Genomic DNA, 41,587 nt, shown 5'->3' with positions numbered 1-41,587 from the left:
TAAACGGCCATACGTTTACTGGTGCAGCATATAGATTTAAATCAGTAGCGCACCAGATAAGCTCTTGCCAGAGAATGATAATTCGAGGCTTAGAGCGCCGCCTGAGGATAGAACGGACGGGGCAACGTCCTTCTCAAGATAGGTGCGGGGAGGGAAAAATCTTCGATTTTGTACTACACGCACACATCTTGCGGTCATCGTAAAGCCGCGCCAATAGCGGAACTATGCAGCATTGCAGCAATTTATTCCTAGTCACTCTTGTCTCATCTTCACGATGACGGCGGTGCTGAGGCCTGCCCCAAGGGCAGAAGTTTACTCTTTAATGCTCCGCACCCACTGCCTGTTTACCGACTGCCGATATTGATTACAAGCGCGTTGTTGAATCATCATATTGGCAGTCGGATGATCGATGGCATTGCCATCAGGTCATATAGGGTGGGCTTGGCGGCCAGTCAGTTTTCCCTTCACTATTAAGAGCAAGGCCTTGCGCTACTTGCTATGCAAATTGGGAGAACTGGCTGGGGGCTTTTAAGGCTTTGAGATATGGCTCGCTGCATCAAAATAAGCACAATAAGCGAATTTTGGCACAACACAATAAGCGAACAACAGCACGTAGAAGCATCTCAAAAAAGCAACATATATGCTTCTTTTTACTGTTGAAAGACTTCAACTCTACAAAAGCAACTTATATGTTGCCAAAACCGCAAAAAGAAACTAATATGTTTCTTAATGGTAAATAGCAACATATAAGTTTCATTATGAATTCACTACTCGAACAGATCAAAAAACGCCGTATCGCATTGAAGCTTAAGCAGCACGATATGATGCTGCGCGTTGGTATATCGCGCCAGCAATATCAGCGTTTGGAATCCAAGGGCAACCCACGGCTTGATACTCTTGAACTTGTTGCCAAGGGGCTTAAAAGTGAATTGCTGCTAATACCACAAGAAAAATTGAATGCTGTGCTGGCGGTACTGGCCGACGATACTCTTTTACAGTCTGGGTCATCAACTGGGACACAAACCAAGCCAAGCAAGACGGGAAGAGAACAAAGTGACCCACTGGCCGATGATCCATGGCAGGGTTTGCTGGGAGAGAATGAATGAGCACAGATAGCAATGATGAAGTAAATGTTCTACAGCTCTCAATTCATGGCGTGCTGATCGGCTATCTCGCAGGGTTTAATAATGGCCGCAATGTCTTGAGCATTGCAGACTCATTTAAAAACGATCCTGATCGTCCGACATTCAGCCTGATTACTCATCCCGCGTTTCCGAATGTGGCTAAGCTCATGGCTGCGCCATGGGCACGAAATCAACGGCTGCATCCAGTACTTTCAAACTTGTTACCAGAGGGGTCATTACGTGAGCTGATCGCACAAGGCCTGAAAGTGCATGTAGATAATGAATTTCACATTTTCTCGTATCTTGGCGAAGATTTGCCGGGGGCAATCGAAGCCATGCCAATGGAGCCTGAAGATGTTCCCGTCCTTTTATTAGAGAGTGTCCTGAGTACGCACGGAAAGGCTAAGGCGGTTAAGTTCGATAAAGTCACCCAAGAAAACAAGTTTTCATTGGCTGGCGTACAAATGAAGTTTTCCATGAAGGAGAAGGATGGGCGCTATAACTTATCCAAAGGTGACGTGCTGGGCGACTGGATCGTCAAAACACCATCAACCAAGCATAAGTTCGTACCACTGAACGAATATACGGCCATGTCGCTGGCGGGGCTCGTTGGCGTTGATATCCCTGAGATCAAACTTGTTGAGCTGGATAAGCTCGATAACCTGCCACAAATTAACTTGCCCGATGAAAAGAAAGCCTTTGCCATCAAGCGATTTGATCGTGATGACGACTTGCGTATTCACATGGAAGATTTCGCGCAAATTCTGGTGAAGTACCCACACGAAAAATACACATCAGCTAATTATGAGAATATCGGTAAAGTCATTTATGACTTTTCTGGCGACGGCCTTGCCGACGCTCAACAGTTCGCAAGGCGATTACTGGTGAATATTCTCTTGGCGAATGGGGATGCCCACCTCAAGAACTGGAGCTTTCTATATCCCGATAAGGTTACGCCACGGCTGTCTCCTGCCTACGACATCGTTACAACCAATGTATATATCGAAAACGAAACCCAATATGCGCTCAATCTCGGTAAAACCAAAGAATGGTATACCGTCACCGTGGCGCATTTTCAGTCGTGGGCAGATAAGTCGGGTATTCCGTGGCGAGCGATCAAACCTCATTTAGATGACACAATGACAAAAGCGAGAGAGTTATGGCCTGAGGCTCTGAAAGCGTTACCGATGGACGAAGCGCACAAAGATACGCTCAGAGAACATTGGGTAAAACTTCATGATGAATTCAAAATTAATGCCATAAAGTAAGCCTGTTTTAAGAGTAAGCAGTGTATCAAACGCCGGAAAATTCAGAAGGAACAAAATCTTGTGTTTCTTCGGAGAAGAATTTTTTGAACTAACAAAACCATTAAAAAGGACCGAACAATGAATATGAATCAGGTGATGCTACCCGTTTCAAACATGGATGAAGCAACAGATTTTTATAGGCGAATGGGGTTCCTACAAATAGTAGATACTCCTCATTATGCTAGATTCGAATGCCCTGAAGGGCAGTCAACATTTTCTCTTTTTCTTGAAAAGAAGAAATGTCTAAATGGTAGTGTCATATACTTTGAGAATCACGAAATAGATAAATTGGTATCTGATCTCAAAGAACAAGGGTTCAAATTTGATCAAGAGCCGATGGATATGGAATATCTATGGAGAGAAGCAATATTACATGACCCATCAGGTAATAAGATAAAACTATATTGGGCTGGTGCCAATCGTCTAAATCCACCCTGGAGGGTAGAGCGAGGCGAATAAACGTGCAACCACTTACATCGCCTCACCTTAGTTTTTACACATGTATAGCTGATAGTCGAAATCGAACAAATTGCTGGCCACCGATTAAATAGTTTCCATCTTCGACAAAACCAAATCGAGTGATGGCTTTCGAGTTTGGCCTATCAATCGGTAAGAGCGCTGTTATTGACTCCAGCTTCCAATCAACAAACGCAATATTTTTGATCTTATCAAATACCTTTCTTCCATAGCCCCAAAAGTCAGGGTGGAGCACTAAGGCAAAATCTATCTCTCCGTTTTCGGGCTGCAACCCTCCCCATCCAGCAAAATTGTTATTAACTAATACAATCCAAGGGCCAATCCCATATTCTTCCCAGAGTTGCTTTTTCGACCTTAAAAATTCTCGGCAATTCTCCTCCGAAAAAGCGCCCTCCAGTAATGGCAGGTGCTTGCCTACTAAAGGGTTATTCATTAAATCAATGAGCTGTTTTTCGTACATTTCACTGAGATGAACAAATGTAATTTCTCCCACAAATTAGCTCCTTTCGTAACTTCTTCTCTCACTCATTTTTACATTTCGAAAGACTGCTGACAGGAGGTGACAGCAGTGCTCTGTTAATCTTTCGGCGCGTTTATTTATCATCCAAACCCTAACTTAAGGATATCTTTATGTATACACTTTATGGCTTTCCATTCTCACAGCACAGTCGACGTGTGGTTTCTCTATTAGAAGAGACTGGCTTAGAATACGAATTTAAAAACGTCGACATGATGAATGGTGAGCATATGTCACCAACATATTTGGAGATCAATCCAAATCATCAGGTTCCCACGTTAATTGCCGATAATGTTAAGATTCACGAGTCAAATGCGATATTACGCTATCTTTGTAGCAAGCATGACTTGGAGGCTTGGTACCCTCAGGATGCAGATCAGCGAGCGGCTGTAGATCAGTGGCTGGACTGGATTCAATGCCGTTTATCTCCCGCTGTTCTCGGTATTGTGCTTAACAAAGTATTTATGGGAGAGGACGCTGATCAAGATGCTATCAAGCAAGGGCAAGAAAAAATGGTAGAGTTGTCGCCTCTGCTAGAGAAAACCTTTGCTGATTCGCAGTTTCTTTGCGGCGCAAGGCCGACCATCGCCGATCTTGCGCTTGTCTCTAATATATTTCATCTGGGTTTAGCAGACGAACTTCCCACAGGGGAAAGCACTGGAAGGTGGTACAAGGCCATGCTAGAAATGGATGGCGTTAAAAAGTCATTACCAGAAATGTGAAAAGAGCCTTATGTCAGCGACAAGACGACTTTTTAGTATTATTCAGACCTTGCGATCGGCCAGGCGGCCGATCACTGCGCAACAATTATGTGAGCAGCTGGAGGTCTCGTTACGCACTATCTATCGAGATATTGCAGAGCTTCAGGCTCAGAACATCCCAATAGAGGGGGAGGCAGGCATTGGTTACATTTTGAGAGATGGCTACGACATGCCTCCTTTGATGCTTACGTTAGATGAGCTGGAGGCTGCGCTTTTAGGGGCTCAATGGGTTGCCGAGCGTGGTGATGAGAAACTCTCGATCGGCGCGAGAAGCTTGGTTGAAAAGCTAAACGATGTCGTACCTCAGCACCTAAAAAAAGTCGCTGATTCTTTGGTTGTTGTAGCCCCCTGCCTTACGCCTATCATCTCCGATACGATAGACTCCGAGGTTTTGCGTGAAGCAATGCGCTCGCGAAAGAAAGTCAAAATAGAATATACAGATGGAGCTGGCAAGGTTAGCCAGCGAACTATTTGGCCTTTTATGCTTGCCTATTTCGAAACGGTTAAACTCGCTGTCGCATGGTGCGAAAAACGAGAAGGATTCAGGCACTTTCGCACGGACAGAATAGTGGATATGGAGGTTTTAGAGGAACAGTTTCCTGCTACAACCCAACAGCTTAAGCAGGAGTGGTGGGAACAGGAAAAAGAAAAAGAAAAGCCACGGTTTCATGCAGAAGGCAGTCTCTACACATAATCCAAAGGCACCGAGTCGTTATCTCGAATCAATTCAAACATATTATCTTCTATCCAGCGATCCAAGGTGCAGATTTTCATCCTGAGATCCTGTCCGAGCGGAGTGAGCTCGTATTCGACGTGGGGTGGAACGGTGCCCATGTCTATGCGAAGCACCAGGTTCATGTTCTCGAGTTCGCGCAGGGTTTGAGTTAGCATTTTTTGAGAAATGCCTTCGATTTTCCGCATCAGCTCTCCATTTCGCCAGCGTTCTTTAGCTAGCGCATCAATCACCAGTAAGTGCCATTTTCCGGCTAGAAAGGTCAATAGACAACGTGCTGGACATTTCGCGTTGAAAACATTTGGCTGTGCTTTCGTACGATCTTTAGGTAGTTCATACATGACGAAACCCTGAATTCTACATTTATTTGACAAAAATTATGGTTACCAAAAGGTGCGTACTATATTTTTAGTTATTTTAAAAATAATATCAATACCTCAAGTTGTTTTTATCAAATATCAAGGAGTCTATATGTTTAATGCTATTCAACCGGAAACCGCTTCCAGCGAAGCCCTCGCAGCACTTAACGAAGCTAAGTCTCAATTCGGAGCGGTAATTAATCTTTTTAAAGTAACTGCGAATGGGCCGAACGTACTAAAAGGCATCGCAGCCTTCAATAGAGAGCTGTCTGAATCCATTGAGTTAACACCTGCTGAAACCGAGCTTGTTGCAATGCTAACCTCGGCGCTGAACCATTGCGATTATTGCGTTAACGTCCACATGCAGATTGGAAAAATGCATAAACTGAGCGAAGAAGATTTAGTCGAAGCCCTGTCCGCACGCGCACAGAGCCCTCGCAATCAGGCGCTACTTGATTACACCAATGAACTAGTTCGTAATAGAGGTCGCGTTTCTAAACACGCGATAGACAACGCTATAGCGGAAGGTTTCAGCCAAAAAGCTTTGCTGGAAGTGATTGGTGTCGTAGGTGTTTATACCAGTCTTCAATATATCCGACATGTCGCTGACCCAGAGCACGATTTTCCGCGAGTAAAGCAGTTTAATGCGTGCGAGCACGGCGCTTAATAAAGATAAGCGTTGAGCTTTTCGCTTGAAAGTATCGAGTGATTTAACTGGTTTGCTATCAAAGGGGGCGAGATCTGGTTGCTTATCTTCAAATCTAATCGTGCAGAATTTCTTGCTATCAAAAGATGCTTTCTTAAAGCAAATTAGATCAAGTAATTCTTGAGATGGCTCCCTTTTGTTAGGTGATATTCAGTAATGTTTGTTCCGAAAACTGTAACGGTTTCAATCTATGTCATTGGTTAGCGCTTCATAAGCGCTAACTTTCTTGCTAGGACTCATTTATACCCATTGACCTGTCTACTGCTTTACAGTTTAAGATCAATCACAGTCAATTCTAAGAAGGTTTAACGCTCTGTACAAAATATCAGAACTTGCAAGCAAAGTTGGATTATCAAGAACCACTCTTCTTTACTATGAAAAGATTAGATTGATCTCTGGCGACAGACAGCCGAATGGTTATCGAGTATATACAGAGAAAGATTTACAGCGAATCTTGTTGATCCAAAAATTGCAATCTGGTGGTTTGACACTGAAGGAATGTAAAGCATGCCTTGAGGAAAAAATTAATAAAGCGCTATTGCTGGAGCGTTTAACAGCACTTGATAAAGAGATTGAGCAAAAACAACAGTCTAAAAAGTTGCTTGTGGCCTTAATCGGTGAAGGTGACACCAAAGCGTGGCACGAAGACTTAAATAAGCGGGCACCCTATGCTCATTTAGAATGGTTATTAACTCAGGGTTTTAGCGATAAAGAAGCTCTACAACTGAAGTGGTTATCAAAGAATATGAACGAACACGACTTATATATGAATGATTTCATGAAGATTTTTGAAACACTAGAGCGATGGGGGCCAGGTAGTGAGGAAGATACCAAAAAAGCATTGCTCGCTGTACCAAAATTGCCAGAATCCATTCTGGAGATCGGTTGCGGTAAAGGGCTTTCTACTGAAGTATTGGCAAAATGTAGTAACGCAGAGATTACAGCCTTGGACAATGAGCAATCAGCTCTTGATAGGCTGGAGCAGCGCTTTGCGCAACAATGTCTGGTTGACCAACTCAGCACGGTTTGTGCAGGCATGACGGAGCTACCTTTTCCAAAAAACAGTTTTGACCTTCTATGGGCGGAAGGAAGTGCCTATATAATTGGAGTAGAAAATGCATTGGCGCAATGGCGTTCTGTACTTAAAAAGCACGGGTATTTAATGCTCAGCGATATGGTCTGGCGAACATCGACTCCGAGCTGTGAGTCAATTGAGTTTTGGGAACAAGAATATCCGGATATTCAACTGGTTCAGAGCAGAATTAATCAAATGAAAAAAGCCGGTTATCAGGTCATTGATCACTTCCCACAAAGCGAAAGCGCATGGTTAAACTACTATACGCCTTTGGGGAAGCGACTAAGCGAGCTAGAAAGGGATTTGGCAGATAGCTCCGCATTTAAAGATGTACAGAATGAGGTGAATATTTGCACTCAATTTGGTCATGAGTTTGGCTATCACATGTTCATTCTAGAAAAACTCAATTCTTAATCCCGTCTTTGTGTTTTCGACGCTTAGACATATAAGCGTCGTAGTGCCTCAAAACCCTACCTATTGACGGAGTAAGCTAGAGTAGCGTTGCATTCAAAGGCACATTGCCTTGACATTAATAGTAGATCGGTCTAATAATAAATAACAAAAGTCGAACTACTCACCTGTCTTATCGACTCTTTCGACTACAACGTAATGACCGTGAGGCTAAGGAAATGAAAAAATTAGAGGGCAAGGTAGCCGTAGTAACAGGCGGGAATAGCGGTATTGGTTTTTCGGTAGCAAAGATGTTTTCTGATCATGGCGCTAAGGTCGTTATCTTTGGTCGCGATGCAGAGTCCCTGAAGGATGCAGACATAGCTCTTGCTGGGGAAAGCATGTTTATAAAAGGCGATGTCTGTTCTCAGGAAGACCTAGAGACATTGTTTCAGAAAACACGGAACCACTTCGGCACCATCGACATTGTTGTCGCTAACGCGGGAGGAGCCATAATGCAGCCATTTCTGGAGGTTACAGAAGAAGATTTTAATTATCAGAGTGATGTTAATTTCAAAGGAGTATTTTTTACGCTTCAAAAGGCGGTTCCATGTATGAACGATAGTGGAGCGGCCATTATCGTATCATCAAGTGCTAACTGCCGAGCTGTACCGGGCATGAGTGTCTACGGCTCAGCCAAAGCTGCTGTAAGAGCGCTTGCCCGAACTTTAACCCAGGAGCTCGCACCTCGAAAAATACGTGTAAATGTTCTTACTCCTGGCCCAGTCATGACAGCGGCGTACAGCCGAACGGGTCTGTCAGAGGAAGAGATTGGCGATTTTCAGGCACTGCAAGCATCCCAGATCCCGCTTAAGCGAATTGGACAGCCAGACGAAATAGCAGCAGCTGCACTATTTCTCGCTTCATCGGACTCTTCTTTTGTGGCTGGGGCTGAACTGGTTGCTGACGGTGGCATGACACAGATCTGACATTAGGATTATCGATACTTTCCCAACTTAACCTGACAAATGATGATCAAAACAGATGGCTAGAACACGAGATATAAAAAACTACGACGACGCAAAAACGCGCTTACTGGACACAGGAATGTCACTAATACGCTCTGAGAGTTTCTCAGGTATTGGCATTAACGACGTTCTTAAAAAAAGCGGCGTACCGCGAGGTTCTTTTTACCACTATTTCAAAAGTAAAGAGGCGTTCGGTCTAGAAGTAGCCCAGTACTATCACGGCTTGCAAATAGAGAGCGCAAACCACGTATTAAATGATCAAACCCTCACTCCTATAGCTCGCCTGGAAGCTTTCTTTAGAGGCGCTAGCGAAGAATTTAAAACTCGCAATTACGCAGAAGGTTGCCTGATGTGCAATCTATCAACTGAGTTAGCGGACACAAATGATGAGTTTCAGAAAATACTCAAAAAACATTGGGCGGAGCTCTCGTCGGAAGTCGCACAATGTTTAGCGCATATTCAGCTTGGCGATATTGGTTTAGGCCACCTAAGCAATACAGAAGCTGCGGATTGGCTTATGAACGCCTGGAGTGGCGCTTTGGTGCGCATGAAAGCTGAGCGTAGCGAAGCCCCTCTTCAACTCTTTGAAAAAACCATATTTAACATTAAGAAAGGAACACGCAAATGAGTAAGAACGTATTAATCACCGGAGCGAGCCGAGGAATTGGTTACTTGACGACTAAAACACTTGCCAAACTGGGACACCACGTCATTGCATCTATGCGAGATATTAAAGGACATAATGCGGCTATTGCTACCGAGCTTGCTGGCTGGGCGGTAGAGCATGGCCATTCTCTGGAGGTAGTAGAGCTGGATGTTACGTCCGAAGATTCCGTAGATTTCGCGATACAAGCTTTGGAAGAACGTTTAAATATTGATATTCTTATTAATAACGCTGGCATTATGCCTTGTGGCATCACAGAGGCTTATACACCTGAGCAGGTTTCAGCATGCTTAGATGTTAACGTTGTCGGTGTTGCTCGCACCTGTAGAGCCGTTCTCCCGCACATGCGCGAACGAAAATCAGGGCTTCTAATCCATATAAGTTCAAGTTCCGGTCGGCTTGCGATGCCCTTCTTTGGGTTGTATTGCGCGAGCAAATGGGCACTAGAAGCTATGGCAGAATCTATGCATTATGAACTCGCCAGCTTTGGCGTGGAGTCCATAATCGTTGAGCCTGGCGGTCATGGTACTGATCTGATCCAAAGCCCTCCCGCTCCATCCGATACCCGGTGCATTGAGTCATATGGTGATATCGCTAAAGCACCAGCGAATATTGTGGACATGTTCCAAGGCGTATTTGCTCAAGGGGATAAAAGTACCGACGCACAAAATGTCGCAGATCAGCTTGCGGAACTTGTCGATATGGAAGGCGAGCGGCCGATACGCACGACAGTTGGCCATAATATGGGGGTTGACCAGATCAACACGCGAGTCGCGCCAGTGCAAGCTGAGTTCATTCGTTCATTTTTGCCGATGGCAGGCATAGAAGCACAGGATAACAGATTGTTTGTTTCGGCAACGATCACCTTAAAACCTGAACACTACGACGAAGGCTTAGCCGCCCTTGAATCCATTATTCCCCAGACACTCAATGAACCGGGTTGTCATGTATTTTCTCTCATGAAAAATAAAGAGGGTAATGGGGCGCTTCACCTTTTCGAATGTTTTGAAAATGAACAAGCGTTGCAGCTGCATTATGAGCAAGACTATACCAAAGCTGTTTTTGCTCAATATGAAGAGTGGTTAGAAAAACCCGTTGAAGTAACAAAGATGCTCGCATCCTCTTCGGTAACTTCGGCACAGTTTTAGTTCTCCAATGGCCTTGCTATAGCCCCGCTTACCTATGTGGATTGTTAATAAAATGACTGATCGAAAAAGCCGTTTGGCATATGTATTTATTGCAAGTTTCCTGGTATCGGGAATGGCAGCAGGTGCAGAGCCACTCCCCGCCAAGGAGAGTATTGATATGGATTTGTACAAGCGAGGTTTGCAGAACCTAAAAAACGTTTCCCCAAACACGGAAGGTAAGCCCTTAACAAATGGCATACCTTCCGCTCTGGCTGAGCACTTTATCAGTTTTCTTTACGGCGAAGTTTATGAATCCATAAATCTTTCGCCTAAGAATAGAGAACTGGTATTGGTGGCTGGGTTGATCGCATTGGGTGATAACACAACTGAGTTAAGCGTTCATATTAATGGTGCGCTAAATTCGGGTTGGACAGCTTTAGAAATGCAAGAGGTGATGCTGCAAATGTCCGTTTATTCGGGCTTGCCATCTTCTGTAAATGGAATGAATGCACTAAAAGAAGTGTTAGATCAGCGTAAACAAAGAGGTATAACAGATGTAACAAGCCCACCCTTAGCATCTAAGCAAAAAACAGAAAAATCAAGGCTAGAGGTTGGCTCTAATCAGCTTGAGAAGTTGCAGGTCATAGAGGCTAAAGCGCTTCAGGACGCATATAAAGATGTTTCGCCTAACTTTGCCAAACATGTTATTGAATATGCGTTTGGCGAGATATTGTCGAGACCAACGCTAGACTACCAAACGCGAGAAATGATCACGATTGCGGCGCTCACTGCAATGGACGCAACAAACCAATTAAAGTTTCATATACAAGGTGCACTAAACCTTGGAATCCTCTCAAGAGAGATTGCCGACATTATTATTCTGGTGGGAGCCTACTCAGGCTTTCCTTCGATGGCAAATGCAACAAATGTTTTAAAGGAGGTTCACGATGAATGAAAATGATGCTACGCAAAAGCAAATGTACAACAAGTCTGATGGCTTACAAGGAGTCCCTATAATGGAGAATATGATTGACCGCAGAACCTTCCTATCATTAACGGCGGGAGGTTCGCTCGCTAGTCTTATGATTGGCCATCCCCTTATGAATTTAGCAATGGCCGCCACAGAAAGTCCGGATATTAAGGCTATCGCTTTTGATGGGTTTCCTCTTTTTGATCCTCGGTCAATTATGGGTGAGGTAAAAGAAGTCATACCAGAGAATGGGGGAGCTTTCGGCAAAGCTTGGTTTGACAAAATTTTTGATTATACATGGTTGCGGACAAGCGCTGAACAATATAAGGGGTTTCATGGCACTGTTGCCGATGCACTTGATTACACCGCAGAAGACCTAAAGATTACATTGCGTACGGATCAGCGTGATCGATTACTCAATATTTGGTTACAGCTTAAACTATGGCCAGATGTTATGCAGGCGCTGAAAGTGTTTAAAAATAACGGAATTAGACTAGGGTTTCTATCTAATTTATCGGAAGAGATGTTAAGGACGAACACACGAAGTAACGGCATAGAGAATGCCTTCGAGTTTTATTTAAGCACAGATGTTGTGCAAGCTTTTAAGCCTGATCCACGCGCCTATCAGATGGGGGTTGATGCCTTTCAATTGCCGAAAAGAAACATAGCTTTTGCAGCTTTTGGCGCATGGGATGCCGCTGGTGCCAGTTGGTTTGGATATCCAACTGTATGGGTAAATAGATTTGGACGCCCTGTCGAAAAGTTAGATTCTGGGCCAATTGTAACTGGGCGAAACATAGAAACTTTAGTGGATTTCGTAGTTCGCAAAAAAGGATGAGACTTTGAACCGTATAATTATATTCTTCTTTTTGACAATCCGTTTTTCTTTGGTGCGTCTTTGTATAATTCCGTAAAGCAACAAACGTAAAATGGTATTAACTTGCTCTACGAACAATAACAAAATTTTTTATTTTGTATGATTTAATGGCATTCAACATACTAAGGTAATTTACATGAAACGCAACAAGCATAACGGTACATGTGAAACCGAGTGCCAGAAATTGTCTTTTGATATACGGCGAACAATCATACTATCCGAATATATGAAACATTGGGAGATGCCAGAGTTTAGGCAAACAATGAGTCGAGAAAACGAGCGGGTTGAACTTTACACGTTTCCCGGCGACGACAGTAAGAATGTAACGCGGTTTTCAACAATTGGTTTGTCTTCAATCCGATCAAAAGACAGCGAAAGACAATATAGCGTTGACGCTGAACTGCTGATGGTACTACCTAAAGAAGTAGCTATTGAACAAGAGGATCAAATCAAAAACTATCTATTCGACGTGGCCTCTTACCTACTTAACACTCTGGGAAGGCAATTAACTGTCGGGACGACAATACCGGAAAGTCCATTGGCACCCAATGGTTGGCCCAAGGCGCTGCTCTTCGATGAACCAAGAGGCGAACCTGAAGAGCTTAGCTGCTTTCACATCGGCTCTCAACATGTAGATTTGTTTTGGTTAATTCCTATATATGGAAGCGAGTATGAATTGATCAAAGAAAAAGGATTAGACGCCTTTGATAAACTGGATGAAACAGACGATATTAGCTTAGTTGATATTAACCGCCCCTCGTTAGTGACGAGCTAACACATAGACGACTCTGTTTAACAAAGAACTAAAATCACTGGTTAAATAGATGAATCAAACTCTCTAAAACAGTTGCTTCCTATCTTATCTATGACCCTTTTTCAGTTGCCGCCAACACACCACTTGCACCGAGATACAGCGCGCCACTAAAATAGTTTTGACGCGCGACTAGCTTTTCACCAAACACTTTCGAAGCCTTATTTGCTAAAAATACGTAACCGGAATCCAGCACTAGTGCGAGCAGCCAAAAAATACACGAAAGCATTGCTATTTGACTAAGATAAGGTTGTGACGCGGAAACAAATTGCGGCAAGAATGCGCTAAAGAATAATATTGTTTTTGGGTTGGTTAATGAAACCCAAAAACCTCGCTGAAAAGACCCTAACCCAGTAACTTCCTGAGCGTCAATTTTCTTTACAGCTTTGATAAGATGATTCACTCCGAGGTAACAAAGGTAAGCGACCCCAATCCATTTTAGCCATAAAAAACCGAATGCTAACTGAGATATAAACCATGACGTTCCTAAAGCTGAGATAAGCAGTTGCACCAGCATTGCAGCGCTTGTTCCGGCGACGGTTTGCAAACCTCGTGATCGCCCATGGGAAATGCAAGTAGATACTATGACCAACACATTAGGACCCGGGACAATAATGACGCCAATCGAGACAAGTATAAAAAGTAAAATTTCCATGGTGTTGCCTCAATCTTCGCTGGCCATAATGTAATTAAAAAAGGTTTATCGCTTTTGGTGGAATAAACCCTAACTGTTGTGATGCACTACAGAGCTACAATAATACTACACCGTCAAGTAGTTTGATATTTCGAGTAAATTTCCATCCGGATCTCGAATATAGACTGATTCAATCTTACCCTCTGCACCCGTTCTACCAATCGGCCCACATTCGATTTGTATAGATGCGGCCGTTAAAGAAGATACTACGTCCTTAATAGGGCATTCCGTAATAAAACAAATATCTGCACTACCACTTTTGGGGTGAGCAGCATGAGGTTTAAATTCTTTACCCTTAAGGTGTAAGTTTATTTTTTGATTACCAAATTTTAGGGCCTTTCGGCCTTCGGAAAACTCAATACATTCCATTCCAAGAACTTGGCTATAAAAATCACAAGTGTCTTCTATCGACTGCACAGTGAGGACGATGTGATCAATATGGGAAATTGAAATCATATTTGTTCTCCTTTAACTGAGAAGGAAGTTTGCAAAAGCTTTGCTTTTTGCTGGAATAAACCGACTTGATGGATAGACCAACCAAATTGCAGAGTCAGAGGATGCGCCGCTAACCTTCCAGTCTGGAAGCAGCTCCACTAACCGACCTTTACGCAAGTCCTCTTCAATCATCCAGTCTGCAAGCAGCGAAATGCCCGCGCCCTCAATCACACATTGTCGGATCGCGGCGGCGCTGGATATCGTTAATGTCGGCTTTATAGGAAGCGTGCAGGTGTCGCCATTAGCCTCAAATACCCAAGCGTAGCGGAAATTATCATAAACGAATGTTACCAATTCATGCTGTCGCAAGTCATCTGGACTTTTAGGTATTCCGTTCTGTTTAAGATAGGTTTTGCTGGAAACCAGACGGTAGGTAACATTAGCCAGTTTTCGCGCTACTAAAGTACTATCGGGTAAATTGCCGTGCCGTATCGCAATATCCACTTGACCATTAACAAGGTCTACCTGCCCGTCGGACAACAGAAGCTCCACCTCAATGTTTGGGTAACGTTCGCGAAATAGCTTCAGACGAGGAGCAATCACGACTTGACCGTAGGTCACTGATGCGGTGACGCGCAAGCGTCCCGATGGGGTGGCTGCGGCATCAATTAAGGACTGATGCGTTAAATCCATTTCCTCTATCAATGGCGCGATTCGTTCAAAATAGATTTCTCCGGCCCGCGTAGGAGTTAGATTCCGCGTGGTACGTTGAAAGAGGCGTGTTTTCAACAAATTTTCAAGCGCGCTTATCGAACGAGAGACCGAAGAAGGAGCCAAGTTTTGATCTTTTGCGACCTCTACAAAGCTTCCCGCTCGATACACTGCCAAAAATGTCTTAATGTAATCAGTATTCATAATTGCTTATATCACACTAATGAATTGCAAAGAAGGTTATTTATTGCGTATTTTGATTTTATTAAGGTGTGTAGAACCCCAACCATTGGAGATCAACATGACCTACTTACTTCGATTAGATTGCAGTCCCAGAAACAGTGATTCTGTGTCGCGAGAATTAGCAGATAACGCGGAGAAACGCCTACTGACATTAATTCCTTCTCTCAGCACCAAGACTCGAGATCTTGCGACCGAAAATTTGCCTCATATCACCAATGATACGATTGCTGGCTTCTATGCACCTCCGAGTGGCAAGACTGAGAAACTTAAAGCAGCCACAGCTCTATCAGACGAACTCATTCAAGAGTTAAAGATGGCCGACACACTACTAATTAGCGCACCAATGTACAATTTTGGGGTGCCATCATCACTCAAAGCGTGGATCGATCAGATCGTACGGATCAATAAAACTTTTGCGTTTGACGGGTCGCAGTTTGAAGGGCTTGTTGCTGTTAAGCGGTCGGTATTAGTCCTCAGTTATGGGGCTCAAGGCTACGCTCAGGGTGGTGACTTATCTGAGATGGACTTCCTCGAACCCTACCTCAGAGCTTTAATGAGTTTTCTTGGGATAGAAAAGACGCACGTCATCCGTATTGAAGGAACAACAGGCGATCCTGATGCACTCGAAACGGCGAAAAGGCAAGCCTTGGTTGATATATCCCAGCTCGTTGTTGAGGAGTCTTAATATGTTGCAGTCATTAAACTTTTCAGGGCGTACCGCTCTCATTATGGGTGCAAGCCAGGGTATTGGGCTAGCAACAGCTAAAGTTCTCGCAGCGTACGGCGCAACGGTTGTTTTGACTGCTCGATCACACCAGAAAATCGAATCAGAAGCTGATTCGCTTCGCTCTGGTGGATTAAGCGCATTGGCCGTTCCGTGTGATGTTAGTGATTATCTCTCCGTCACCGAGGCCATCGAATATGCAGTTGAAAAGACAGGAAGGATCGATATTTTGGTAAATAATGCGGGAGTGATAGAGCCCCTTGCACCGCTTATCGAGAGCGACCCAGATACGTGGGCACGCGCCGCTGACATTAACTATAAGGGGGTCTACCACGGAATTCGGGCGGCGGCCCCAATTATGATTGAACATGGGAGTGGAATAATCATTAATATGAGCTCAGGGGCAGCGAATAGCGCCCTCATCGGCTGGAGTCATTACTGCTCTGCGAAGGTCGCAGCCAAAAAACTTACAGAGGTTGCTCACAAAGAAATTGGAGAAAAGAACATTCGAGTCGTAGGACTGTCACCTGGCACTGTTGCTACTGCCATGATGGAAAAAATACGGGATTCTAAAATCAACACTGTGAGCAATTTAGATTGGAGCGTCCACATACCACCTGAGTGGGTAGGCGAAGCCGTTGCTTTTCTATGTGGAGACGAAGGTGCGGAGTACGCAGGAACAGACTTTTCACTCAAAACTTCAGAAGGTCGTAAACGTGTTGGGCTACCCACTTTAAGCGACTAAATCAAAGTATTTATTTTAGCATGTGAAGCGCTATCTGTGACTTTTCGTATGACGTGTGATTTAGGTTAGCCAGGGCTAGTTTAAATCACACTTTCGGTAAGTAAGTTAGCTCCACGCTTCTGTTAAACTAAAATGAGGAACGCCAAATGTTGCTGTGAAGCACTTAAGTAGGTTTTAAGTTGACTCAAGTCCCGCGCACAAATACGTTTGGCTATATGAACAGAGATTTAGACAATAAAGTTGGTATACCGTCACCCTCCCAGGTTGTAATAATTGACATTGAGGCCTCCTCTTTGAGAGGGGTTTCTGGAGATACGCATGATGCTGCACTATTAAGCTACCCTGTCGAGATCGCCGTTGCACATGATAATGGAGGTTCACAGGCTTATTTAATTCGCCCTGAGCCAGGCTGGCAAGACTGGAACAGTGAACCTAGCGATGAGGATATTGGAGCTATTCACAGAATTTCACGCACACGATTATTCGAAGAAGGTAGAAATAGTCGTTTTGTTGCGGAATGGCTCAATGAGCAAGTAGACGGTAAAATAGCCATGTGTGATAGCCCAAATGCTAGGGCCGATTTATTCTGGCTTGATAGGTTGTATGAGGCTTCAGGGGTAGAGCGTGGGTTCGACGTATTCTATTTGTATGACTTTATCGCTCTGGAAGATCCAGACTTTGACATGGCGTATGAACAGGCGGGGATAGCCGATGAAACAGAGCATAGAGCGGAGCGAGATGCTACGGAAATTATGAGGTTATACTGTGAATTTTATTCAATTAAGGCAAACAAAGAATTTTCAGCCTCCCCGTCTACGCCTACTCTTTAACTATATCTAACGCCTTTAGTATTGACCTAAAATCCACCGCTTGTAACAGAATATAGGTACGACATTTGTATATTTCAGAAATATCAAAGATATCCGGATTATCGGTACACACATTACGATACTATGAAAAAGAGGGATTGCTAGAAAACGTCACAAGAAACGATTCAGGAAGGAGAGTTTACAGTAACGATGATCTAGTTTGGATTGAATGGATTCAAAGATTAAAATCTACAGGCATGTCATTAGACGAGATTAGGCAGTTTTCTTCTTTGAGGTATTTGGGGGACGATAGCATATCTCAAAGAAAAGACATGCTTATAGATCACTCGATTAAATTGAAGTCAAATATTCAAAAACTTCGAGAGGAGCTGTCTGTCGTAGATTATAAGATTAAAGCGTACGAGGAAAAAGAAAAAAGCTTGACCTAGAGTGAACTCTAGCTTGTAACATATTCCTTAACAGCTATTTAAAGGAGTATTGAATAATGCAACAAACAGGCTACCATATCACTGCTGAACTGCGAGTAAAGGACAAAAGAAGGTTATCGGAGGCTAAAGCTGCTTTGGTAACGCTATGTCAAAATACGGTCGGAGAGTCAGGTTGCAGTTTATTTAGTTTGCATCAGTGTTTGGACGATGAGTGTCGATTTCTGTTATGGGAAAGGTTTGAAAATGAAGCGGCTTTCAATCAGCATTTCCGAGAGCAACATACTATAGATTTTGTTGCTCTAGATCTTACTGAGATTGTGCAGTATTTTCGATCTGATGTAGTTATCAAGTGAATGTGTAGATAAAAGGAGATGCAATAGCGTATTGACTAAGACTCCATTGCATTTCCTTGTTCAGTTTTCTAAATTTTTTTGAAGCTAACGTCAGACAAATCTTAATTTTGGGCGTGCCTTGTGTACCTCTAACCAACAATCTGATCTATAACGAGATTATCCTTAGCTACACTTGCCGGTATTAACTAAAAATTAGTATTTATCTGTTATCGTCATCGTAGGCTGGTTGTTTTATGGCCATCCTAAGTTAACGTTAATAAATGGGTGCAAGGCTGCGATGCGGCATTTTGCTGTTACCGCTGCTTCCTATAAAAGGAAAGCCCCATGGATGAGTTATTAAACGGCAAAAGCATCAAGGCAGATTTTGAAGCGCAGGTAACAGCGGCGCTTATGATTCAGAGCAATGCGCTTATCCCGCTTAAGCTTGCCGCTCGTTTATGTGGCATCCCGAAACACGAAATACTAAGGCGCATTGACTGCGGTACATTCCCAAAACCTAGAACATTGTCCTCAACAGGTAAGCGTATTCGCGAAGCGTTTTACCTGAAAGATTTACATGAATGGATTAAGTGCCCGCACCTCTATCACCAAAGGGGACTGCATGAGTGATCAATTAAGCTTGGCACAAATTAAAAGAGCGTATCATCAGGCTGCAAAAATTGTGGCGCGATATGGTGATAAATACCTACCGATATTCGAACGGCTTGAAAAAGAATACCACGATAGAAAAGATAAAGTTAAAATCCTAAATCGTGCTATAAAAATTGCAGAAAAGCACACGGGATTCGAACCTACAGACCTCTAAAAACTGGGATACAAAATGGTACACATACTGGGACACAAATTTTTATAGTAGTAATTTCTAATAAGCACCTAACGCACTGAAATAAAATCATAATTATAGATGAGATTTTTCAAATCGAATCCTGCCCCCTCCACCATTTTCATTTACATAATCTTAACTATTTTCCCGATAACATGTTGTATTGATTGAAATTTACTTTTCAATTGACCAAGGCGCATTTTTGCTTTACCTAAAAATGGTACACAAGGTGGGCTACAAATTGGGACACATGGATGGCAAACTATGTATTTTGCAGAGGGAAGAATTTTTATTATCGCAGGCGCGTTCCTGAATACGTGTCCGACTACGATAAGCGCGCCATCATCAAAATATCTTTGGGCACCAAAGATGAAAAAGAAGCCATCCGAAAAGCTGCCATCTATAACGACTATATCGAAGATTATTGGCGCAGCCTGATTAAGGGCAATGGCAAAGCTGATCCTGAAGCTGAATATCGCACCGCTATCAAGCTCGCAAAAGCCCATGGCTTTGCCTATAAGAATGCCGTTGAAATTGCCAAAGAACCGTTAGAAGAAATTGTTGAGCGCTTGAAGACGGCAAACAAGGCCATAGAACAACCTGAAACAGTCTCTTCCGTGCTTGGCGGCACGGATGTGCCAGAGTTACCGTTAAGCACTTGTGCGGACAAATACTGGCCGCTATGCCGTGACAGACTCACCAATAAGTCCGAGCATCAAATCCGTAAATGGAAAAATCCGCGCCTTGCTGCCATCAATTACTTTATCAGCGCTATCGGTGATAAGCCTCTTAAATCCATTGCGCGCTCTGACATTTTGCAGTTCCGACAATGGTGGATGGATCGTATTGAAAAAGGCGAAGTCGTGGCCGCGACTGCTAATAAGAACATGATGTATGTGAAAGACATGCTTCAGGTGGTCGGGCTTCAATATGAAGTGGCTACCGATTTTGATGTGCAGTTTTCAAAAATACGCCTTAAGGAACTGGAGCAATCACGGCCTCCTTTTGAAGCCAGCTATGTTCAAGATGTCTTACTTTCCAAGCACGCCCTCAATGGATTGAATGATGAGGCGAGGCTTTTAGTATTTGCCATGGCCGATACTGGCGCGCGGGAATCTGAGCTGATCGGCCTTACAAAAGAAGATATCGTTCTGGATGAGCCTATTCCCTATATTTGGATTCGCGCGCGTGAAAACAAAGCGCTCAAAACGCTTACCTCAGAGCGCAAAATCCCGCTCGTTGGTGCCGCGCTTCATGCCTTCCAACAACTACCGAGTGGATTTAACCATTATCGCACTGCCGATACCGCGTCCACGACCATCAATAAATATTTGCGTGAAAACTATTTAAAGCCAACACCAAATCATTCCCTCTATTCGTTGCGCCATACCTTTAAAGACCGCCTCCGCGACGCAGGCGCGCCAGAGGAAGTCATCGACGAACTTATGGGGCACAAGAAGTCGGGGCCGAAATACGGCCGTGGTCACATGCTTGAGAAAAAGCACGAGTGGCTTAAGAAAATCGCTTTTAGCGTCTAATCACGATTTTTATTGAAAAAACTTAAAGTTTTTTGATATCTGTAAAACTGAAAGGTTTTGCAAATGGACAGAAACAACAAAAATAACACCTTTGAGCAATTATCAAACAGCCCTGACAAAGGTTTATCAACCATTGAAGAAATATCTGACACATTAATATCTGAAATCTGGGGGGAATCTATAAAGGTTGATAACCAACAACAGTCTTCAGAAACTATGCCCATAAAGACATTCGCTCCCACTGACCAAGAAAATCCATCACCAGACATCTAGAACAATATTGAAAATCATCCGCCGAATAATAAATTAAAACTGTTATTAATCCTGTCACTAACAACAGTCATTACATTTTCACAAGGCTTTGGAAAATTTTCATCCCAATAAATACTTCTCTTAATGGGGTGCTGATTTTTTAAGACCCAAGAGAGATCAAAAATCATCTGGCGTCGATGAAGCTCTAAATTTTTATGCTTATGCGTGTGGTAAGTTGCATGCCAAGTCTCTACCGTCAACAGCTCGTCAAACCCTGATTGAATATAGTCATCCCACAATTTACCAATCAAATCTGACTCATGGTTCTCAGCTCTTATATATCTTCTGTGCTTCTCACTAAATCCGCCCTCAACTCCATTCTCTTTTTTATAGATACGTTCAAAAAAAAGCATCCAACCATGCATATAAAAAAACCAAATCTCGTCTGATGTCCAATCATATAATGAATTGTACAAAATTGAGTTCTTTAGGATTTTTGAGAAAGTTTTTTTGCTGGGCTTTCTGCCCCTCTTTTTGTAATTTTCTAGTAGAGATTCATGAATATTGGGTGGAGGTCCGAAAAACAACAGGATACCGGCTCCGTTAAACAGCGCGGGGTATTCTATTGCTCCTAGCACAAATTTACTCTCAACTATCTTTAAGTATTTGTAGCATGTTTTTAAGCTGATCCCCATATTGAGAGCTATTTGCTTGGGTGATTCTTGATCCACAAACCCGCTAACCAGAGCTTTAAAAGACTTCTTCGACAATCGATTTAACCTCATATCGAAATTTTCATTTCTTTTCTGTCTTTTATTTTTTAATTCTGGATAAAATTTATTTTTCCATCTTGAAAAACTGCTTTCGGAGCACGCCGCAGTCAAACAATAATATGATTGCGAACTGAATGAGAGGCGATCCTTCTTTGATCTGCGAGCATCTTTGATCCAATTATCCACCTCAAAGCGCCAGTATTTCTCTGTCTTTGATACCGTTTTCCCTCGACGTAACTTCGGCTTAATTTTACTTTTCCAACGGGAAAACGAGCTTTCAGATAACCCATTCTTCAAGCAATACGCTTGCTGAGAACAATTCTCATTTTGAAGCCAATTCTCTATATGTCCACACCAGAACGACTTACGAGATTCGTGCGAGTTACCAGCCTGCATAATACCCTCATAATTATTCCACTCAGTTTTATATTTTTATGATATTAATCAATAGTTTAGCATTATTTGTGCAAAAAGAAATTTACCGTTTATGGAGATACAGCTAGGCAATTAGCAGATACGATTAAATCAAGCTTTGCGCGAAGCCTCTTAGAACCAAAAAGTTCAACGAACTCGCCCTTTTCAAAGGGGCTGGAGGCTTTTAAATGTCTGATTTCAAAGTAATTTCAATCAATGTCACGCTCGAAGCGGTGTATGACCCCGTGTATGAGCAACCACAACCACCCACGCCGTTAGCCGATCAGCTTCGCTGCGAGCAGTTCTATAGCTGCAACAGTGAATACTGTGCCAAGCATGGCTGCCGTAATGCGCTGTCCCGCAAATCTGAGGAGGTGCGCTCATGAACTTCGACAAACCATCCCCGTTTGACGGTGTGAAAGCCGTCAGCCCTTCAGGAGTAGTCAAAGTCCTCTTTGCCATCTCTCTTGAAGCCGCCATGTTCATTATGTTCTATGCGGTCTACACCGAAACGATAGGCTTGATGAACGAAACGTACCTTTCAGAGCTTCCCGTTCTGGGAGGGATGTTTGGCATGCTCGATCCTGATGCCAATGCCTCTCACATCATCTCAATACTGCTGGCCACGTTTTCGGTGGCAACGCCGCTCTTCATCTGGGCGGAAGTGCATCGTCAAAATATCTTGGATGATCCTCAAGAATGGTTTTCTCACCCGCAAAATCAGATTTTGGCGAGCATCGCTGGGTTGGTCTTAATCATGGTCATTGGCCTTGAGGTCGTAAATTTATACACACTCGTTGCACGAGAAAGCACTCAAGGTGGTTTTGTGGTGCAGCAAGAAAGCGGCGTGATGGCATTCCTTGCACAAAACAAAGGGCTGGCGATTGGCGTGAGCGCAGTGATTGCCGTCATCAACATCATCCTCGCGCTATTCACTACACGCGCCTTCCAAAGCCTTAAGTCAGAGGAGAAATAGTCATGAAATATTTAACCGCTCTTATGCTTACCCTTTGCATTACCGCTTGCGGTGAACAAGTGCAGGCTCCCAAAGCTAAAACTCATGAAGATATCTTCGTGCTTATCGAGAATGGCGGAACCATTGCCAGTGAAGATCAAGGGGAAGCGCTGAATACCGCGCTTCACTTACTTCAGCAATTGACCTCACTCTCTCGAAGGAAAGCCACGAGTGACACTCAGATTCACATTATTCTGAGCGCACTGCCTAACCGTATTGCGTGGTCTGGAACGGCTGGGCAGCTTCTTTCACAAGCGGAAGATGTTAAAAATCTGATTGTGTTCAAACCGACCTTTTCGGATTTGGTTATGGCGTTTGATCAGATTGAAACAACGGTGAACCTGACGCAGCCTGACAGCATTCGCTTGTACTGGATTGGATCAACGGTTCATGTACCGTTTCAGCAAGGTAATGATCCGATTGACGTTGTAGTGCCTCAAGAAGTACCAAGCGAGTTAGCGCTGGCAAATCTCGCCAGCAAACTCACCACTCTCAAAATTATGCGTGTTCACCCCGATCAAGACAAGGTGCTGCAAGCCTATCTTGGCTCACTCGGAATTTTGAAACGTGCGCGCAGTGGCGATATTGATTTTGAATTGCTTGGTGAGGCGCAAACGAAGTCCCGACTGAATACGTTGCTTTAGGTGGAGGGATATCGATGAAAACTCTCATTAAAAACCTCGCAGTTGCAGTTGGCCTATCGGCCTTCTGCAACACCAACCTGCTGGCAAATGAGCCTGTTATCACTGTTAAATCTAAAAGTGAGTATTCAGCGCCGATCATTGTGATTCGATCAAAATATGATTTTGAGAAATCCATTTCTTTGAAATTAAAAACTGACCCTTCGCTTGATGCTTCGGACATTCTCATAAGGACAATATCCAAGTTCGGAATGGTCGATGCCAATGGCATTAAGATCGTATCGGGGTTCGATATTGATCAGTCGAACAATATCATTGTCGCTTTTAGCGGTGGAACCTCCGAGATTATTCAAACCTCAGGAAACCCTTCGCAGCTCAACATCGTTGCCAGCTTTCGAGATTCCAGTGGTCAGTTTGTTTCGCCACCTCCCGATAGCGTCGCGGTTTATTCTATGAGTGGTGAAAAGCTGTGCTTTGACTACAAAACCGTTCAGCAGGCACCACCTAAAATTGGTATTGCATTACTGCTTGATCGTTCTGGCTCAATGGCTGGCAATATAGATGCGGTTAAGAGCACAGCCAATAACTTTCTTAATTCATTGCCGCCGCATGCTCTATGCGCCGTTGGTAGCTTTAACTCCGACTTAACATACGGCCATAAAAACTACCAGCAATGCAATGGCGGCGGATTTGGCTTTGAAAATATTGAAGCCAGTGGCGGCACAGATATTTTTAAGGCGCTGAGCAGTGCCTATTCAGACCTATCAGGCAGTTACTTCAATGGGTATCAGAAGGCGGCTATCGTTATTACTGACGGGTACACCGTAAATGATGCAAAAGTAAAAGCTGAATTACTCGCCAATAAAAATGGCATTCTGACCTTTGTGTATTTCATTGGCGGAAACCATAAAGATGACCTTGAAGGCATTACCGATCACTTCATTTCTCAAGGCGGCAATGTTAGGCAGTCGCTATCGCATTACTTTAGTGCCATCGGACTTGCTTATAAAAGCCAGAAAGTTCTGAGCGTTAAGCCTTGCTCTGGAGGTGCGCATGCAACTCCGTAGCCAAGGGGCACAGCATCCGTCGCGGATATATAGCCGCGACCCCGATCTGCATGGCTCTAGTAAATGGGCGACGATAAACCACCTTCACCAAAAAGGTTATGGCGAAGGTGGGCGCATATTCCTTGGCTACGGCATGGCCGAAGCGAATAAAGGCCGCGCTTATGGTATAACCACAAACACTCAAAAGCACCTGCTGACTGTAGCGCCTACACGTAGCGGAAAACTTCTAACCGCCAGTATGCCGCGATGCTTGGAGCATCGTGGTTCGCTGGTTGCACTTGATGTGAAAGATGGTGAGCTATCTTTAATCGCTGCGCGATATCGGCGTGATGTACTTGGCCATAAAGTCATCATTATCGATCCATGGGATTTAGCTTGCTCAAAGCTAGGCATGCCTCAATCAAGGTTTAACATTATGGATTGGCTTGATCCTGACAATGATGACTTTGTTGAGGATGCCATGACCATAGCCGATAGCCTTGTCACTGACCGAGGCGGAAAAGACCCGTTTTGGACGGATGAAGCTCGCGCGCTCGTTATGGGGCTAATTCTCTATGTTGCGGCCACGCCTCTGGTGCTAATGCCGACCACCAAACGCTCCCGAGACATTCCGCAATTGAGAAGATTGTTAAGCCTATCTTCCGATGACTTTAAAAAAATCGTTGGCGGAGAGTATGCTGAAGACGAAGATGGCAATGCTATTTTAATAAAGCCCGGCATGATGCAAAGCTCCAACGAATATGTTCGCGCTTCAGCCGCACGTATTCTCAATAAAGCATCGAAGGAATTTTCCAGCATTTTATCAACGGCGCAACAAAATACGCATTTTTTAGAAAGCCCCAAAATACAGCGCACTTTATCGGAATCAGACTTTACCTTTGAAGAGTTGGAAAATGGCAAAACAGATATCTTTGTCGTTTTGCCTGCTGGAAGATTGTTTACCTATAACCGCTTTTTGCGGATGTTGCTAAGTTCTGCGATTACTTCAGTAACCCGCTTTAAGACCAAGCCAAACCCTCCCGTGTACTTCCTTATGGAAGAAGCCGCTGCTTTGGGGCGCATGGAGGTAATTGAAACCGCCTTTGGGCTTATGGCGGGGTATGGCATGCAGCTTCACATGATTGTGCAGGATTTAAATCAGCTCGTCTCACTTTACGGCGAGAGGTGGCAAACCTTCATTGCCAATAGCGGCGTTATACAAATCTTCGGCACCCGAGATTTAATGACTTCAGAATACACATCAAGGCTGTGCGGCATCACAACAATAGAATCGTTAAGTGAGTACAGTGCTGAGATGCGGGCTCGCCTTTTTAGTGATCCCAATTTTTTAAGCCGAGAGGATGCGCTCACATCGCGTTCGCTTATTACTCCCGACGAAGTCATGACGATGAGCCCAGTTGCTCAGATTCTTATCTTGTCTCATGCCAATCCAATCGCATGCTTCAAAACCGCTTACTTTTTGGATCAAAGATATAGAAATAAAAATGGTTCGCCCATTTACGATATTCATCCAAACTTTGCTGACGATCCAATAAGCAAGCCTGTTAATTTCACTAAGCAGGGGCTGAACATTGCTGCGCCTCTCTCTTCGATATTTGATGGAGGGTGAGCGTATGATATTTAGAGCATGGTTTTCAATTTTTGTAATGGGCGTATGTGCATGGAGCGTGTGGATTGGGCTTGATGGGAAAATCCCTCCTTATGAATACGCGCCAGTTAGTTTTCTTTTCCATTGGGTAACACCATGGCTGTTATTAATTTTGGCTGCAAAGTCGTGGTATCGCATTTTCATCTGGGGACGCATGCTGCAAGCGAGGCAATCGCCTCCAATTCTTAGTCGTGGCTTATCAGCACAAGCGCATAAGCAAACAAATACGGCTTTATTGAAACTTGCTTCGCAGGCGCTTCTTCTTTTCGCCTTAGCTGGTGTGTTAAATCAGTTCTCAATTAATCATATCGAATGGTGGATCGCATCGATCATTGCCTGTTTTTACCTTCTTAAAAAATCATCAAAGGCGGGGTAATGAATATGATTAATTTATTGCCCACAAAAATAGAAAGCAAGAAAACGGCGGAAACATGCGGTTTACAGGGCGCTTATTTACGATTTATTAACGATTTCAGGCGTATCATTATAAGTATGAGAGATTGTCGGGACGCCAGAGCGTTCCATGCAACTCTCTTTTTTTGTGGTCAGGTGGGTGTATGTGCATGTTCCGCACCCAGAACGTGCCATCTCTCAGATATACGCGGCTGGCGCAAAGAATACGGCAGTGAGAGCAGTAATTCGCTTTCACTGCTTTTTTATGGGGGGATATATGGATAACCCCCTCATAAAACTGGATAAAAATGAGTCAAATGAGGCTCAGATTTGTTTGAAGACTCCGCTGAAAGCGAGTCATAATCGGGGTTCTGACGATGAAGCGATAATCGCTCTCGTGAAGTTTCTGGCAAGACGCGCCGCCGAAGATGATTACGAATTTTACCGCAGCGCGCTTAGCAATCCCGATATAGAAGATGGTGGATAGGAATATGACGCAACGTGCTTGCATATATGCCCGATATAGCTCTGACCTTCAAAGTGACGCATCTATTGAAGATCAAATTCGCCTGTGTAGCGACAAAGCAAGCGCTGAAGGCTGGAAGCTTGGCAATTGTTATACGGATGCAGGAATTTCTGGGGCATCACTCATGCGCCCTGGCATTCAATCTCTGCTCAGCGGCGCAATGAATGGTGAATTTGACATACTCATTGCAGAAGCCTTGGATCGCCTCTCGCGTGATCAGGAGGATATCGCAGGCATTTTTAAACGCATGGAGTTTGCTGGCGTTAAAATCATCACCCTTTCAGAAGGGGAAATATCTACGCTTCACATAGGCCTGAAAGGCACAATGAACGCGATGTTCTTGAAGGACTTGGCCGACAAGACTCGCCGTGGTCTTCGTGGTCGTGTAGAGAAAGGCAAATCTGGTGGCGGTCTGGCCTATGGCTATCAGGTGGTAAAACAGTTCGACGCCAATGGTGAAGCCATCAAAGGGGATCGTGAGATTGATGAAGTGCAGGCCGATATCATCCGTCGCATCTTCCGAGAATATGGCCTTGAGAACAAATCGCCCAAAGCGATTGCTGCTCAGCTCAACGATGAAAACATACCTTGCCCATCTGGCAAAAGCTGGGGGCAATCCACCATAAACGGAAACCGTAAGCGCGGTACGGGCATTCTGAATAACGAGCTTTATATCGGTCGCCTGATCTGGAACAGGCAACGCTTTATCAAAGACCCTGCCACAGGAAAGCGTGTAACGCGCCTGAATGATCCGTCTGAATGGATTATTCAGGACGTGCCAGAGCAACGCATCGTTGATTCTGAGCTATGGGAAGCGGTTAAGGCGCGCCAGAAAACACTGGATCGTAAATCTACCGCGCTTTGGCAAACGAACCGCCCCCAATATCTGTTATCAGGACTGACCAAGTGTGGCGTTTGCGGTGGCGGGTATTCCAAAATCAACTCTACCCAATATGGCTGCTCTGCGGCCAAGAACAAAGGGGATAGCGTTTGTAACAATCGCCGCACTATCAAACGAGAAACGCTGGAGGGCTATGTTTTGGATGGCTTGCAAGGCCACCTCATGCGTGAAGAGTTGGTCAATGTGTTCTGTAAGGAATACACCAAGCATTTGAGCACCTTGCATGCGCAGGCCAATGCGCAGCGTAAATCGCTTGAATCTCAACGTGACAGCCTTCTCAAAGAGCGCGAGCGCCTAATACAGGCCATCAAAGACGGTATTCCCGCCAGTATGGTCAAGGATGATCTGGAAAGCGTTTCAGAGCGCATTGAGAAAGCGGAACAAGCTCTGACGGTGCAACCTGCACTCAAACCTCTGATTCATCCGGCCATGGCATCACGTTATCACCAAGCCATTAAAGACTTAAAGGCATCGTTGAATGCGGATGGCGCACGCGCCGAAGCATCACAGCATTTGAGGGGGCTTATCGACAAAGTGGTGCTAACGCCAGAGGAAGGCGAGAAAGGCCTGCGTATTGATCTTTACGGAGATTTAGCTGGAATCTTGAATATGTCTTTGGAGACGAAAGATATGAAAATCTTGGACAAACTATGCTTGAACGCATCGAATGATAATAAGGCTATCAATGGGGCTTTCGCCCACATAGATAGAATTGGTAGCGGGGGCCGGATTTGAACCGACGACCTTCGGGTTATGAGCCCGACGAGCTACCAGGCTGCTCCACCCCGCGTCATTGTGGGGCGCATTATATGGAGGGCGCGCCTGGCTGTCAAACAAATAAAGTATTTATTTTTGCCGGTCAGAATTAGGGGCTTCGGAGTAGGCTTCGTCCGGGTCCACGATTTTATCTTCTACATCTTCTTGCTGAGCTACAAAGTGAAGCGCCATTTCAAACGAAGAGCGGGTAAACTTCAATACTTCGGCAAACCCCTCATCACTGAGTTGCCGAGCTGCGTCATGGCCTCGCATAATATTAATGAATTGCCGTTCACGTTCAAACTGGGTCGTGACCTTCGCAGGCCCCCAGGCTTCCATCAGTTTCCATAACTCAGGGTTATACGCCCTGACGTACTTCATCACAAACGGAACCGGGTCATGACGCGCTAACAAAGCCGCCAATCTCAGAATTAACTCAAACGATAAGGTTGCCGTCCCCTCTTCCACAGCCTCCAATAAATGCTTATCGCTTAAATCAAGGGCTTCCGCCAACTCTGATCTCGTTAAGCCTGCCACTTCCCGCATATCACGCAGGGACTCGCCAGCGTCTGCAATTAATCTCAGGTTCTCAGGCGATTGAACGAGTTTCGATGCTTTGTTTAACGAAGTAACACCCGTTTTCCACGCCATTTTCAGCGCGTCTTCCGCCAATCTGCGAACGAACGAAGAACGGCTTCCCGTTTCACTGGTTTCTGACTCAGGCGCGTCCTGAACAGAAGACTCTGCCCCCTGATCTTCATCAGCAAGCACCTTTTCGGAAGTTTTCCCCGATTTCGTCTTCTTTTTGTCGACCATTTGTCGATCCTTTTTAGCGATTATGGATAGATCATATGCCAGAGACGATGTTTTATTCAACTGCACTAGGATTCCACTTCGACAGCCTCTATAATCACCGCTTTATTTTTAACCTCAAACTAGCATCAGTTCAGGAATAGATTATGAGTTACAACAACATTCCAGCAGGCAAGGATGTGCCTAACGACGTTTTCGTAGCGATCGAAATCCCAGCAAACAGCTCTCCAATCAAGTACGAGATTGAAAAAGAGTATGACGCGCTAATGGTTGACCGCTTCATGGCAACGCCTATGTTCTATCCAGCAAACTATGGTTATATCCCACAGACACTTGCGGATGATGGCGATGCATTGGACGTTTTGGTTGTAACTCCTTACCCGGTAGCTCCAGGTTCAGTCATTCGCTGCCGTCCGGTTGGCGTTCTGAACATGACCGACGAAGCCGGTGAAGATGCTAAGTTAGTTGCAGTTCCACACACGAAACTGACTAAAATGTACGATGACGTTGAAGACATCACGGATCTTCCGCAACTGCTTCGCGATCAGATTGCACACTTCTTCGAGAACTACAAAGATCTTGAAGTTGGCAAGTGGGTTAAAGTTGAAGGTTGGGACGGCGTAGAAGCGGCTAAGAAAGCCATCGTTGACTCAATTGAAGCATACAACAACGCTGAGAAGTAATTTCAGCTTGTTATAAAAAAGCCGGAATAACCATGGTTATTCCGGCTTTTTTGTGAACAAAAAAACTACTCTTCCATTTCCTCACTTGCCAAGCTCATACCCGTCCTCAGATCACGTACTTTCTTAGCCAGGTTCTGCTTCACAAAATTCTTATATTCCACCTGATGAAAGTTCACAATGGATTGAGCGACACGCTCCATGGAAGTGTAAATTTTCAGGTTTTCCCTAGCTGCCGTGCTTTTCACCTGATCTGCAGCCCGTTTCACCGAGTCCAACAGGTTTTCACTTAAACTCACCGCCTGAGCCGCCATCTTTTCCATGTCCTGAATAAGCTCTTCATCCAGATAGGCTGCATCAAACTGAATCTGATGTTCAAGCTGGGTCGCCATTTTCAGCAATTTTCGGGTATCGTCATAAAAACGCTTTACATGCTCTTCTTGCTTAACCGAGTGCATGCCTGCCAGCGCCTGAGCACCAATCTTAATAATGCGGGTGGAACCGTCAGCACTGTTTTTGCCCCAAACCACAAACGCCTTGTAGATTTCCTCAACCGCACGAATGGATTTGCCATCAATGACGACCGGGGAATATTCCAGATCAACCTCATTGGATTCTTTGTTCATTTGACTAAGCATTTGTTTATTCATCTTAATCAATTGCTGCTTAGCTTTTTTTATTTCCTGCTGCGCGGATTTCACTGCCTCACGGGACACAATGTTGGCCTGCTTCTTTAAAAACCACCACCCTGCGATAAAGGTAACAGTCAGCAGGATCACAAATCCGATGACATTAATCAAAATCAAAGTTTCTAAGTTATTCAAACTTCGCTCCGTTTATCTATTCCATGCTGACCCGTTGCTTATCTATGCCTTAAACGCAAATGCGCCTAAAATACAAATGTGCTTTAAACGCAAATGCACCTTATAAACCAATACAGTTTTCAAGCAACTTCCGAAAGTGCCCTATAGATATCGGTCAGCCTTCAGGAAGCTGAACTTCATTTAGGTTATTTTGTGTTATTTCCCAAAGGTTTAAACATCAACAACAGAGACGGCAACAAAGTCAGTGCCGCAAAAATTGCCGCCATCATCGCCAAACCGGTCAGTAAACCGAAATAGATGGTCGGAACAAAATTAGACAACGCCAATATCGAAAAGCCCACCACAATAATGACTGAAGTATAGTACATGGCTTTACCAATACTGCCATGACAACGCTGAACTGCAGCAAAGTAGTCATGATCGAGCCTGTACTCTTCTTTAAATCGATGAACGTAATGAATCGTGTCATCCACGGCAATGCCCACCGTAATCGCAGCAATGGTAATCGTCATCATATCCAAAGGCAGGCCCGTCAGCCCCATAATGCCAAGCACCAAGCCCGCAGCCAACATATTAGGCACAATCGCCACCACCGCTAAATACAAAGAACGGAACAAGATCCAGAACATAATCATGATCGCCAGAAATACCACCCCCAAAGTTTCAATCTGGGAAGTAAACAAACTTTGCAGCATATTGTTGTAAAGCACCATCATATTCGTCAGGCGATACTGCTCTGCTTCCAGTCCAAACTTTTCATGCAGATCCTGCTTAATTTTAGTCAGTAATGCATCGCGTTTTAAATCAGGGTCAGAGTCAATGATTCGCATGGTAATTCGAACTTTATTGGCATCATCCGACAGGTACGGTTTAATCAAAATACTGGCCACATCCTCCGGCACCATGGTTCGCACCAACGCCAATTCGAAATCACTCAGAGGCTTATCATCATTGAGCATCGTCGCCAAATCCATGACCGTACTCAAAGACAACACCTTGCCTATTTCCGGGTAAGACTCCAAATACTCATGAACCTCCTTTAATCTGGCAAGCTGCTTGGTGTTCAGCCAATAACTTGGCGTATTCATGTCATCCGCTTCACCAAAGCCATCACCGAAACCCTCACTAAAGTCTTCATCAAACTCATCATCGAAATCTTCATCGAATTCGTCTTCAGCATCCAACGTTTCGGCCACGGCTAAATCATCACTGTTCCCTTCGGTCTCAGAAGCATCGTCCGCTTCAACATCTTCAAACATAGGCTCTTTCAAAGAGTCCAGAAACCCCTGAAACCCCTCATCAGGCGAAATAATAATGTCCAGAGGCGTTGTGCCACCCAGCTCCTGATCAATCACCGACATTCCCTGATAAATTTCAGTTTCCGAATCAAAGTAACCGATGAAACTGTTTTCAACTTCAAGTCGGGAAATACCATAAACAGAAATAACGGTCATGATCACTGAACACAAAGCAATCAACTTAAAATGACGTTGAGTAATACCGGCAAAGAATAAAGTAAAAGATTCAGTAAAATCGTGCTCTTCAACAGGCTCATCGACCGACAGCAACAACATTAAAACAGGGAAAATAATGAAGGTCAGGAGAAACGCCAACCCCACTCCGGTTGCCATCATCCAGCCAAACCCGATCACGGGCTGAATGTCTGAGAAAATCAGCGACATAAACGCAACGATGGTGGTCAAAGAGGTGTAAAAACAAGGTTGGATCATTCGACGCGTAGTCGCTTCCACCAGCTGAAACTGGCTGGCATTTGGCATTTCCAGGTGCAGTTCCCTGAACCGTACGACCAAATGAACACACATGGACATAGTAATGATCAGAACTAAGGACACAAAATTAGACGAAATCACCGTTGCCCGCCAATCAAGAAAAGCAAGTAAACCAACCAACCACAGACTGGTTAATAAGCAACTCATGAGCGGAATCACCACCCAGCGCACTTTTCTGAAAATAACAGTAAGCATAGCGATCAGAAATAACACCACACCAATGCCAAAAGTCAGCAGATCATCCTCAATGAAGCTAATCATGTCTGAGGTAATCATAGTGACGCCGCCAAGGAAGATATCTGCATTGCCACGATGCTCTGCCAGTATCGACCTGACATCTTCAATCATTCGGCTTTCACGTTTTAAACGCTCAGCGTTATACTCCGCAAATTCAAGTGAAGCCTTGTCCAACGCCTGTTGCTTAACAAGATTATCCGGTTCCGTACCTATCTCTTCCCGCAACTGATTGCGACGATCTAAAAGGCGAAAGTATTCATCGTCCCGTTTCAGACTGACTTGCAAAGCCGTTGTTTTGCCATCTTCACTCACCAAAAGCTGGTTATAAAGCGGGCTGGTTTTGAACTCCTTCAATGCCAACTGCTTATCCACTCCCGGCGTCATAAGCGTTCGCATGCCCTGAGATAATTCAGTCAGGGTAATTCTCGGGCTATCCAGCAAAGGAACATTAAGAATGCTCACAACGGAAGACACCGCACTTAACTTCTCAAGTTTGGTCGACATCAGACTGATATCATTCAAACTTTGATCACTGATGATGTTGTTATCGTGTGGTGCAAACGTGACAAACAAGAAATCATCGGCACCAAACTCTTTAACGGTCTCACGGTAATACCGCAAGTCTTCATCATTTTCTAAGGTTAATGAATCGGCCGAAGCATCAATTTTAAAAGACTGTCCCCAGTAAACGGCGGAAAGTGACAACACGATGATCAAACAGACCCAAAGTTTAGGACTCGATAACACCACCGAACGATAAAGCGAAAACATAGAAATAACTTCCCTGCCGAAAAAACACTTAGATATTAAGTACTAATAAGTTTGTTATAATTAAATTATTGATTTTGAGTGATCAAAAAAATTTTAGTGCGACTATAAACCAACTTCCCATGAGTTGATACGTCATTGATCAAAATCAATACAAGTTTTGCTGTTCATGGTTAGTATTATGAGTAATAAGCTCAGATAGGTTTGGCAAGAAAATGACGTTATTTCGCTGGAAACCAGAATACGCCGTGGGTATCAAGCAGATTGATAACCAACATCAGACTTTGATTGCCTTGATAAATGAACTGCACGACGCCATCGAGTCCAGCTTTACACCGGAAAAGCTCAACTCTGTTCTGCAACGCCTATTTGATTACACCCGCTACCACTTCACCACGGAAGAAAACCTGATGGAAGCAAGTGGTTACCCCTCAGACAAACTTAAAAAGCATAAAAAGCAACACCAGCTTTTCATTGCCGAGCTTAATGGTTGCCAAACCGATCTGGACAGCATGTCCGTTGAAGATGCCATCATCATTCAGGAGTTTCTGGTTAATTGGCTCAAGAACCACATATTAAAAATAGACACCCAGCTCGCCGAATATTTAATCAGCCACCCAATACAGACTCCTCAGTCAAACGAAACCCCAGATAGTTCGGCTAACCTTGCAGAAAATACTCGGCGAATTGCAGAAGAAATAAAAGAGATTGCAGAGCACGCCTATCGCGATACTCTGCCAAAAGAGCAGGCAGTCAGATTACTGTACCTTGCGGATAAGCTGCTCAACAGTCTTGAGCAGCCCTGACCTCATACCAATCAGCCCTGTTCGAGCAAGTACCTTAAATCAATGATAGCGGCGTGCGCTCTGGAAATATAAGACGCCATCACCAAAGAATGATTCGCCAGCATACCAAAACCCTCTCCATTAAGGATTACCGGGCTCCACACTGAGTCCTGAGTTGCTTCAAGTTCACGAATAATTTGCTGCAGACTCACTTTGGCGTTTTTCTTTTCTAAAACAGGACGAAAGTCCGTTTCAATGGCCGTCAAAATTTGAATCAACGCCCAGCTGGTGCCTCTCGCCTGATAAAACACATCGTCAATTTCAAGCCAAGGCGTTTGTACAATTTCAATGTTTGCGATTGGCGTTGACGGTTGAGTCACGGTATCACCCGCTAACGAAGTATTGATTCTTGGCTTACCCACCGCAGCACTTAAACGCTGAGATAAACTGCCCAGACGAGTTTCAACATCCGATAACCAACGCGCTAAATTATCGGCCCGAGCGTAAAACTGCGCTTCCGGTTTGTTTGGATTTGCCAAGCGTCCCAAGTAAGACGTTAAGTAGTTATTCGCATCTGAATACTGAGATTCGGAAGATGGAAAAAAGCGACTTCGATGATCAAAGTTCAACAAAGGCTCAGCCTTAGCTAAATCCTTATCTTCGGTAGATTGGGACTGTGAGCGGCTGAAATCTCTTCGGAAAGCCCTGGCAATGTCCCGTACCTGAACCAAGACACCGAATTCCCAGTTCGGCATGTTGTCCATCATTAGGCCCGGCGGCACCACATCGTTGGAAATATAACCGCCCGATTTGTTCAACAAAGTATCGATGATTTCAATCAATGTATAAGTCGTGACTGAGCCTGTTACCAGATTCTGACCGTTTTTTTCTGCATACACAGAAGAGCTTTGCACAACATCAAACGAATCAGGCTCTGAACTCCAATACCAGCCTAAGAGGACTAATAAGAAAGCCAAAACTCCCACCCCCGAGGCAGCTACATACCAGGTTTTTCTTTCCATTACTCGCTCCATTTCTTTATTTTATATGATATTTATTGACTGAATATACTACTGCGGTTCACCTACTGGCTTACCAAATAAGTACCCTATTGCACCATCCAATCCCAGAGACTTGAGCACCTGGTACTCCTCTTCCGTCTCCACGCCTTCTGCATACACTTTAATATCCAGGTTATGGGCAATTTGTACCAGCGACCGAATGTAGAACTGGTTGTCCTTCGATAGATGCACATCACGAATGTAACTTCTGTCCACTTTCAGGTGATCCACTTTTATGCGGTTAAGATAACTGAATGTGCCAGAACTTGCACCAAAGTGATCAATCGCCATATGCATACCGCTGTCTGTCAGCTCTTTAGACAGCTTAATCATGGCTTCCGCATCATGATGCAGTGCATACTCGGAGACTTCGATCACAATCCGGTTAGACAACGCCTTATTTTCATGAGCAATCTGCTTTAACCAAGCCACAAACTTCGGCGATACCAGCGATTTCGGTGACACATTGATGGTTAACCTCAGATCTTTCGGCTGGCTGGCCATCAACGACATCGCTTTCGTGATGATCAAGCGATCGAACGCTTCGGTCCACTGATAACGTTCTACCATCGGCCAGAATAATGAGGCTGTCACCAAGCTGTCTTTGTAGTCCGTTCTGGCCAACACTTCATAATCCAGCGCGGAACTGATGCCAAACTGTTTAACCGGCTGATACAGCAGTTTCACTGCACGTCGATCCATGACCTGCTCAAGGTAGCTGCGCCATGCTTGATCGCCCATGACACCGTCAGCTTCTTTGGAGTCATTCATCGACAACATAAGTACGCAATTTCGCCCACGACCTTGCGCTCGACGCAACGCCTGATCCGCAAGGCTGATCAGTTCGCCTGTGGAAGGAATCGGCTGGTTACCCACATCGGAAAAGTAACCCAAGCCGATGTGCATTCGATCTAACATATCTTGCTGGTTCGCAACCGACTCCAGCATTGATATCTGTTTGAACAATTGCTGCAACACCTGAAACGCATATTCCCGGTCAATGTCCGGTATAAAGATTCCAAACTCAGCCCCTTTTAAACGGGCCGTAACAATCTTAGAGTGGTCTTTTCTGAACTCTTTAATTTGATTGGATATCTGAACCAAAAGCTCATCGGCTTTTCCAGTACCGTGCTCCTGATTAAACTTATCAAATGCGCGTACCCCGATCAGGATCAAAGCTCCGCTCTGACATCCCTGCCGAGGGTCCAGATACGACTTAAAATGAGCCACGAAATCCCGGCGATTCGACAAACCGGTCAAGGAATCCCGATAAGACATTTCCCTGAGCTGTTCAGTCATCTCCGCCTGATCAGAAAAAAGCTGACCCAATTTTTCAGCCATGCCGTTCATAACCATCACAACCCGACGAAGCTCTCTGGCTTTTGGTAAAGGAATGGTCTGAAAGTCCCGATTTGAAATGGCGTTGGCTTGATGCTCCATATCCGACAAAGGTTTGAGCAAAGCTCGCATGAATAACACGATCATCAGCAACGTCACCATCATCAACATCAAGACCCACACGATCATGGTGCTGGAAATGTTCCAAAGTTTTAAATAACTCTTCTCTGTATTGGGCGTTACGAAAATCCGACCGTATTGCTGCCAGCCATCCGAAACCTCTGCCTCCGAGGTAATGCTGGTAAATAAAATAGTCGATTTAAACCAGACGGGTACTTTACTGGTGTTTTGCTCAGCAATCTTTTCGATCAACAGGCGACCATCCACTGAAAAAACCCGAATACTGAGGTATTCCCCGCCATCAAACATTGCATTAAGCAAGGTCTCAAGACTGCCTTTGTCGTTCTCACGCAACGCCGTATTCATCGAAATGGCGAGCGAACGGGCAGCATCCTCAGCATTGGTATTCAACTGACGATTCAAATGCTCTTTAACTGACCACACACCAGAAATCAGATTCCCGGCCAGCGCCAAAAACAACACCATCATGGTCATTACTACAAGTCGTTGAAACAGGGTCACGACTAACTCTCCTTTTCAGTCTAACTTCCCCAGGACGGGTATACTCTCAATCCGGGATTACGGTTTCAAGGCAGTTTATGGTTGAGGCGCCTCTAATAACCCCATTGGATCGTACTCTGCCATTTTATCCAGAAACTTAGCCCACATAGACACTCGGGAAGCTCCGCCAAGGCGTACCGTTTTCCCAGACATTTTATTCAACCAAAAGCCATTACCATTAAAACTGTACACGGGCACCAAGTCTCTTCTTTCCGGAGCCGGTTTAATTTGCGGAATTAAATTATCTAACACTAAAGGCACTGCGGAAGGTTTGCTGTAATAGGCCAACACCATATGTGCTTGCTTCAATTCAATGGCCTTTACATAAGTTATTCTAAGTTTTTCAGGGTCAACGCCTGCTTTAATCAGGCTAAAATACTTTGCTAAGGAAAAATCTTCACAATCTCCGGCGCGCCGCTGTAAAGACTCGTAAGGGGTTGCCCAGTAATCTTCAACCCCCCAATGCCTTTGATCACTGATAAAACGAACCGATTCATTAAAATACTGATTAACCCGCTCCAGTTTTTCAAGCTCGGGCAAAGACCGAACGTCGGTTAACATCTGCTGAAAGTCCGCTTTCACATCATCACTGATTTTAGTGCTGGCCACGACCAGCCAGACTGGCGAAATCAGGATCAGCCACTGAAGGCTACGCACAATAAAATAGCGCTTTAACCGAACCATGAGATTAAACCCGCATCATGAGCAAACACTGCCAGCGTGTTTTCCAACGTAAATGTGTAACATCCTGTATACCCCGTTTCAATCTGAAACCTTTGATTCATTGCTTTAGCACTGACTAAGCCTATACAGTTAATCTGAAAGCTGTCTATAGTGAATTGGATAAATATTCACTTCATCAATATTTACTACAAGACAACCTCAGCAGTTAGACTAAACTACAACCTACTGAGAATAAAATAAAAATCTCTACAAACATCCGATATACCATGCGTTATCATTATTCAGGATTATTGGCTAATTTACATGACAGACACTGGCACGCCTAGAAACACCTCTACCGTTAGCAAAGCCACCACGCAATCACGTCGATTGATTAGCACCTGGCAGAGCTTCAACAAATCAGGCTGGAACACCGATAACTTAAAACAACTGTCTCTCATAAACCAGCGACTGATTGGCTACGCAGAGCGCTATCAAGATGAAGATCATCTGACGGTCGCCCAGGCCATCGATAAAATACTGACCCAACTCATTGATTCAGAGCAGACCCAGGATTTAGAAACACTCACCCAACGGGTACGGGATCTGGCCAAAATCACATTGCGTAAGTCCGATCAGGGCAATGCCTCTTCGACACCCCAGCTGAAATTACGAAAGCCTATATACTTAGCCATCCTTGATACCAACTACGCAGAAAAACTGTCCCGTCAACTCAGTTATTTCGGATTGCAGTGCAAAATACTGTCAACGGTTAACGAACTGGAACAGCATTTAAGAATCACCCAACCGTCAATTTTAGTAATGGACGTAGATTTTGCCGGTGATCCAGATTCCGGGATAGCATTCGTTGAAAACCTGTCTTCTGCGAATACACTGAATTTTCCTGTCAGTTTCCTGTCGAAGGGGCGAAGCTCATTAGAGACGCGGCTGAAAGCCATTCGAACGGGCAGTAAATCTTTCTACCTTGACTCCATTGATCCTGGCCGACTCATAGAACACATGGATACCGAGGGCAGTGATAGCCAGGACAACGACTATCGAGTACTGGTGCTCGACGACTCCAGATCTCAGGCCCACTTTATCGACACCACGCTGAAAAAGGCGAAAATGACGGCCAAAGTCATTACCGACCCCATGCTGATTCTGGATACTCTGGAAGAGTTCCAGCCTGACCTGGTCATTCTCGATATGTATATGCCTGGCTGTACCGGCTCTGAGCTGGCGAACATCATTCGACAGCATGAAAAATGGGTCAGCATGCCGATCATTTTTCTGTCCGCAGAAGATGACATCAACAAACAACTGCAGGCCATGAGTCTGGGAGGAGGCGATGACTTCCTCACCAAACCTATTAACCCGGACTATTTGATCCGAACCATCAGAAACCGTGGTAAACGCGCCAAATCTTTATTAGCACTCATGGTTCGGGACAGCCTGACAGGCTTATACAACCACACGCACACGCTTCACTGCCTGGAAAGTGCCGTACAAAATGCACAAAGAGAAAATACATCCTTGTGTTTTGCGATGGTAGACATTGACCACTTTAAAAAGGTAAATGACACCTACGGCCACCCAATAGGCGATAAGGTCATTAAAAGTTTGTCACTATTTTTACGACAACGTCTGAGAAAAAGTGATGTTATTGGCCGTTATGGTGGCGAAGAGTTTGCGGTGGTTTTGCCAAACACGGCGGCCACTGACGCCGTCATGATAATGAACGAAATCCTGGCCAAATTCAGAAAAATCGCCCAATCTGCCGGTGACACGGACTTTTTCGTCTCATTCAGCTGTGGCATTGCTGCACTGTCACCGGGCATGGAAGAATCCGCAAACCTCTCTGAAATTGCCGATAAGGCCTTATACGAAGCCAAACATGCCGGCAGAAACTGCGTAAGACTCTACTCCAGCGCCAACTAAGGCTTTCCCACCCAAACCTGACAAGCTCTTTTTATCGTTTTTTGGCTGAAAAACGATAAAAAGAGCTTTTTTGCCCGGTTTTGAATGTAATTTCTAATTTTATCACCTATCGTGATTATCAAATCGAACAAACTTTGTTGCGATCTTGTAGACATGTTCTGAAAAAAGTGTGGTTTTCTCGAACTTTCTGGCCTCACATTATGGACACTTGCATCAAATTTGTGCACACTCTGCGACCAAAATACAAAAATGGCGATTCTGGTGAATTTATGGCGGATATTCTTGTTATTCATGGACCTAACCTCAACATGTTAGGCGTTAGAGAACCTGGAATATACGGTTCTAAAACATTGGATGACATTAACAGTGAATTAACCCATAAAGCCACATCCACTGGCCTGACACTGGACACTTTTCAAAGCAATACCGAAGGTGAACTGGTGACAAGAGTTCAGCAGGCTTTTCAAGAATCGGTCAAATACATCATTATTAATCCGGCAGCGTACACGCATACCAGCGTCGCAATCAGAGACGCTTTGTTATCCGTACAAATTCCATTTATTGAAGTGCATCTCTCTAACGTACACCAACGAGAAGCTTTCCGGCACCACTCCTATTTCTCAGATAAGGCACAAGCTGTGATCTGTGGTCTCGGAGCGGACGGTTACCACTACGCGTTGGATGCTGCCACTAAAAAGATTTCTCAAGCCAAATAGATTGACTTGGAGCCAATACCATGGACATAAGAAAAGTTAAAAAGCTCATTGAACTGATTGAAGAATCAGGCATAGAAGAACTGGAAATCAAAGAAGGTGAAGAGTCCATTCGAATTTGTCGACGACTGAATACCCCGGCACCAGTTCAGCCTCAGGTCATCACTTCTTCACCCACCGTGATCGAAGACCCAATCAAAGAAGAAAAGTCGGAAAGCAGCCAACCTGTGGGACATGTGGTCACGTCGCCCATGGTCGGCACCTTCTATCGGGCACCGTCGCCTTCTTCACCGGCTTTTGCTGAAGTTGGCCAACACGTCAAAGCGGGCGATGTGATTTGCATCGTGGAAGCTATGAAAATGATGAACCAAATTGAGGCAGATCGTTCAGGTGTGGTTGAAGCCATCCTGATTGAAAACGCCCAACCCGTTGAATTTGGCCAGGCACTGATCACCAT

The 41,587-nt window shown here is 44.5% G+C and carries 47 protein-coding genes and 1 tRNA gene (1 of these 48 running past the window's edge); 35 read left to right on the top strand and 13 right to left on the bottom strand.

The window, feature by feature from the left end; all coding sequences use genetic code 11:
- The first annotated feature begins 758 nt into the window (after window positions 1–758).
- The 3 genes from ABD744_RS15670 to ABD744_RS15660 all read left to right on the top strand — a co-directional run bounded on the left by ABD744_RS15670 (window position 759) and on the right by ABD744_RS15660 (window position 2,890).
- Entirely contained in the window at window positions 759–1,106 is a 348-nt protein-coding gene (locus ABD744_RS15670) for a helix-turn-helix domain-containing protein (protein ID WP_344799471.1), read from the top strand.
- Window positions 1,103–2,392: a type II toxin-antitoxin system HipA family toxin gene (locus ABD744_RS15665; RefSeq protein WP_344799470.1), complete on the top strand. Its 1,290-nt coding sequence runs from the start codon at window positions 1,103–1,105 to the stop codon at window positions 2,390–2,392. The genes ABD744_RS15670 and ABD744_RS15665 overlap by 4 nt, the downstream gene beginning before the upstream one ends.
- A gap of 117 nt (window positions 2,393–2,509) precedes the next feature.
- Complete coding sequence (locus ABD744_RS15660; RefSeq protein WP_272965413.1) at window positions 2,510–2,890, top strand: VOC family protein; 381 nt, start codon at window positions 2,510–2,512, stop codon at window positions 2,888–2,890.
- 34 nt (window positions 2,891–2,924) lie between these two features.
- Here the strand turns inward: ABD744_RS15660 and ABD744_RS15655 are convergent, their stop codons facing one another.
- Window positions 2,925–3,401, bottom strand: coding sequence for a GNAT family N-acetyltransferase (locus ABD744_RS15655; RefSeq protein WP_272965412.1), 477 nt, complete (start codon window positions 3,399–3,401; stop codon window positions 2,925–2,927).
- A gap of 137 nt (window positions 3,402–3,538) precedes the next feature.
- Here ABD744_RS15655 and ABD744_RS15650 point away from each other — a divergent pair, with 137 nt between their 5' ends.
- Together ABD744_RS15650 and ABD744_RS15645 are read left to right on the top strand one after the other, a co-directional pair.
- A complete protein-coding gene (locus ABD744_RS15650; RefSeq protein ID WP_272965411.1) occupies window positions 3,539–4,147 on the top strand; it encodes a glutathione S-transferase family protein in 609 nt (202 codons plus the stop codon).
- Between the two features lie 10 nt (window positions 4,148–4,157).
- Window positions 4,158–4,880, top strand: coding sequence for a helix-turn-helix transcriptional regulator (locus ABD744_RS15645; RefSeq protein WP_344799469.1), 723 nt, complete (start codon window positions 4,158–4,160; stop codon window positions 4,878–4,880).
- On the opposite strand, the gene ABD744_RS15640 is transcribed toward ABD744_RS15645, so the two are convergent.
- Window positions 4,871–5,260 carry a winged helix-turn-helix transcriptional regulator gene (locus tag ABD744_RS15640; RefSeq protein ID WP_344799468.1) on the bottom strand — a complete coding sequence of 130 codons (390 nt, stop codon included), beginning with the start codon at window positions 5,258–5,260 and terminating at the stop codon, window positions 4,871–4,873. The genes ABD744_RS15645 and ABD744_RS15640 overlap by 10 nt on opposite strands.
- A 130-nt stretch (window positions 5,261–5,390) precedes the next feature.
- Between ABD744_RS15640 and ABD744_RS15635 the strand changes: the two genes are divergently transcribed.
- From ABD744_RS15635 to ABD744_RS15600, 8 genes are all read left to right on the top strand, one after another.
- Window positions 5,391–5,945 carry a carboxymuconolactone decarboxylase family protein gene (locus ABD744_RS15635; RefSeq protein WP_344799467.1) on the top strand — a complete coding sequence of 185 codons (555 nt, stop codon included), beginning with the start codon at window positions 5,391–5,393 and terminating at the stop codon, window positions 5,943–5,945.
- Window positions 5,946–6,276: 331 nt separating this feature from the next.
- Window positions 6,277–7,473 (top strand): MerR family transcriptional regulator, encoded by a 1,197-nt coding sequence (locus tag ABD744_RS15630; protein ID WP_344799628.1) that lies wholly within the window; start codon window positions 6,277–6,279, stop codon window positions 7,471–7,473.
- Between the two features lie 215 nt (window positions 7,474–7,688).
- Window positions 7,689–8,438, top strand: a complete 750-nt coding sequence (locus tag ABD744_RS15625) for an SDR family NAD(P)-dependent oxidoreductase (RefSeq protein ID WP_344799466.1) — start codon at window positions 7,689–7,691, stop codon at window positions 8,436–8,438.
- A gap of 55 nt (window positions 8,439–8,493) precedes the next feature.
- Window positions 8,494–9,105 (top strand): TetR/AcrR family transcriptional regulator, encoded by a 612-nt coding sequence (locus ABD744_RS15620; protein ID WP_344799465.1) that lies wholly within the window; start codon window positions 8,494–8,496, stop codon window positions 9,103–9,105.
- Window positions 9,102–10,289, top strand: a complete 1,188-nt coding sequence (locus tag ABD744_RS15615) for an SDR family NAD(P)-dependent oxidoreductase (protein WP_344799464.1) — start codon at window positions 9,102–9,104, stop codon at window positions 10,287–10,289. Before ABD744_RS15620 ends, ABD744_RS15615 begins: the two co-directional genes overlap by 4 nt.
- Window positions 10,290–10,341: 52 nt before the next feature.
- Window positions 10,342–11,223 (top strand): carboxymuconolactone decarboxylase family protein, encoded by an 882-nt coding sequence (locus ABD744_RS15610; RefSeq protein WP_344799463.1) that lies wholly within the window; start codon window positions 10,342–10,344, stop codon window positions 11,221–11,223.
- Window positions 11,216–12,076, top strand: coding sequence for a haloacid dehalogenase type II (locus ABD744_RS15605; protein WP_344799462.1), 861 nt, complete (start codon window positions 11,216–11,218; stop codon window positions 12,074–12,076). The genes ABD744_RS15610 and ABD744_RS15605 overlap by 8 nt, the downstream gene beginning before the upstream one ends.
- Window positions 12,077–12,251: 175 nt before the next feature.
- Window positions 12,252–12,890: a suppressor of fused domain protein gene (locus tag ABD744_RS15600; RefSeq protein ID WP_344799461.1), complete on the top strand. Its 639-nt coding sequence runs from the start codon at window positions 12,252–12,254 to the stop codon at window positions 12,888–12,890.
- An 88-nt stretch (window positions 12,891–12,978) separates the two neighbouring features.
- On the opposite strand, the gene ABD744_RS15595 is transcribed toward ABD744_RS15600, so the two are convergent.
- From ABD744_RS15595 to ABD744_RS15585, 3 genes are all read right to left on the bottom strand, one after another.
- Complete coding sequence (locus tag ABD744_RS15595) at window positions 12,979–13,581, bottom strand: LysE family translocator (protein WP_344799460.1); 603 nt, start codon at window positions 13,579–13,581, stop codon at window positions 12,979–12,981.
- Window positions 13,582–13,686: 105 nt separating this feature from the next.
- A complete protein-coding gene (locus tag ABD744_RS15590) occupies window positions 13,687–14,076 on the bottom strand; it encodes a VOC family protein (RefSeq protein ID WP_344799459.1) in 390 nt (129 codons plus the stop codon).
- 12 nt (window positions 14,077–14,088) lie between these two features.
- Window positions 14,089–14,970, bottom strand: a complete 882-nt coding sequence (locus ABD744_RS15585) for a LysR family transcriptional regulator (RefSeq protein ID WP_344799458.1) — start codon at window positions 14,968–14,970, stop codon at window positions 14,089–14,091.
- Between the two features lie 97 nt (window positions 14,971–15,067).
- Here ABD744_RS15585 and ABD744_RS15580 point away from each other — a divergent pair, with 97 nt between their 5' ends.
- From ABD744_RS15580 to ABD744_RS15545, 9 genes are all read left to right on the top strand, one after another.
- Window positions 15,068–15,694, top strand: a complete 627-nt coding sequence (locus tag ABD744_RS15580) for an FMN-dependent NADH-azoreductase (protein ID WP_344799457.1) — start codon at window positions 15,068–15,070, stop codon at window positions 15,692–15,694.
- Between the two features lies 1 nt (window position 15,695).
- The gene (locus ABD744_RS15575) at window positions 15,696–16,478 is read left to right on the top strand and encodes an SDR family oxidoreductase (RefSeq protein ID WP_344799456.1); all 783 of its coding nucleotides are present in this window, start codon (window positions 15,696–15,698) and stop codon (window positions 16,476–16,478) included.
- Between the two features lie 215 nt (window positions 16,479–16,693).
- Complete coding sequence (locus ABD744_RS15570; protein WP_344799455.1) at window positions 16,694–17,308, top strand: hypothetical protein; 615 nt, start codon at window positions 16,694–16,696, stop codon at window positions 17,306–17,308.
- Between the two features lie 65 nt (window positions 17,309–17,373).
- Window positions 17,374–17,736 (top strand): MerR family transcriptional regulator, encoded by a 363-nt coding sequence (locus ABD744_RS23180; protein WP_425562177.1) that lies wholly within the window; start codon window positions 17,374–17,376, stop codon window positions 17,734–17,736.
- 56 nt (window positions 17,737–17,792) lie between these two features.
- Entirely contained in the window at window positions 17,793–18,089 is a 297-nt protein-coding gene (locus tag ABD744_RS15565; RefSeq protein WP_272965372.1) for a putative quinol monooxygenase, read from the top strand.
- A 324-nt stretch (window positions 18,090–18,413) separates the two neighbouring features.
- Window positions 18,414–18,698, top strand: a complete 285-nt coding sequence (locus tag ABD744_RS15560; RefSeq protein WP_344799454.1) for a helix-turn-helix transcriptional regulator — start codon at window positions 18,414–18,416, stop codon at window positions 18,696–18,698.
- A complete protein-coding gene (locus ABD744_RS15555; RefSeq protein ID WP_272965370.1) occupies window positions 18,691–18,894 on the top strand; it encodes a hypothetical protein in 204 nt (67 codons plus the stop codon). The genes ABD744_RS15560 and ABD744_RS15555 overlap by 8 nt, the downstream gene beginning before the upstream one ends.
- A 272-nt stretch (window positions 18,895–19,166) precedes the next feature.
- Window positions 19,167–20,450, top strand: coding sequence for a DUF6538 domain-containing protein (locus ABD744_RS15550; protein ID WP_344799453.1), 1,284 nt, complete (start codon window positions 19,167–19,169; stop codon window positions 20,448–20,450).
- A 63-nt stretch (window positions 20,451–20,513) separates the two neighbouring features.
- The gene (locus ABD744_RS15545) at window positions 20,514–20,723 is read left to right on the top strand and encodes a hypothetical protein (protein ID WP_344799452.1); all 210 of its coding nucleotides are present in this window, start codon (window positions 20,514–20,516) and stop codon (window positions 20,721–20,723) included.
- A 14-nt stretch (window positions 20,724–20,737) separates the two neighbouring features.
- Here the strand turns inward: ABD744_RS15545 and tnpA are convergent, their stop codons facing one another.
- Complete coding sequence (gene tnpA, locus ABD744_RS15540) at window positions 20,738–21,871, bottom strand: IS66 family insertion sequence element accessory protein TnpA (RefSeq protein WP_344799451.1); 1,134 nt, start codon at window positions 21,869–21,871, stop codon at window positions 20,738–20,740.
- 206 nt (window positions 21,872–22,077) lie between these two features.
- On the opposite strand from tnpA, the gene ABD744_RS15535 reads away from it, so the two are divergent.
- The 8 genes from ABD744_RS15535 (at window position 22,078) to ABD744_RS15500 (ending at window position 28,815) form a co-directional block, all read left to right on the top strand.
- The gene (locus tag ABD744_RS15535) at window positions 22,078–22,275 is read left to right on the top strand and encodes a hypothetical protein (protein WP_344799450.1); all 198 of its coding nucleotides are present in this window, start codon (window positions 22,078–22,080) and stop codon (window positions 22,273–22,275) included.
- Complete coding sequence (locus ABD744_RS15530) at window positions 22,272–22,865, top strand: hypothetical protein (RefSeq protein WP_344799449.1); 594 nt, start codon at window positions 22,272–22,274, stop codon at window positions 22,863–22,865. The genes ABD744_RS15535 and ABD744_RS15530 overlap by 4 nt, the downstream gene beginning before the upstream one ends.
- A gap of 2 nt (window positions 22,866–22,867) precedes the next feature.
- Window positions 22,868–23,548, top strand: a complete 681-nt coding sequence (locus ABD744_RS15525; protein WP_344799448.1) for a hypothetical protein — start codon at window positions 22,868–22,870, stop codon at window positions 23,546–23,548.
- A 14-nt stretch (window positions 23,549–23,562) separates the two neighbouring features.
- Window positions 23,563–24,612, top strand: coding sequence for a VWA domain-containing protein (locus ABD744_RS15520; RefSeq protein WP_344799447.1), 1,050 nt, complete (start codon window positions 23,563–23,565; stop codon window positions 24,610–24,612).
- Window positions 24,599–26,221, top strand: coding sequence for a type IV secretory system conjugative DNA transfer family protein (locus ABD744_RS15515; RefSeq protein ID WP_344799446.1), 1,623 nt, complete (start codon window positions 24,599–24,601; stop codon window positions 26,219–26,221). The genes ABD744_RS15520 and ABD744_RS15515 overlap by 14 nt, the downstream gene beginning before the upstream one ends.
- A gap of 4 nt (window positions 26,222–26,225) precedes the next feature.
- Complete coding sequence (locus tag ABD744_RS15510) at window positions 26,226–26,636, top strand: hypothetical protein (protein ID WP_344799445.1); 411 nt, start codon at window positions 26,226–26,228, stop codon at window positions 26,634–26,636.
- Window positions 26,637–26,783: 147 nt separating this feature from the next.
- A complete protein-coding gene (locus tag ABD744_RS15505; protein WP_344799444.1) occupies window positions 26,784–27,140 on the top strand; it encodes a hypothetical protein in 357 nt (118 codons plus the stop codon).
- A 4-nt stretch (window positions 27,141–27,144) separates the two neighbouring features.
- Window positions 27,145–28,815, top strand: coding sequence for a recombinase family protein (locus ABD744_RS15500; protein WP_344799443.1), 1,671 nt, complete (start codon window positions 27,145–27,147; stop codon window positions 28,813–28,815).
- Here the strand turns inward: ABD744_RS15500 and ABD744_RS15495 are convergent.
- Window positions 28,794–28,870: transfer RNA gene (locus tag ABD744_RS15495), tRNA-Met, on the bottom strand. The genes ABD744_RS15500 and ABD744_RS15495 overlap by 22 nt on opposite strands.
- Before the next feature lie 56 nt (window positions 28,871–28,926).
- Window positions 28,927–29,652 carry a helix-turn-helix domain-containing protein gene (locus ABD744_RS15490; protein ID WP_344799442.1) on the bottom strand — a complete coding sequence of 242 codons (726 nt, stop codon included), beginning with the start codon at window positions 29,650–29,652 and terminating at the stop codon, window positions 28,927–28,929.
- Window positions 29,653–29,795: 143 nt separating this feature from the next.
- Between ABD744_RS15490 and ppa the strand changes: the two genes are divergently transcribed.
- Window positions 29,796–30,332, top strand: coding sequence for an inorganic diphosphatase (ppa, locus tag ABD744_RS15485; RefSeq protein ID WP_344799441.1), 537 nt, complete (start codon window positions 29,796–29,798; stop codon window positions 30,330–30,332).
- Window positions 30,333–30,397: 65 nt separating this feature from the next.
- On the opposite strand, the gene ABD744_RS15480 is transcribed toward ppa, so the two are convergent.
- Both ABD744_RS15480 and ABD744_RS15475 read right to left on the bottom strand, forming a co-directional pair.
- A complete protein-coding gene (locus ABD744_RS15480) occupies window positions 30,398–31,153 on the bottom strand; it encodes a hypothetical protein (RefSeq protein WP_344799440.1) in 756 nt (251 codons plus the stop codon).
- A gap of 185 nt (window positions 31,154–31,338) precedes the next feature.
- Window positions 31,339–33,951: an efflux RND transporter permease subunit gene (locus ABD744_RS15475; protein ID WP_344799439.1), complete on the bottom strand. Its 2,613-nt coding sequence runs from the start codon at window positions 33,949–33,951 to the stop codon at window positions 31,339–31,341.
- 212 nt (window positions 33,952–34,163) lie between these two features.
- On the opposite strand from ABD744_RS15475, the gene ABD744_RS15470 reads away from it, so the two are divergent.
- Window positions 34,164–34,754: a bacteriohemerythrin gene (locus ABD744_RS15470; protein ID WP_344799438.1), complete on the top strand. Its 591-nt coding sequence runs from the start codon at window positions 34,164–34,166 to the stop codon at window positions 34,752–34,754.
- Between the two features lie 11 nt (window positions 34,755–34,765).
- Here the strand turns inward: ABD744_RS15470 and ABD744_RS15465 are convergent, their stop codons facing one another.
- From ABD744_RS15465 to ABD744_RS15455, 3 genes are all read right to left on the bottom strand, one after another.
- Window positions 34,766–35,755: a DUF2333 family protein gene (locus ABD744_RS15465; RefSeq protein ID WP_344799437.1), complete on the bottom strand. Its 990-nt coding sequence runs from the start codon at window positions 35,753–35,755 to the stop codon at window positions 34,766–34,768.
- Between the two features lie 48 nt (window positions 35,756–35,803).
- Window positions 35,804–37,774 carry a bifunctional diguanylate cyclase/phosphodiesterase gene (locus ABD744_RS15460; protein ID WP_344799436.1) on the bottom strand — a complete coding sequence of 657 codons (1,971 nt, stop codon included), beginning with the start codon at window positions 37,772–37,774 and terminating at the stop codon, window positions 35,804–35,806.
- Between the two features lie 75 nt (window positions 37,775–37,849).
- Window positions 37,850–38,497 (bottom strand): transglutaminase-like cysteine peptidase, encoded by a 648-nt coding sequence (locus ABD744_RS15455; RefSeq protein ID WP_344799435.1) that lies wholly within the window; start codon window positions 38,495–38,497, stop codon window positions 37,850–37,852.
- Between the two features lie 303 nt (window positions 38,498–38,800).
- On the opposite strand from ABD744_RS15455, the gene ABD744_RS15450 reads away from it, so the two are divergent.
- The 3 genes from ABD744_RS15450 to accB all read left to right on the top strand — a co-directional run.
- Window positions 38,801–40,417: a GGDEF domain-containing response regulator gene (locus tag ABD744_RS15450; protein WP_344799434.1), complete on the top strand. Its 1,617-nt coding sequence runs from the start codon at window positions 38,801–38,803 to the stop codon at window positions 40,415–40,417.
- Between the two features lie 269 nt (window positions 40,418–40,686).
- Entirely contained in the window at window positions 40,687–41,133 is a 447-nt protein-coding gene (gene aroQ, locus ABD744_RS15445; protein WP_344799627.1) for a type II 3-dehydroquinate dehydratase, read from the top strand.
- Between the two features lie 20 nt (window positions 41,134–41,153).
- Window positions 41,154–41,587, top strand: the 5' portion of a protein-coding gene (gene accB, locus ABD744_RS15440) for an acetyl-CoA carboxylase biotin carboxyl carrier protein (RefSeq protein WP_344799433.1). It continues 7 nt past the right edge of the window; only the first 434 of its 441 coding nucleotides appear in the window; it begins with the start codon at window positions 41,154–41,156; the stop codon falls past the right edge of the window.

Origin of the sequence: Litoribacillus peritrichatus (assembly GCF_039537985.1) — a bacterium.
GTDB classification, from domain to species: Bacteria; Pseudomonadota; Gammaproteobacteria; order Pseudomonadales; family Litoribrevibacteraceae; genus Litoribacillus; species Litoribacillus peritrichatus.
This window is presented reverse-complemented; position numbering and strand designations above follow the sequence as displayed.

Coding starts and splice junctions, on each gene's coding strand:
- ABD744_RS15535 (WP_344799450.1), top strand. CDS start 22,078: ATGTCTGATTTCAAAGTAATTTCAATCAATGTCACGCTCGAAGCGGTG.
- ABD744_RS15670 (WP_344799471.1), top strand. CDS start 759: ATGAATTCACTACTCGAACAGATCAAAAAACGCCGTATCGCATTGAAG.
- ABD744_RS15465 (WP_344799437.1), bottom strand. CDS start 35,755: ATGGAAAGAAAAACCTGGTATGTAGCTGCCTCGGGGGTGGGAGTTTTG.
- ABD744_RS15455 (WP_344799435.1), bottom strand. CDS start 38,497: ATGGTTCGGTTAAAGCGCTATTTTATTGTGCGTAGCCTTCAGTGGCTG.
- ABD744_RS15550 (WP_344799453.1), top strand. CDS start 19,167: ATGGCAAACTATGTATTTTGCAGAGGGAAGAATTTTTATTATCGCAGG.
- ABD744_RS15500 (WP_344799443.1), top strand. CDS start 27,145: ATGACGCAACGTGCTTGCATATATGCCCGATATAGCTCTGACCTTCAA.
- ABD744_RS15610 (WP_344799463.1), top strand. CDS start 10,342: ATGACTGATCGAAAAAGCCGTTTGGCATATGTATTTATTGCAAGTTTC.
- ABD744_RS15590 (WP_344799459.1), bottom strand. CDS start 14,076: ATGATTTCAATTTCCCATATTGATCACATCGTCCTCACTGTGCAGTCG.
- ABD744_RS15530 (WP_344799449.1), top strand. CDS start 22,272: ATGAACTTCGACAAACCATCCCCGTTTGACGGTGTGAAAGCCGTCAGC.
- ABD744_RS15520 (WP_344799447.1), top strand. CDS start 23,563: ATGAAAACTCTCATTAAAAACCTCGCAGTTGCAGTTGGCCTATCGGCC.
- ABD744_RS15615 (WP_344799464.1), top strand. CDS start 9,102: ATGAGTAAGAACGTATTAATCACCGGAGCGAGCCGAGGAATTGGTTAC.
- ABD744_RS15515 (WP_344799446.1), top strand. CDS start 24,599: ATGCAACTCCGTAGCCAAGGGGCACAGCATCCGTCGCGGATATATAGC.
- ABD744_RS15585 (WP_344799458.1), bottom strand. CDS start 14,970: ATGAATACTGATTACATTAAGACATTTTTGGCAGTGTATCGAGCGGGA.
- ABD744_RS15625 (WP_344799466.1), top strand. CDS start 7,689: ATGAAAAAATTAGAGGGCAAGGTAGCCGTAGTAACAGGCGGGAATAGC.
- ABD744_RS15560 (WP_344799454.1), top strand. CDS start 18,414: ATGGATGAGTTATTAAACGGCAAAAGCATCAAGGCAGATTTTGAAGCG.
- ABD744_RS15450 (WP_344799434.1), top strand. CDS start 38,801: ATGACAGACACTGGCACGCCTAGAAACACCTCTACCGTTAGCAAAGCC.
- ABD744_RS15570 (WP_344799455.1), top strand. CDS start 16,694: ATGAACAGAGATTTAGACAATAAAGTTGGTATACCGTCACCCTCCCAG.
- ABD744_RS15640 (WP_344799468.1), bottom strand. CDS start 5,260: ATGTATGAACTACCTAAAGATCGTACGAAAGCACAGCCAAATGTTTTC.
- aroQ (WP_344799627.1), top strand. CDS start 40,687: ATGGCGGATATTCTTGTTATTCATGGACCTAACCTCAACATGTTAGGC.
- ABD744_RS15645 (WP_344799469.1), top strand. CDS start 4,158: ATGTCAGCGACAAGACGACTTTTTAGTATTATTCAGACCTTGCGATCG.
- ABD744_RS15490 (WP_344799442.1), bottom strand. CDS start 29,652: ATGGTCGACAAAAAGAAGACGAAATCGGGGAAAACTTCCGAAAAGGTG.
- ABD744_RS15605 (WP_344799462.1), top strand. CDS start 11,216: ATGAATGAAAATGATGCTACGCAAAAGCAAATGTACAACAAGTCTGAT.
- ABD744_RS15660 (WP_272965413.1), top strand. CDS start 2,510: ATGAATATGAATCAGGTGATGCTACCCGTTTCAAACATGGATGAAGCA.
- ABD744_RS15580 (WP_344799457.1), top strand. CDS start 15,068: ATGACCTACTTACTTCGATTAGATTGCAGTCCCAGAAACAGTGATTCT.
- ABD744_RS15505 (WP_344799444.1), top strand. CDS start 26,784: ATGCAACTCTCTTTTTTTGTGGTCAGGTGGGTGTATGTGCATGTTCCG.
- ABD744_RS15525 (WP_344799448.1), top strand. CDS start 22,868: ATGAAATATTTAACCGCTCTTATGCTTACCCTTTGCATTACCGCTTGC.
- ABD744_RS15545 (WP_344799452.1), top strand. CDS start 20,514: ATGGACAGAAACAACAAAAATAACACCTTTGAGCAATTATCAAACAGC.
- ABD744_RS15475 (WP_344799439.1), bottom strand. CDS start 33,951: ATGTTTTCGCTTTATCGTTCGGTGGTGTTATCGAGTCCTAAACTTTGG.
- ABD744_RS15565 (WP_272965372.1), top strand. CDS start 17,793: ATGCAACAAACAGGCTACCATATCACTGCTGAACTGCGAGTAAAGGAC.
- ABD744_RS15650 (WP_272965411.1), top strand. CDS start 3,539: ATGTATACACTTTATGGCTTTCCATTCTCACAGCACAGTCGACGTGTG.
- ABD744_RS15575 (WP_344799456.1), top strand. CDS start 15,696: ATGTTGCAGTCATTAAACTTTTCAGGGCGTACCGCTCTCATTATGGGT.
- ABD744_RS15470 (WP_344799438.1), top strand. CDS start 34,164: ATGACGTTATTTCGCTGGAAACCAGAATACGCCGTGGGTATCAAGCAG.
- ABD744_RS15600 (WP_344799461.1), top strand. CDS start 12,252: ATGAAACGCAACAAGCATAACGGTACATGTGAAACCGAGTGCCAGAAA.
- ABD744_RS15595 (WP_344799460.1), bottom strand. CDS start 13,581: ATGGAAATTTTACTTTTTATACTTGTCTCGATTGGCGTCATTATTGTC.
- ABD744_RS15555 (WP_272965370.1), top strand. CDS start 18,691: ATGAGTGATCAATTAAGCTTGGCACAAATTAAAAGAGCGTATCATCAG.
- ppa (WP_344799441.1), top strand. CDS start 29,796: ATGAGTTACAACAACATTCCAGCAGGCAAGGATGTGCCTAACGACGTT.
- ABD744_RS15510 (WP_344799445.1), top strand. CDS start 26,226: ATGATATTTAGAGCATGGTTTTCAATTTTTGTAATGGGCGTATGTGCA.
- ABD744_RS15620 (WP_344799465.1), top strand. CDS start 8,494: ATGGCTAGAACACGAGATATAAAAAACTACGACGACGCAAAAACGCGC.
- tnpA (WP_344799451.1), bottom strand. CDS start 21,871: ATGCAGGCTGGTAACTCGCACGAATCTCGTAAGTCGTTCTGGTGTGGA.
- ABD744_RS15665 (WP_344799470.1), top strand. CDS start 1,103: ATGAGCACAGATAGCAATGATGAAGTAAATGTTCTACAGCTCTCAATT.
- ABD744_RS15635 (WP_344799467.1), top strand. CDS start 5,391: ATGTTTAATGCTATTCAACCGGAAACCGCTTCCAGCGAAGCCCTCGCA.